At 55.9% G+C, this 57,671-nt stretch carries 51 protein-coding genes and 1 tRNA gene (1 of these 52 running past the window's edge); 22 read left to right on the forward strand and 30 right to left on the reverse strand.

Going from position 1 to position 57,671, the window contains the following annotated elements; genetic code table 11:
- Nucleotides 1–200: 200 nt before the first annotated feature.
- Nucleotides 201–500, reverse strand: coding sequence for a hypothetical protein (locus AC2FFF_RS17215; RefSeq protein ID WP_281973623.1), 300 nt, complete (start codon nt 498–500; stop codon nt 201–203).
- Between the two features lie 568 nt (nt 501–1,068).
- Here AC2FFF_RS17215 and AC2FFF_RS17220 point away from each other — a divergent pair.
- The 3 genes from AC2FFF_RS17220 to AC2FFF_RS17230 all read left to right on the forward strand — a co-directional run bounded on the left by AC2FFF_RS17220 (nt 1,069) and on the right by AC2FFF_RS17230 (nt 2,726).
- Nucleotides 1,069–1,584, forward strand: a complete 516-nt coding sequence (locus AC2FFF_RS17220; protein WP_142638993.1) for a DUF805 domain-containing protein — start codon at nt 1,069–1,071, stop codon at nt 1,582–1,584.
- A 60-nt stretch (nt 1,585–1,644) separates the two neighbouring features.
- A complete protein-coding gene (locus tag AC2FFF_RS17225; RefSeq protein WP_281973624.1) occupies nt 1,645–2,427 on the forward strand; it encodes a hypothetical protein in 783 nt (260 codons plus the stop codon).
- Nucleotides 2,428–2,534: 107 nt separating this feature from the next.
- Nucleotides 2,535–2,726 (forward strand): DUF1194 domain-containing protein, encoded by a 192-nt coding sequence (locus tag AC2FFF_RS17230; protein WP_425595613.1) that lies wholly within the window; start codon nt 2,535–2,537, stop codon nt 2,724–2,726.
- Nucleotides 2,727–3,424: 698 nt separating this feature from the next.
- Here AC2FFF_RS17230 and AC2FFF_RS17235 read toward each other — a convergent pair.
- From AC2FFF_RS17235 to AC2FFF_RS17265, 7 genes are all read right to left on the reverse strand, one after another.
- Nucleotides 3,425–4,357: a DMT family transporter gene (locus tag AC2FFF_RS17235; RefSeq protein ID WP_281973625.1), complete on the reverse strand. Its 933-nt coding sequence runs from the start codon at nt 4,355–4,357 to the stop codon at nt 3,425–3,427.
- Between the two features lie 131 nt (nt 4,358–4,488).
- Complete coding sequence (locus tag AC2FFF_RS17240) at nt 4,489–5,247, reverse strand: alpha/beta fold hydrolase (RefSeq protein ID WP_142638987.1); 759 nt, start codon at nt 5,245–5,247, stop codon at nt 4,489–4,491.
- Nucleotides 5,248–5,525: 278 nt separating this feature from the next.
- On the reverse strand, nt 5,526–6,284 hold the full coding sequence (locus AC2FFF_RS17245; protein ID WP_142638985.1) for an SDR family NAD(P)-dependent oxidoreductase: 759 nt from the start codon (nt 6,282–6,284) through the stop codon (nt 5,526–5,528).
- 18 nt (nt 6,285–6,302) lie between these two features.
- A complete protein-coding gene (locus tag AC2FFF_RS17250) occupies nt 6,303–7,124 on the reverse strand; it encodes an ABC transporter permease (RefSeq protein WP_142638984.1) in 822 nt (273 codons plus the stop codon).
- Between the two features lie 7 nt (nt 7,125–7,131).
- On the reverse strand, nt 7,132–7,983 hold the full coding sequence (locus tag AC2FFF_RS17255) for an ABC transporter permease (protein ID WP_496883010.1): 852 nt from the start codon (nt 7,981–7,983) through the stop codon (nt 7,132–7,134).
- Nucleotides 7,984–8,021: 38 nt separating this feature from the next.
- Nucleotides 8,022–9,185 (reverse strand): ABC transporter substrate-binding protein, encoded by a 1,164-nt coding sequence (locus AC2FFF_RS17260; protein ID WP_281973626.1) that lies wholly within the window; start codon nt 9,183–9,185, stop codon nt 8,022–8,024.
- Nucleotides 9,186–9,219: 34 nt separating this feature from the next.
- On the reverse strand, nt 9,220–10,332 hold the full coding sequence (locus AC2FFF_RS17265; protein ID WP_281973627.1) for an ABC transporter ATP-binding protein: 1,113 nt from the start codon (nt 10,330–10,332) through the stop codon (nt 9,220–9,222).
- Nucleotides 10,333–10,485: 153 nt separating this feature from the next.
- Here AC2FFF_RS17265 and AC2FFF_RS17270 point away from each other — a divergent pair, with 153 nt between their 5' ends.
- The 3 genes from AC2FFF_RS17270 to AC2FFF_RS17280 all read left to right on the forward strand — a co-directional run bounded on the left by AC2FFF_RS17270 (nt 10,486) and on the right by AC2FFF_RS17280 (nt 13,047).
- On the forward strand, nt 10,486–11,241 hold the full coding sequence (locus AC2FFF_RS17270; RefSeq protein ID WP_281973628.1) for a helix-turn-helix transcriptional regulator: 756 nt from the start codon (nt 10,486–10,488) through the stop codon (nt 11,239–11,241).
- Nucleotides 11,242–11,488: 247 nt separating this feature from the next.
- Nucleotides 11,489–12,673 (forward strand): primase-helicase family protein, encoded by a 1,185-nt coding sequence (locus tag AC2FFF_RS17275; protein WP_496883011.1) that lies wholly within the window; start codon nt 11,489–11,491, stop codon nt 12,671–12,673.
- Nucleotides 12,673–13,047 (forward strand): HNH endonuclease family protein, encoded by a 375-nt coding sequence (locus AC2FFF_RS17280; RefSeq protein ID WP_496870816.1) that lies wholly within the window; start codon nt 12,673–12,675, stop codon nt 13,045–13,047. Before AC2FFF_RS17275 ends, AC2FFF_RS17280 begins: the two co-directional genes overlap by 1 nt.
- Nucleotides 13,048–13,234: 187 nt before the next feature.
- On the opposite strand, the gene AC2FFF_RS17285 is transcribed toward AC2FFF_RS17280, so the two are convergent.
- A tRNA-Gln gene (locus AC2FFF_RS17285) sits at nt 13,235–13,309 on the reverse strand.
- Nucleotides 13,310–13,747: 438 nt separating this feature from the next.
- On the reverse strand, nt 13,748–14,269 hold the full coding sequence (locus AC2FFF_RS17290) for an SH3 domain-containing protein (protein ID WP_142638974.1): 522 nt from the start codon (nt 14,267–14,269) through the stop codon (nt 13,748–13,750).
- Between the two features lie 137 nt (nt 14,270–14,406).
- On the opposite strand from AC2FFF_RS17290, the gene AC2FFF_RS17295 reads away from it, so the two are divergent.
- From AC2FFF_RS17295 to AC2FFF_RS17315, 5 genes are all read left to right on the forward strand, one after another.
- Entirely contained in the window at nt 14,407–15,393 is a 987-nt protein-coding gene (locus tag AC2FFF_RS17295) for a 2-hydroxyacid dehydrogenase (RefSeq protein ID WP_281973630.1), read from the forward strand.
- A 51-nt stretch (nt 15,394–15,444) separates the two neighbouring features.
- Nucleotides 15,445–17,238, forward strand: a complete 1,794-nt coding sequence (ggt, locus tag AC2FFF_RS17300) for a gamma-glutamyltransferase (protein ID WP_281973631.1) — start codon at nt 15,445–15,447, stop codon at nt 17,236–17,238.
- Nucleotides 17,239–17,265: 27 nt separating this feature from the next.
- Nucleotides 17,266–18,678: an FAD-binding oxidoreductase gene (locus AC2FFF_RS17305; RefSeq protein ID WP_281973632.1), complete on the forward strand. Its 1,413-nt coding sequence runs from the start codon at nt 17,266–17,268 to the stop codon at nt 18,676–18,678.
- Between the two features lie 97 nt (nt 18,679–18,775).
- The gene (locus tag AC2FFF_RS17310) at nt 18,776–20,122 is read left to right on the forward strand and encodes a hypothetical protein (RefSeq protein ID WP_281973633.1); all 1,347 of its coding nucleotides are present in this window, start codon (nt 18,776–18,778) and stop codon (nt 20,120–20,122) included.
- Nucleotides 20,123–20,263: 141 nt separating this feature from the next.
- Nucleotides 20,264–22,771 (forward strand): GcvT family protein, encoded by a 2,508-nt coding sequence (locus AC2FFF_RS17315; RefSeq protein WP_142638964.1) that lies wholly within the window; start codon nt 20,264–20,266, stop codon nt 22,769–22,771.
- Between the two features lie 65 nt (nt 22,772–22,836).
- Here the strand turns inward: AC2FFF_RS17315 and AC2FFF_RS17320 are convergent, their stop codons facing one another.
- The 3 genes from AC2FFF_RS17320 to AC2FFF_RS17330 form a co-directional block, all read right to left on the reverse strand.
- Nucleotides 22,837–23,172, reverse strand: coding sequence for a carboxymuconolactone decarboxylase family protein (locus tag AC2FFF_RS17320; protein ID WP_142638962.1), 336 nt, complete (start codon nt 23,170–23,172; stop codon nt 22,837–22,839).
- Nucleotides 23,173–23,240: 68 nt separating this feature from the next.
- Nucleotides 23,241–23,894: a DUF938 domain-containing protein gene (locus tag AC2FFF_RS17325; protein ID WP_142638960.1), complete on the reverse strand. Its 654-nt coding sequence runs from the start codon at nt 23,892–23,894 to the stop codon at nt 23,241–23,243.
- Complete coding sequence (locus tag AC2FFF_RS17330) at nt 23,891–24,958, reverse strand: NAD(P)/FAD-dependent oxidoreductase (protein ID WP_142638958.1); 1,068 nt, start codon at nt 24,956–24,958, stop codon at nt 23,891–23,893. Before AC2FFF_RS17330 ends, AC2FFF_RS17325 begins: the two co-directional genes overlap by 4 nt.
- 145 nt (nt 24,959–25,103) lie before the next feature.
- Here AC2FFF_RS17330 and AC2FFF_RS17335 point away from each other — a divergent pair, with 145 nt between their 5' ends.
- Both AC2FFF_RS17335 and AC2FFF_RS17340 read left to right on the forward strand, forming a co-directional pair.
- Nucleotides 25,104–25,508: a hypothetical protein gene (locus AC2FFF_RS17335; RefSeq protein WP_142638956.1), complete on the forward strand. Its 405-nt coding sequence runs from the start codon at nt 25,104–25,106 to the stop codon at nt 25,506–25,508.
- Between the two features lie 3 nt (nt 25,509–25,511).
- Nucleotides 25,512–26,744, forward strand: a complete 1,233-nt coding sequence (locus tag AC2FFF_RS17340; RefSeq protein WP_142638954.1) for an HlyD family secretion protein — start codon at nt 25,512–25,514, stop codon at nt 26,742–26,744.
- A gap of 15 nt (nt 26,745–26,759) precedes the next feature.
- Here the strand turns inward: AC2FFF_RS17340 and AC2FFF_RS17345 are convergent, their stop codons facing one another.
- The 8 genes from AC2FFF_RS17345 to xdhA all read right to left on the reverse strand — a co-directional run bounded on the left by AC2FFF_RS17345 (nt 26,760) and on the right by xdhA (nt 36,944).
- On the reverse strand, nt 26,760–27,518 hold the full coding sequence (locus AC2FFF_RS17345; protein ID WP_271952556.1) for a nuclear transport factor 2 family protein: 759 nt from the start codon (nt 27,516–27,518) through the stop codon (nt 26,760–26,762).
- A gap of 145 nt (nt 27,519–27,663) precedes the next feature.
- Entirely contained in the window at nt 27,664–28,737 is a 1,074-nt protein-coding gene (locus tag AC2FFF_RS17350) for a BMP family ABC transporter substrate-binding protein (RefSeq protein WP_281973637.1), read from the reverse strand.
- Between the two features lie 34 nt (nt 28,738–28,771).
- The gene (locus AC2FFF_RS17355; protein WP_142638949.1) at nt 28,772–29,692 is read right to left on the reverse strand and encodes an ABC transporter permease; all 921 of its coding nucleotides are present in this window, start codon (nt 29,690–29,692) and stop codon (nt 28,772–28,774) included.
- A gap of 2 nt (nt 29,693–29,694) precedes the next feature.
- Nucleotides 29,695–30,777, reverse strand: a complete 1,083-nt coding sequence (locus AC2FFF_RS17360; RefSeq protein ID WP_281973638.1) for an ABC transporter permease — start codon at nt 30,775–30,777, stop codon at nt 29,695–29,697.
- Between the two features lie 35 nt (nt 30,778–30,812).
- Nucleotides 30,813–32,330 carry an ABC transporter ATP-binding protein gene (locus AC2FFF_RS17365; protein WP_281973639.1) on the reverse strand — a complete coding sequence of 506 codons (1,518 nt, stop codon included), beginning with the start codon at nt 32,328–32,330 and terminating at the stop codon, nt 30,813–30,815.
- Nucleotides 32,327–33,262: a xanthine dehydrogenase accessory protein XdhC gene (xdhC, locus tag AC2FFF_RS17370; RefSeq protein WP_496883012.1), complete on the reverse strand. Its 936-nt coding sequence runs from the start codon at nt 33,260–33,262 to the stop codon at nt 32,327–32,329. The genes AC2FFF_RS17365 and xdhC overlap by 4 nt, the downstream gene beginning before the upstream one ends.
- On the reverse strand, nt 33,262–35,586 hold the full coding sequence (xdhB, locus tag AC2FFF_RS17375) for a xanthine dehydrogenase molybdopterin binding subunit (RefSeq protein ID WP_281996086.1): 2,325 nt from the start codon (nt 35,584–35,586) through the stop codon (nt 33,262–33,264). Before xdhB ends, xdhC begins: the two co-directional genes overlap by 1 nt.
- A complete protein-coding gene (gene xdhA, locus AC2FFF_RS17380; protein ID WP_281973642.1) occupies nt 35,583–36,944 on the reverse strand; it encodes a xanthine dehydrogenase small subunit in 1,362 nt (453 codons plus the stop codon). Before xdhA ends, xdhB begins: the two co-directional genes overlap by 4 nt.
- A 343-nt stretch (nt 36,945–37,287) precedes the next feature.
- On the opposite strand from xdhA, the gene dnaE reads away from it, so the two are divergent.
- From dnaE to AC2FFF_RS17395, 3 genes are all read left to right on the forward strand, one after another.
- Complete coding sequence (gene dnaE / locus AC2FFF_RS17385; protein ID WP_281973643.1) at nt 37,288–40,788, forward strand: DNA polymerase III subunit alpha; 3,501 nt, start codon at nt 37,288–37,290, stop codon at nt 40,786–40,788.
- An 89-nt stretch (nt 40,789–40,877) separates the two neighbouring features.
- Nucleotides 40,878–41,090 (forward strand): YMGG-like glycine zipper-containing protein, encoded by a 213-nt coding sequence (locus tag AC2FFF_RS17390; protein ID WP_142638901.1) that lies wholly within the window; start codon nt 40,878–40,880, stop codon nt 41,088–41,090.
- Between the two features lie 20 nt (nt 41,091–41,110).
- On the forward strand, nt 41,111–41,443 hold the full coding sequence (locus tag AC2FFF_RS17395; RefSeq protein ID WP_281973644.1) for a hypothetical protein: 333 nt from the start codon (nt 41,111–41,113) through the stop codon (nt 41,441–41,443).
- A gap of 24 nt (nt 41,444–41,467) precedes the next feature.
- Here AC2FFF_RS17395 and AC2FFF_RS17400 read toward each other — a convergent pair whose 3' ends face one another.
- Nucleotides 41,468–41,662: a SlyX family protein gene (locus AC2FFF_RS17400; RefSeq protein WP_281973645.1), complete on the reverse strand. Its 195-nt coding sequence runs from the start codon at nt 41,660–41,662 to the stop codon at nt 41,468–41,470.
- A gap of 128 nt (nt 41,663–41,790) precedes the next feature.
- Between AC2FFF_RS17400 and hisS the strand changes: the two genes are divergently transcribed.
- Genes hisS through hisG form a run of 3 tightly spaced genes read left to right on the forward strand, consistent with a single transcriptional unit; the run spans nt 41,791 to nt 45,056 of the window.
- Nucleotides 41,791–43,278 (forward strand): histidine--tRNA ligase, encoded by a 1,488-nt coding sequence (gene hisS / locus AC2FFF_RS17405; protein ID WP_281973646.1) that lies wholly within the window; start codon nt 41,791–41,793, stop codon nt 43,276–43,278.
- Nucleotides 43,279–43,281: 3 nt separating this feature from the next.
- Nucleotides 43,282–44,370 carry an ATP phosphoribosyltransferase regulatory subunit gene (locus tag AC2FFF_RS17410; RefSeq protein WP_271952537.1) on the forward strand — a complete coding sequence of 363 codons (1,089 nt, stop codon included), beginning with the start codon at nt 43,282–43,284 and terminating at the stop codon, nt 44,368–44,370.
- Entirely contained in the window at nt 44,367–45,056 is a 690-nt protein-coding gene (hisG, locus tag AC2FFF_RS17415) for an ATP phosphoribosyltransferase (protein ID WP_271952535.1), read from the forward strand. Before AC2FFF_RS17410 ends, hisG begins: the two co-directional genes overlap by 4 nt.
- Here the strand turns inward: hisG and AC2FFF_RS17420 are convergent, their stop codons facing one another.
- On the reverse strand, nt 45,057–45,488 hold the full coding sequence (locus tag AC2FFF_RS17420) for a DUF1489 family protein (RefSeq protein WP_281973647.1): 432 nt from the start codon (nt 45,486–45,488) through the stop codon (nt 45,057–45,059).
- A 128-nt stretch (nt 45,489–45,616) separates the two neighbouring features.
- Between AC2FFF_RS17420 and AC2FFF_RS17425 the strand changes: the two genes are divergently transcribed.
- Nucleotides 45,617–47,899 (forward strand): adenosylcobalamin-dependent ribonucleoside-diphosphate reductase, encoded by a 2,283-nt coding sequence (locus tag AC2FFF_RS17425; RefSeq protein ID WP_271952531.1) that lies wholly within the window; start codon nt 45,617–45,619, stop codon nt 47,897–47,899.
- A 319-nt stretch (nt 47,900–48,218) separates the two neighbouring features.
- Nucleotides 48,219–48,497, forward strand: a complete 279-nt coding sequence (locus AC2FFF_RS17430) for a hypothetical protein (RefSeq protein ID WP_496751159.1) — start codon at nt 48,219–48,221, stop codon at nt 48,495–48,497.
- A 220-nt stretch (nt 48,498–48,717) separates the two neighbouring features.
- Here AC2FFF_RS17430 and AC2FFF_RS17435 read toward each other — a convergent pair whose 3' ends face one another.
- The 6 genes from AC2FFF_RS17435 to gntH form a co-directional block, all read right to left on the reverse strand.
- Nucleotides 48,718–49,065, reverse strand: coding sequence for a hypothetical protein (locus AC2FFF_RS17435; protein WP_496883013.1), 348 nt, complete (start codon nt 49,063–49,065; stop codon nt 48,718–48,720).
- 330 nt (nt 49,066–49,395) lie between these two features.
- Complete coding sequence (locus tag AC2FFF_RS17440; protein ID WP_496751162.1) at nt 49,396–50,334, reverse strand: efflux RND transporter periplasmic adaptor subunit; 939 nt, start codon at nt 50,332–50,334, stop codon at nt 49,396–49,398.
- 315 nt (nt 50,335–50,649) lie between these two features.
- A complete protein-coding gene (locus AC2FFF_RS17445) occupies nt 50,650–51,777 on the reverse strand; it encodes a HupE/UreJ family protein (protein WP_496751164.1) in 1,128 nt (375 codons plus the stop codon).
- Between the two features lie 148 nt (nt 51,778–51,925).
- Nucleotides 51,926–53,725, reverse strand: coding sequence for a hypothetical protein (locus AC2FFF_RS17450; RefSeq protein ID WP_496751166.1), 1,800 nt, complete (start codon nt 53,723–53,725; stop codon nt 51,926–51,928).
- 93 nt (nt 53,726–53,818) lie between these two features.
- Nucleotides 53,819–54,652, reverse strand: a complete 834-nt coding sequence (locus AC2FFF_RS17455) for a hypothetical protein (RefSeq protein ID WP_141138528.1) — start codon at nt 54,650–54,652, stop codon at nt 53,819–53,821.
- Between the two features lie 227 nt (nt 54,653–54,879).
- Nucleotides 54,880–56,073, reverse strand: a complete 1,194-nt coding sequence (gene gntH, locus AC2FFF_RS17460; RefSeq protein ID WP_496751168.1) for a guanitoxin biosynthesis MBL fold metallo-hydrolase GntH — start codon at nt 56,071–56,073, stop codon at nt 54,880–54,882.
- Between the two features lie 127 nt (nt 56,074–56,200).
- Between gntH and AC2FFF_RS17465 the strand changes: the two genes are divergently transcribed.
- Nucleotides 56,201–56,773 (forward strand): TetR/AcrR family transcriptional regulator, encoded by a 573-nt coding sequence (locus AC2FFF_RS17465; protein WP_496751170.1) that lies wholly within the window; start codon nt 56,201–56,203, stop codon nt 56,771–56,773.
- Nucleotides 56,774–57,276: 503 nt separating this feature from the next.
- Here AC2FFF_RS17465 and AC2FFF_RS17470 read toward each other — a convergent pair.
- Nucleotides 57,277–57,671: the final stretch of a helix-turn-helix domain-containing protein gene (locus AC2FFF_RS17470; protein WP_170425589.1), read on the reverse strand. The gene runs 565 nt beyond the window's last position; the window shows 395 of its 960 coding nt (coding positions 566–960); its start codon lies off the right edge, out of view; the stop codon is at nt 57,277–57,279.

A 57,671-nucleotide genomic window follows, 5' to 3' on the forward strand; every position in this document is an offset into this window, starting at 1 on the left:
TGCTGTATTTTGGAACTGAAACAATGGCCACAAAAGTGCAAATGATCGCAATTACAACCGAGTTGGTTACGGACATTTTCTACAACCTTAGCATGATTGAGCATGTTAAAACCCAATCCTATTACGAGGTTTGAATGTCTAAGCTTGCCGTTATTCAAATTTGATCACGACTGGTGCTTTCGAGATACACAGCGAACAGACTACAATGCGCCTTCGTCGCCAAGGAACTCGATACCAGCTGTCGCGCCATCACTGTAGGCAATGCAATTCCACGGAGCGCGATCCTCACCAACGCCTACAGTGACTTGTGTTCCCGCCTCGCTAAACGCGGATGAGAGCACCACGACTTGCGAATTGTTCGTCGTGTTGGCTACATCCCGTAAACATGCCTGCTGAGCGGGCGTGAGCTCGGCGGACGCGCTGGACGTACTCGTGTCGTCGCAGGCTGCAAGCAATGCGAAACATGTCACGCCTGCAATCATAACCTTCTTGTTAGTCATTTTTTTCTCCCTCAGGTTCCTTTGAAATTAGTGAAATTGGATGCGCATGTTTGAAGCTTTGGCGTCTGTGCAGCCAACAGAACACACCTCGATCCTTTGACTACCTTTCCCAAAAACTTGCCGCGGGGGGCTTGGCGGGCAGAGCGATTTTACTTTGACTACCGAGACCGCCAACAACGTGTGATGGCCGTATGACGTCACTGGTAAAAGCTAGAGCGAACTTGGGAGAGAGGGCGAGTACGTTAAGTCTGAGCATCGTGTTCTCCCAAGCCAGATTATTGTGAAGTGCCTTCCGACCGCCGGCACTCACTCCAGCAGTCGGAAGGGCCCGGTAGATCGGGCGACAGCGACAACAACGGAGGTAAAAAAAGTTGTGTCGAATTCGTATGTTCGAATATATTTTTTCATAAATCAATACTTTTTCCGCGCGTAAACTTCTTTACGCTCTCGTACGATAGGCTTCTGCTTTCAAACAAAAAAGTAAGTGGGAGTCCCCAGAGGGGAGAGTGTGTTCTCCTGAGCGGCGAAATGTTTTGAGGCCGCACAGAAACTGAGAAAGGAATGAAAGATGGGATTCGGTGAAGCAGTTAAAACGTGTTTCTCGAAATACTTCCAGTTCTCCGGGCGGGCTATACGCTCAGAATACTGGTGGTTCTTCTTGTTTGTGGTTCTCGTAAGTGCCGTTTTTGCCGGGTTGGATTCGATCCTGTTCGGGACAAACCCCGAAACAGGCCAAGGATCTCGGGTTCTGTCCTCTGTTTTTCAACTGGCCGTTCTCATTCCAATGCTAGCCGCCGGTTGGCGGAGGCTGCATGATACAGGACGACCTGGTTGGTACTTGCTGCTGCCGATGGCGCTCAGCATTACAACGCTTTTTGTTATGCTGGGTGGGGTGGCGTTCTTTTCGGTATTGGAGCAAGGGACCGAAAACCCCGATGCATTGCGAGGACCCGCGGCAGTCCTGGGCTTGACCGGTATTGTCGTTGTCTCAATTCTGCAATTCGTTCTGTCCATTCTGATGATCTGGTGGCTGACACGACCTTCCCAAGAAGGCGCAAACGAATACGGCGCACCTGCTTCCTGACCTCGCTGTGGGGGCAACAGGTCGGAATCTCTGCTGAATGAAAGTGCAAACCGCAACACCATGGAGAGAGAAAATGGTTTCCGACCGATTTCCATTGGAACGCTAATGATGGCAATGGCGACCACAGCATCGGCGGAGTGGTCGTTCAGTTCCGGGCCTAATCCCAATGCATTTATTCAGACCGGAAACATGACGCTGGAGCTTCAGTGTAACCGTATTCGCTTTGCTCCAGCTGGATATGAGGACAGCAAGGACATTGCGGAGAAGCAAGGGCTTTCCATTCGTTTTTTGAAGAACGGCACCACCGAGGTTGGGGCATTTCAGGTTGGCGCTGAAAACGCTGTGTTGCAGATCGTTGACAATTATCCCGTCGAGATCAGTTTCAATAGTCAGCAGGACTATGGTTTTGTATTGGACCAGCTTGCGGCCAATGCATCGGTTAATTTGTCGATGATTGATCAAGATGTCAGCTATGGAATCTTCGACTTAAAAGGTTCCAGCGCGGCAATTCGGTCCCTTCGTTCTGAATGTGCTTCGGATGCCAGCCAGGGAGCCTCCTACGAAGCACCCGAAGGCATCGTCTATTGTGGAGGCGGAGCGATAGAACGCGTGATCGAACCCATGATTTTGGAAAACCCGGAGGGGGAGTGGGACGCACGAGTAACGGTCAACGGCGAGTTAATCAGAGCCATGACGGCCCACAGTTACTTCGGAAACTCCGAGCCACCGGCCGGATTTGTCGTCGCCCTGCTTGGGGAAGACAGGTCCGAATTTCTGATTTTTAGCGAAGGCTCGGCAAACTGGCTGGAGTACGGGGACTACAGGTATGATCAGTGCAATTGATGCCACCCTCCAACCAGCTTCCCAAATAGTGCGCCAGTCGAAAGGTTTGGTTTCCGCGATTGTACTTGCTTCGGGCCTTGTTTGGACCTCACCAGCTGTCGCGGCTGATGTTTCGCAACTTCCGCCCGGTTTTGCGGGCCCGTGAGGCAGTATTGTCGAAGTCGATTATTATAAATGGGTTACCGCTGATGACCCAAGAAGGTATGGGGAGTCAGTGGCACTTCGACGATCTTGACGTCTACTACCAGAACTGTGTGACAGGCGGACCTGGTTTATTCGTAGTCCCGGTGCTTGACTAGCAGGGCTTTGCGGAGGCCGTACGACGAAAATTGGTACTGGAAATTGGGTCAGCGCCTGCAACAGGAGAGGTTATGAAGGCGCAATATACCTCACCCTCAGACTATGACTGCCTGATTGGCGAGAAGATCTGGGAACGGAACCAACAAATCTGGAGCGAACCCTAGAAGCGGCCTTTGCATCAACCACCCGAGGCTCGATACAAAAAGCCAGCAGCAATTATCTGAGGAAAACTAGTGTTCTGCGCTTTCAATAGAAATGCACAGATGGTGGTAGCATCTTCGATGCAGTGTGAGTAGACAAACTTATTTACATCGATTTGCACGAACCGAGTGAAATTTGCACGCTTATGGTTAATTCGCAATCATAGAACGACAACAGGCTCTTGGGGCTAAACCCTCCGAGAAACTGGGGCGGTTTCGGGGGCATTTTGCGAAGCGCGGAACGAGGACAAAGGACGAGTGAGCACGGGGCATTTCTGACCGCTAGAGAGGCCGCTGCGAGACCACTAGAGACCCGCCCACTGGTGCTGAGACGACCGCTGGCGAGTCTCGTTCCGGGGGCTGACGGGGGTCGCTGGTGCTGGCGGGTTGGGGGTGTCCGCTACTCAAAAATAGACCCGACGCTTGGCCGGGTCAGTTGGTGACGGCGAGGATCGTCACTCCGTAATGTGGTGGTCAATAGTATTCTAGAAAGCGCCTCATTCTGCTTGTTGGGGCTTGCGCCTGACAAAGCGGGAGAAAAGCCGGCCGTCGGTTACAGCAAAGCCAAGGGCAATGATGGCGAACCCGACCCAAGCCTCTGGCTCCATCTTTTCACCCAGGAATGAAACGCCAAGGCCGATAGCGAACGGTGGAATCAGTAAGGTTACCAAAAGAAGGTTGGCAGCACCTGCGCGCGCAAGGATTGCGAAATAGAGAACATAGGCCAGTGCTGTTGATAGTGCGGCCATCCCAAGAAGCGCAGCCCATACGCCAGAAGACAGAGCCAAGTTTGGGGGGCCATCCATCACGAGAACAATCGGGATCATAAGCACTGTGCTGCCGATCAGCATACCAAGCGCATTCACCAGCGGTGGTTGGCCCGAAAGAGCAGTCCTGCCCCATACACCGGCAAATGCATAAGAGAGCGTCGCCCCAAGAATAGCCAGCTGTGCCAGATTGCTCGGATTGAACTCGGTCAATGCGCTTGGCCCCATAATGAAGGCCACCCCCAAAATACCCAGTGCAGCACCTGCTATCTTCTTCGGAGTCAAGGGCTCGTCCTTAAGAAGCAAACCCGCCACGACCGCTGCAAACATTGCTGTCGTTGCATTTAGGATTGAAGCCAGCCCGCTGTCGATTTGCGTTTGCCCCCAGAAGATCAGCGAGAACGGAATGGCATTATTGAGCGCCCCCATTACGAGGTAAGCGCCCCATGCCCGAGGGGTGCGTGGAACACTCAGTTCTTTGAATATGACGATTAGCGCAAGAATAGGAACCGCCCAAAAAACCCTGTGCAATGTAATTGTAAGTGGTGGCACCTCTGACAGGGCTACTTCACCAAAAAAGAACGACCCGCCCCAAACCGCGGCGAGCAAAAGCAGCATGACGCTGGCTGTAAAATCCATTGCTGGCATGGGTTGGTTTGTCATGTCTTCTGAATCCGTCACTAACTATTACCTAACGGATTAGCTTACGTGACCGCGACACCGCGACCCGTTTCTTGCGGAAATCCAATACAAAGCCAACTTTCATCTATCCAATTGTGAACGGCTGCGTTCGCCTATCGGTGGAGTGCCTCAGCAATCATTTCCGCAAGCCTTTTGGGCTGATCTACGCTCGCCCAGTGAGTGGCGTTTTCGAGAATAATCCGATCCATCTTGTTTTCTTCCAGCCACCGGACGGTGCTGTCCGGACAGTTGTCAGGATTGTAGAGATAAATCACATTTGCCGCGCTTTGCAAAAGCTCGCCGGGCACGCAGCCTGCTGAAAAATGCCGTGCGTCGGTGCCGAGTTGCCACAGCGCCAGAGTATCGGCCTTCGATACTTCATTACGATACCGTCGGATGATTGGTGCCGTTTTCGCCATTTCATCAAGCCGCTCAAGAAAAGCTGCACGAAACGCAACCGGATCACTGTAGTCCGCGGCAGTTCCAGAAAAATAGGCATCCTCGGCGGTGATATTACCCTCTAGAGAAATAATGGTTGTCAAAGGACAGTCGGCCCTTTTGGCGGCCAGGGAGGCTATGATTGAAGCAACCGAATGAGCGACAATGATCTCAGCTCCGTGCTTGATCGCTTTGTCGGCGACGGTTTGTGCAAGTGCTTCAAGAGTTGTTGCCTTTGCCAGAGGCTGAGCGCCAAATCCCGGAAGATTGATGGGTAGCAAACGATAGCTGTTGGCGAGGTGGGTGTCAGCCAAACCTTCAAACATGCTCGCATTGTCACCAAAGCCTGCAACACAGAGAATGGCGGGTCTTTCATCGTTCACTTGACTGGGGTGTTTGGTCATTTTGGCTTCCAGAGCATCGTATGCAGACATTAACACGGCTCCGCAGTATTCGACAATTTGGGCTCACTCCCTGGTTTCGCCGCCTGAAGCGCGAACTATGGCTCCTGATTTCCCAACGTCCGTGCATTGAACGACATGACACAAGATCAAAGACTTGCCCCGATCCTCCTATGGCCGGTCTCGATCAGCCGATCACAACGGTATTGCCGCGCGAGCAACGGGCCGAGCTGAGCCCAAAGCGGACTGAAATGTGCTCGCAAAAAATGAAGTGCGGCGATAGACATTCTCTTGAGTGGTCCAACCCATCACTAAATGCATTCACCGCCATCGATAACCAAGGCTTGCCCAGTCATAAAAGCGGATTCATCTGAAGCTAGATAGACGATCCCATGGCCAATCTCTTCAACTGTCGCCCACCGGCTCATAGGGATCGCCTGCTCGATGTAGCTTTCCAGTTTGGCACGGCCACCCATCTGCTTCTCGAAGCCTGCATTGAAGGGGGTGTCCACAAATCCTGGACAAAGGGCATTGAAACGGATTGCATGGACAGCGTAATCGGCTGCCATCTGCCGGACCATCGCAACAGCTGCGTGCTTTGTGGTCGCATAGGCGATCATACCCCGGTCGTATTGAACGCCAGAATTGGAAGCAGTGACGATCACGCTGCCTCCACCTTGTGATTTCATATGGGGGACGGCTGCACGCGCGGCAATGAAGTGGGCGCGGACGTTCAATGCCCAAGAAGCATCCATTCCAACCGGTTCCACTTCTTCCAGCGTTCCTTCGATCTGTAACCCAGCATGAGAGTGCAACACGTCAAGCCGACCGAAGTTTTTAACTGCTTCGTCTATGGTTTTGGTAAGGGCATCGTCATCGGTTACATCAAGCTGTAAGGCAGATGCTTGATTTCCCTGTGCAATGATCTCGGCCACAGTGGCGTCAGCAAGTGTTGCATCGCGATCCGTTACCATGACATGCGCACCCTCTTGCGCCATTGCCATTGAACCCGCCCGACCAATTCCCGATCCCGCGCCCGTCACGAGCGCGACTTTACCTGCAAGCCGCATGTCACTTGGCTCCTTTATTTAACTATTCGATTTTGAGGCGCCTCGGCGCAAAAGAAGTTGCGCAGTAACGAGAAGCAAGAGCGACGCGCCCATAACCATAGTGCCTATGGCATTGATCTCGGGCGTTACGCCGCGCCGGATGGATGAGAATATGTAGATTGGCAGGGTTGTTTCTGAGCCAGCTACGAAGAACGCGATGATGAAATCATCAAATGAGAAAGTGAAGCTGAGCAGGAAGCCCGCCAAAATTGCCGGGGCTATCAACGGCAGTGTCACCTGCCGAAAGGTGCCCCAGGGCGTCGCAAAGAGGTCCGCCGAAGCTTCCATGAGCGCGCGGTCCATACCCGATAGCCTTGCACGTACGATGATTATGACCAGCGCCATTGTGAACATGGTGTGCGCAGCGACAAGCGTGGGCATCCCCATGGAAAGTTGCGGGGGATTTGCTCCATCGGGCCATAGGCTGGCAAGAACTGGGTTAAGCCAGCCGAATACGGTAACCAAGGCAATGAGCGTCGCGATACCGATGACGATACCGGGTATCATTATCGCAACATAAATCATCGCGTCGAACAAAGTTCGGAGCCATCCCTTAACCCCTTGTAAAGCGATGGCAGCCATAGTTCCGAGAGTGGATGCGAGGCAAGCAGTTATGAATGCTGCAAGCAGACTGGTCTCGAGCGCGTCCATAACAAATGGGTTGTTGAGCGCTTTGCCATACCATTGGGTCGAGAAACCCATGAACTGGCTTGCGTGTCGTCCGGCATTGAAGCTGAAAAGCGCGATGATGCCGATGGGAATATAGAGAAAAAGGTAGACGCAAATCGCGTATAAGCGCATCGGATCCTCACATCAGCGAGACATCTTCGCGCTGGCCACCCAGACGCGAGATGAATTTCATGTAAATTGAGACAGTGACAAGCATTACGACAACCAGAGTCATTGCGACCGCCGATCCGTACGCCCAGTTTCGAGACTGCAGGAACAGGTCCACCAACGCATTTCCGACGAAAAAGACCTTTCCGCCACCTAAGATCGCTGGGATCAGAAACTCGCCCATCAGCAAGATGAAGACCAGCATGCAGCCAGTTGCGATACCAGGTACCGACAAAGGAAGTGTCACCTGACGGAACGTACGCCATGGGGTAGAGCCGAGATCAGCCGAGGCTTCCAGAAGGCGTTTATCCAGTTTGTCCAAGCTTACAAAAATTGGGAAAACCATCAAAGGTAGATACCCATAGACAATCCCAACAAGCACGGCGAACGGCGTATTTATCAGGCGGACATCATCGATGCCGATCGACTCCAGTAAAGCGGGCAAGCCACGCCCCCCAAGGATGAAAATCCATGCGTATGACCGGATCAGGATCGATGTCCAGAACGGCACGATCACCAGGATCAACAGCGAAGTTCTCCACTTTGGTGGACAACGCACCGCAAGAAAGTAGGCGAGCGGGTAGGCAATTACCAACGCAGCGATAGTCCCCAGAGGTGCAAGGATCAAAGTGTTCTTAAACGCCGTCCATCGCGCAGGAAGGTTGGCATATTGTTCCAACGTGAACGCTGGAACATAGCCTCCGGCGGCACCCCGTTCGCCAAAGGAAAAGACGAAGACGACCAGCAGAGGAAGGGCAAGCATTACCAAAAGCCATATTCCTGCCGGTGCCAGCAACAGTGCTTTTCTGCCTCGTTCGGTCATATTGTCCTCGTCTTTTCCGATATTGGCGGCCTTGCCGCTTAGGCCGACTTGAAGCGGGCGAGCAACTCGGCACGGTTTGGATCGGTTAGCGTAGCCGCCGCGCCGAACTCGAGCGCACTCAGAAGGTCAGCTGCCGGATAAAGGATCGGATCTTCCAGCAATTCCTTCGGCAGCAACGCATTGGTGCGAGCATCAGCCGATGGATAGCCATGAGCGAGGACTTCTTTCGCATTAACTTCCGGGTTCAGCAGGAAGTCGATCAAGGCATAAGCGGCATCCATATGGGGTGCGCCCTTAGGAATAGCGTAGTAGTCGGACCAGAGTTCACCGCCCTCAGCTCCCAGAACGTAGGCGATTTCAGGCATGTCGACATTCATCTGCTTGCCGTCACCTGTCCAGCACATCGTCATCCAGGCGTCACCGTTACGCATCGGTGGCTGATAGTCCGACGAGATTGCAAACAGATGCGGTTTAGCATCCAGCAACAATTTCTCGGCATCGGCCAGTTCCTTCTCATCGACCGAGTTGAAGGAGTAGCCGAAGTATTTCAGGGCATTACCGATGGTGGTGAGTTGGTAATCATGCACCATTGTCCGACCTGAGTAACCTTCCATAGTAAGGTCCCAGAACTCTTTCCATGTGGTTGGAGTCGGAGCGCCGTCAAGCTTGCTAGTATTCACTGCAAAGCCGGTCGTGCCCCAGTTTTTCGGCACCGCGTAAAGTTGGCCATCGACAGAGCCGGCATCCGAAAAGCGTTGTTCGAATGAACCTGCGTCGTAGTTTGGCAGTTTGGACGTATCGAGCGGGATGATCAGATCTTCGCCCACATACGTAGTGATCGTGTAGTTCGTCGGTACGAAAACGTCCCAACCAGACCCACCTGCCTGCAGTTTTGCCAACATCTCTTCGTTCGAGCCAAAAACATTGACCTGAACATGAGCGCCAGTGGCTTCCGTGAAGGCTTCGAAGTTCATCTCGTCATGGTAGTTCGGCCACGTGGCGAGGATCACTCGGTCGCCAATGTCTCCGGCAGCAAATGCCGGGCGTGGACGCAACCCAGGCATAGCCGTGCCCAGAACGGCCGTTGCCATCCCAAGACCTGTCACGCCCAAAAAATGTCGCCGTGTGACCGAACCCTTTTGGTACCGGCGAAGCTCTTCCATGAACTTATGCTTGGAAATAGTCCCATTATCCTTGGTCATTGTGAACCTCTCTGTTGTTGGATTGCGGGATTTGTTAATTTTCCAGGATCAGCAGTGCGCCTTCGCCCCATGAAACAAAGGCCTGCTCTCCCGCATTGAACGTCCCCTCGTTCAATTCCGCTTGCCTTGGCACAAGTACGTGGAAATCACCCAGTGCTTCGTTGCGCGCAAGGTATTCTGTGTGCTCCCCAAGGAAGATCCGATTTTGAATGGTAACTGGCAGAGCGATTTCATCTGCGGGTAGCGCGCGGGTCAGCGTGATCTGTTCAGGGCGGATACTGACGCACACTACCTGCCCTACATCGATTGGGATCTCCGGAGTTCCGTGCACCTTTTGGCCACTCGCTAAACGCACAGTGATTTGCTCGGCTGCTGCGTCAGTTACGGTTGCATCAAAGAAATTCGAGGTGCCTACAAATCCTGCCACATAGCGGCTGCGGGGCATGTCATAGAGTTCACGTGGGCTGCCTACCTGCACAATACTGCCGCCTTCCATCACACAAATTCGGTCGGACATTGAAAGCGCTTCTTCTTGGTCGTGCGTGACGAGGACAAAAGTTATTCCTAGTTGTCGTTGCAGGTTCTGCAGTTCAAACTGCATTTCTTTTCGAAGCTTTCGATCCAGAGCAGCCATTGGTTCATCGAGCAGCAAAAGCTTGGGCTCGTTTACGATCGCACGCGCCAAAGCGACGCGTTGCTGCTGACCACCAGACATCTCCCAGATGCGACGTGGGCCAAATCCACCAAGACGGACAGTTTCCAGCGCTTGCTCAACCTTTGTCGCGATTGTTTGTTTGTCTACGCGTGGTCGTTGTTGGCGCAGGCCGTACGCGATGTTGTCGAACACACTCAGGTGAGGAAAAAGAGCGTAGTGCTGAAACACCATGTTGACTGGGCGATGGTGCGCATCCAAGTCGTTGACGACTTCTCCATCGAGCAACACCTGACCTTCGGTTGGCTTCTCGAAACCTGCCAGCATTCTAAGTGCAGTGGTTTTGCCGCAACCAGATGGGCCTAAGAATGACAGGAACTCTCCTTTCCCAATGGAAAGATTCAGGTCTTTGGCAGCGACCACATTCCCGAAGGTCTTGGTCACTCCTCGGAGTTCCGCAATCGTCTGCATGGTGACGCTCATGTCAAAGCTCATATACTGCCGTTTTCCTTTTGCTTGATTTTTTGGCATTTACTGGCATACCACTCAAACAAGAAAAAAGTAACAATAACTCGGAATAACTGTATATACCACAATTGGGGTATAGGGGTGCTTTTCGAAAATCTGGAGCTGCGTGTGTACGATTGGATGGAGGAGGCCGGCAGGGTCGTGGAGAAGATCGGAACCCCAGAGTTTCCCTGTGTTTTAGCAGATGGCTTACGGCAGGTCGCGCCATTCGATTTTACTGTAGTGTTTGGCCATGTCGGAACCGAAGCACCAATAGACCTTCACGACGATTTCCCCAAAAGCAAACGGCGTATTTTTGTTGAGGACTACCAAGCCGGGCCCTACGTACTTGATCCATTTTTTTTGGCCGCGACAAAACCGATAACACCGGGTCTGTACCGCATGCGCGATATCGCACCGGACAGGTTCTATCAGGGCGAATACTATCGCAGCTATTACAAAAGGACTGGGTTAGCAGAGGAGATTGGCTACTTTATCGATATCCCAAGCGCTGGGATGGTTGTGGTCTCGCTCATGCGAGCAGAGAAGCCTTTTTCCGCCAAGGAAATTCGCCATTTGCACGCTCTATGGCCGCTCGTTCGGGCAGCCTGTTGCAAACATTGGAGTGACTTTCCATCGATGGCCCGCGGCGCCGCAGCGAATGGCGTTAGTCGTCGTGTCGATCTAGCATTCCAGGCATTTGGCGATGGCGTTCTGACACCACGAGAACGAGAAGTTGTTGAGTTCACATTGAAGGGCCATTCGGCAGAAGCTGTCGGCACAATTCTCGGCATCTCTCCAGGCACAGTCCGCATCCACAGACGCAACATTTACGCGAAACTTAGGATCAATTCGCAGGGTGAGCTTTTTTCAAAGTTCATTGAAAAGGCACTTTAAAAGGTTCCTTGAACACCCACTTTGTCCGTATTGTCGACCTTGCTACCGTGTGATCCGGAACGCCCCAACTCTACCTGAGGCGGCAACTGATATCGAAAAGGACGTGGCATTACTTGCTCGGCAGATCAGCAAGTGGGTTGTCCGCTATAAAAATCAGTTCTATCTACCTGAACGTCCCTCACATCCTCTGTCGCAGGCGGAGGCCAAACGTATCTGCTTGGGTAGGATGCGGAGCAACTACCCCACGATGGAGTTTACTCCAGGCCATGTGCGAGCGGTGTTTCAGCGGGCTTTCGAAGAAATCCACGATGATCCTAGCCAGAATGTTCGGATATGGAACGGAACTACGAAATGCCGCCCCGACATCAAAGAGCCGATCATACCTGAGGGCGATACAGTTGCTCTCAACGCTTGGAATGAACCGGCCTATCGCGACCTTGCAGTGGCCGACGCTGACACGACTATGTTCGATCGGTTTCTTGAGCGTATCTTCGGCCACGAGGCTGACCGCCGCGTCGTCAAGGATTGGGTTTCGTGGGGTCTTCAGAATGAGGCTGAGAAACTAGCTTGGGCTTTGTTCTTTTACTCCCGATTTAAAGGGACAGGTAAATGCACCCTCTGCACCCTGATCACCAAGCTGTTCGGGGAAGAAAACTCGATCACGCAAAACAGCGTTGCCAAGCTGACCGGGAAGTTCAACAAGCCGATTCTGGACAGTAAGCTTGTGGTATCAGAGGAACTTCAACTGAAGCCGGATTCACCACAAGGGAACACCCTGAAGACTTACATCACAGAACGGGTGACAGTCTCGGAGGCCAAGGGGCGAGAGGTCGAAAAGGTCGATCAGTGCTGCTGTTTCGTCTTCACGACCAACCATCTTCCGCTTTGGATTGAGGGCGGTGATCGTCGTTACTACGTGGTCGAGGTTGATCATGATGGACATGCGTCCGGGCCAGAGGCTGAAAACTTCGGTAACTTCATTGGCGAGTTCAACGCATGGATGGACCAACCGGAGAATGTCGCTCGGCTCTATAACGGGTTGATGGAGCACCGTCAGTCGAATGACTTTAACCCCCGCTCACTGAACCTGTCGCTTATCAAAACACCGGTTATGCAGCAGATCATGGGTGCGTCTCGGGAGGTGCTTCTGGTTCGTCTCGAGGAGCATATCAATGGGCTTGGTCGCTTCGCCATACCTCAGGAGAAATTGACTAAGTTATTCATCGAAGATCTGAAGACCAATCAGAACCGCATTCGTCACATGATGCCTGAACTTCGATGGCGTTCTGAAAACGTGAAGTGGGGTGGTGTCGATCATGCCCGGACGGTCTGGGTTCATCCCGACTATCAGGTCGCTGGTGGACGGGTGAGAGGTTCGGTTGGTTATGACCAACCCATCGACCCAGATGAAGACGAAGTGGAGATCATCTGATGAGAGCGCCTTTGTTCATCGCGATGGATCGGCATCAAGAATGGTACACGGAACTGATCGCCAACCATCACCAAGAAGCCACTGAGAGAGTAGAGGAGCTGTTAAATGAAACTGAAGAAGATGAAAACGGCTGCTGGGTCACGCCAACTGTTGGACCGAGAAAGCTACGATTCCGAGGACAACAGGATCGCGCATACAGGTTCGTTTATTGCATCCTTCATCGGCTTGCCGCCACCCGCGATCAGGTGATCCGGCACCGCTGCCATAACCGTCGCTGCGTGAACCCGCGCCATCTGACCATCGGTGACCGCCGTGATAACCTTGAGGATGAGCGTGACCGGCAGGCGAACGGGGTCGATTGGGGTATGCTATAGACCTGTGGCTATGCAGAAACCTCGACTTCGGAACAGCTAACCCGTTCCTCCCGCAACGTGGGAGGGGCACCCCCGCAGAACCCGCTATGATTGTTAACGGGTGGTTCGGGTGGCTGGGGCATAAACGGGGGCATTTCTCGGAGGGTTTAGCCCCAAGAGCCTGTTGTCGTTCTATGATCTGATGAACTGGCTGGGGTGGTAGGATTCGAACCTACGATACACAGTACCAAAAACTGCTGCCTTACCACTTGGCTACACCCCAACGGTGAGGCGCTATCTACGATTGTTGTTGGTAGGGTTCAAGAGCTTTCAGGCAAAAAAATTAGGCCAGTTATAAAAAAAATTCAGAGCATCTTTCACGGGTCATGTTAGCAGCACCTCTTCCTGCCCGAAGGTGTTGAACATGGTTTGACGGCAACGGCTGTGAATTGGCTCTTCCGCCAAAGAAGCATGACTCTGCGGACAGATGTTGAACGGCTGGGCCGGGCGAGGATTCGTCTGGCAGGCGGACAGGAAGCAGGTTTTCGATTGGTTTAACGAGGGCGAGTGGCAGTCGCGAATGTGGTCTTTCTGGCGCTGCACCCCTTTGTTGCGCCTCCTGCTTACGTAGGGCCGCCCAATGCCGAAGCAGATAACAAGAATAAGCAAGTTCGAGAGTGGCGGATCGGGAACTTCATTGCCGGTTGCTCTGAGATCAGCGCTACTCGCGAATCTCTGAGGGATCGACGCCCCAAAGGTTGGATTTCAGGGCCCAGCCACGATATCCACCTGCAGAGATGCGACACCACTCGATCGTGCAGGTTCCAAGCCGCGCGACAACGCCGGTTTCAAACCGCGCACTGACCTGCGAGTTTGGGTCCGGGTTGGAATAGACCGGCAGCAAGTCGGATTCGATCAGTACTGTGCGCACGCCAGACAACAAGGCGTAATGGACCCAACCCCCTGCGCCATCGCGGTCCTGAACCTTTCTCCAGTTGCCATATTCCGCCGTCACCTGCAAAGGCATCCCGCGCCGTTTGAACACCCAGTCGATTCGATGCGACAGGGATGGTCCTCTGCGCACGTTTCCCTCGGCCGCTTTCATGGAAACATACCGTGGCAAAGGCAGATTCGTGACCTGGCCGCGCTTATCCTGTGCGCTGGCCACAAAGGGACCAAGCACAAGCAAAATTACTGAAAAAAGCGCCAGAATCCGGCGATTTACTGGTAGGAGAACACTCACTGACAGTCTGCTCTTATGCCTGTTAATTTTGCTTCGAAAAAAGGTTGGATCAATGCCCAGGGGTTCTTGTGCCCCGCCCTATCCTGCGCCACGATGCCATGACGCGCGAAAGTTTGCAAAGCAGTGGGAGTACACAGGTGCCTAGAGAACGTCTGAGTGTTGTCGTTACGCGACGGTTGCCCGAGGCTGTTGAAACCCGATTGAGCGAGCTGTTCGATGTCCGGTTGCGTGCGGACGACGCACCCATGACCCGAGAAGAGCTTGTAGCGGCCGTACAAGAAGCGGATGTACTTGTACCAACGGTTACAGACTCGATTGATGGCGGATTGCTGGGGCGGGCGGGTGAAAGGCTGCGACTGATCGCCAACTATGGGGCAGGGGTTGACAATATCGATGTCGCAACCGCCCGTCAGCGCGGCATCCTTGTGTCGAATACGCCCGGTGTGCTGACCGACGATACTGCGGATATGACTATGGCGCTGATATTGGCCGTGACCCGCCGCATCCCCGAGGGGCTGTCCGTCATGCAAAAAGGGGACTGGCAAGGATGGTCACCCAACGCGTTGCTGGGTGGGCGGATCGGTGGGCGGCGTCTTGGCATTTTGGGGATGGGCCGGATTGGTCAGGCGGTTGCCCGTCGTGCCAGTGCCTTCGGAATGCAGATACATTACCACAACCGTCGTAGGTTGAGACCGGAGACAGAGCAAGAGCTTGAGGCGACCTATTGGGAAAGCCTTGATCAGATGGTCGCACGGATGGATGTGATCTCGGTCAACTGCCCGTCTACGCCTTCGACTTTCCACCTGATGAATGCCCGGCGGCTAAAGCTGATGAAGCCGAGTGCAGTGCTAGTCAATACGTCACGTGGCGAAGTAGTCGATGAAAACGCGCTAACCCGCCAAATCCGGTCAGGCGATATCGCAGGTGCAGGTCTTGACGTTTATGAACACGGAACGAAGGTGAACCCTCGCCTACGGCAGTTGCCGAACGTGGTTCTGTTGCCGCATATGGGATCTGCCACGCTTGAGGGGCGGATCGAAATGGGTGAAAAAGTTATCATAAATATCAAGACATTCGAAGACGGCCACCGACCACCGGACCAGGTTGTTCCGTCCATGTTATAGTACGCGGCTTGGTGGCCGGACGATACAAAGTCAATTTTTCAGGAGGATACTATGAAACGAAGTCTGATTTCGGGATTGCTTTTGGCAACCATGACCTTTGCCGGGCCGTTGGCCTCTCAGGAAGCTGCGGATGCAGTTGCACCCGAGGGTGGTACTGACGGGCAGGTTCAAGGCCTGACCGCAGAAGTCATAGCCTCACTCGAAGCGAAATTGGCCGGTGAACCCGTGACGTCGCAGAACTGGATGGTGGCCGCGGCCAACCCTCTGGCGGTTGAGGCTGGGGCCAAGGTGCTGCGGGCAGGCGGTTCGGCGGCTGATGCGATGGTTGCCGTGCAGGTTGTACTTGGTTTGGTCGAGCCGCAATCCTCGGGCCTTGGTGGTGGTGCATTTCTGGTCTGGTATGATGCGGCCTCTGGCAAGCTGACAACACTGGACGGACGTGAATCCGCCCCGCTTGAGGCCACCCATCGTCTGTTTCAGGACGAGAATGGCGAACCGCTGAAATTCTTTGATGCGGTTGTCGGGGGACTTTCTGTCGGCACACCCGGCACCCCGGCTTTGTTGGAAGAGGCGCATCGCCGCTGGGGCCGCAGTCCGTGGCCCGGCCTGTTTTCTGACGGCATTAATTTGGCTGATGAGGGTTTTTTGGTTTCCCCTCGATTGGCCAGCCTTGTTGAGAATGACGCGGAACGCCTGTCGCGATTTCCCGAGACAGCCGCGTATTTCCTGCCGGAAGGACAGCCGCTTGCACAGGGGCAGCGGTTGACGAACCCGGCCTATGCGGAAACGCTGCGCATCATGGCTGCGGAAGGATCAGCTGGATTCTACGGAGGAGAGATTGCCGCCGGGATCGTCAGCACGGTTCGCAACGCGCCTGGGAATCCGGGCGTGCTGTCTGGTACAGATCTGGCGCTTTATCAGGTCATCGAACGTGACCCCGTCTGTGCCACCTACCGCGTTTATGAAGTCTGCGGAATGGGCCCGCCATCCTCAGGGGCGCTGACGGTTGGGCAGATTCTGGGCATGTTGAACGGCTATGATCTGGCAGCGTCAGGCCCCGAAGATATCAGATCCTGGCGGCTGATTGGGGATGCTTCGCGTTTGGCTTTTGCCGACCGTGGGCGCTATATGGCTGACCATGATTTTGTCCCGATGCCGACACAGGGGCTGGTCGATCCTGCCTATTTGTCCGAACGGGGCGCGTTGCTGAGCGGTGAGGCCGCATTGATCGACGCCGTTCCGGGGAATCCCGAATTTGACCATGCCTCGAACTGGGCGGATGATATCTCGCTGGAACTTCCGTCGACCTCGCATATTTCGATCGTGGACCAGTATGGCAATGTGCTGTCCATGACCACGACGATCGAAAACGGCTTTGGATCGCGGCTGATGACCAACGGGTTCCTGTTGAACAATGAGCTGACGGATTTCTCGTTCAAAACCCACAGTGATGGCGTTCCGATTGCCAACCGTCTGGAACCGGGCAAACGCCCGCGCTCATCCATGAGCCCGACCATTGTGATGCAGGACGGTGCACCGGTTCTGGCCATCGGATCGCCGGGCGGAAGCCGGATTATCGGCTATGTTGCCAAGTCGATCATCGCCTGGGCAGATTGGGATATGGATGTGCAACAGGCCTTGGCACTGCCGCATCTGGTCAATCGTTTCGGCACGTTCGACGTGGAACAGGGCACCGGGGCCGAAGGGCTTTCGGATGCGCTGACCGAACTTGGCTATGAGGTCAACGCGCGTGATCTGACATCAGGTCTTCATGCCATCGAGATCGGGGACATGTTGACAGGCGGTGCCGATCCGCGACGTGAGGGCATTGCGCTGGGCGAATAGTCTAGCGGCCAGTCAGAAAGGGAAAGCATGGTGCAAGCAAAGTCGCTTCGGCGAAACGAGGCGGGGATTGAAACGGTCGTCGGCATTCTGAAACAGCAATTCGGCGACCGTTTGCAAACGGGTCAGGCGATCCGCGAGCAGCACGGGCATACGACCACATGGATCGAAAACCAGCCCCCTGATGCAGTGGTGTTTCCGCATTCGACCCAGGAAGTCTCGGAAATCGTCAAGGCCTGCGCCACGCATAAGGTCCCTGTGATTGCCTTTGGCACCGGAACCTCGCTGGAAGGGCATGTGAACGCGCCAGCCGGTGGCATTTCGGTTGATCTGTCTCAGATGAACAAGGTACTGGCCGTTCATTCCGGTGATTTGGATTGTGTCGTGCAACCAGGTGTAACGCGAGAAGAGCTGAACACTCATCTGCGTGATCAGGGTCTGTTCTTTCCGATTGATCCCGGTGCGAACGCCTCGCTGGGCGGTATGGCGGCGACCCGTGCCTCGGGAACCAATGCGGTGCGCTATGGTACGATGAAGGACAATATCCTTAGCCTTGAGGCCGTGATGCCGGACGGGCAAATCATCCGGACCGGGCAGCGGGCCAGAAAGTCGTCGGCCGGGTATGACTTGACCCGCCTGATGGTAGGCGCAGAGGGCACGCTGGGCATCATCACAGAACTCACTCTGCGTCTGCAAGGCATCCCCGAAGCGATCACCTCGGCGCGTTGTGTTTTTCCTTCTGTCGACGCGGCATGTCAGGCTGTAATGATGACGATCCAGTACGGCGTTCCCGTGGCCCGGATCGAGTTGTTGGACGAGGTGTCGGTGAAGGCCGCAAACGCCTATTCGGGACTGGCCTTACCGGAAACCTCGCTTTTGCTATTGGAGTTTCATGGATCGACTGGTGGTGCGGTCGAGCAGGCTGAGACATTTGGTCAGATCGCCGAAGAGTTCGGCGGCACAGATTTCGCGGCCACTTCGACAACCGAAGAACGCAACAAACTCTGGCAGGCACGCCATGATATGTATTGGGCCAGCTTGCAGTTGCGCCCCGGTGCGCGGGGCATATCAACCGATGTTTGCGTACCGATCTCGCGACTGGCAGAATGCGTGACTGCGACCCGGAACAAGGCCAAGGAACTTGAGCTTTTGGCGCCGATTGTCGGGCATGTGGGGGACGGTAATTTTCACACCTTGCTGTTGATCGATATGGAAAACGCCGACGAAGTGGCCAAGGCGGACGGGTTTGTTGGGTGGTTGAATGACCTTGCGATCGAGATGGAGGGAACCTGTACCGGGGAACATGGGATCGGGCAAGGAAAGCGGTCATACCTGGCCAAGGAGCTAGGGGCAGCGCTGACCTTTATGGAGGCGGTGAAAAAGGCGCTTGATCCCGACAATATCATGAACCCGGGAAAAATATTTCCGGCTAGGGACGGGTAAAAACCGCGCGGATTATTCCGTATCTAGGCCACAAGGATGCCTCAATTTTCAAAGATTCTGCGCGAAATAAGCAGTGAATGAATATTGAGGTAATTTGATGGACGCGTTGCGGCTGATCGGGTTTGCGCTGATTGTTGGATTGGTTGTCGTCGGGCTGGATTACTACCAGCAGGATAAGAAACACCAAGGTACGCTGTCGGCAAACGGCTATGTGGAAACGCTCAAAACGCGGTTCGCCCTTTATCATGAAGAACTGGATGCCGAAGCGGCAGAACGCGACCGCCAGAAGCGTTGGCGCGCAGGGGGCAAGCCCTATATGCCGGTCCCGGATTCAGAGCTTTCGCGTCGGGCAATAATGGACAGTGACTTCACGCTCGATGCGCGTGAAGGGGGGGGCTTGAAATCAGTCAGTGAGGCCGCGCGCCCGCTTGCCAGTAAGGTGGCGGTTCAAAAAGCTGAAATACAGGCCAAAAAACTGGATAAGGTAAGCTGGGTTTATGAAAAGGCTGGTCACACTTACTGGATTGAGATCAAACTGCGGCAGGAGGCTTCCGCGGATTCACTTGCGGGCAATATCGCAAGATCGATCGACTCGATGGATTTCGGCGCCAGCAATTATGCTCCGTTCGGTGTGATCGGGGGCGTTGCCTATTTTCAGTTCGTCGAAGCTGAGTACAGCCCGATCCATCTCGATGTCCGTAAAGTCTGGTCGATGATCACTGCCAAAGTGACGGATCTGACACAGCCGGTTGGGTTCCAGATCTATACGGGCACCCTGGGTCTGGGTGAGGAAATACGTGTTGAGATGTACACGGATGCCCCTGAGCAGGATGTGCGCATATTCCTCAGCCAGCTTGACTATGATGGGATGAACGCGTTGCTTAGCCGGCCGGTGCCTGGTGTAGGAAACGAGGCGGTTACCGACCCGGATGGCGGCATAGAGCGCGCCTTGCAAATGGCCGAAGTCCGGGCCGAGTTCACCCGGCTGCGCAGCGAGATTGCTCAGTTGCGGATCGAAAACATCAACGGGTTGGCCTTGCTTGCCAATACAATGGCGGCACAACACGGGTTGCCATCTGATGCTTTCGATCTGACCGCAAACAATATCCAATCCCCGGATGATTTGATCCAGATCGGGTATCGCAAAGGGTTGGCTGGCCTGGAAATTGAAAACGCAGATGCGGATGGTTCTGGCGGCAGTGTTTTTGGGCGACTTTTCGGGAAACTAACGGGTGGGTCGGAAGAAAAAGAGGTCGAACCGAAAAGCTCGGGCGGTTTGTTCGGCGGTTTGAAGTCGTTTTTTAAAGGTTCAGAAACTGCCGATGCTTCTGGGAAACGTGTGAACGAAGCATCCGAGATTCGTGTGAACAAGGGTGGAGCAGGGTCTTCGGGCAAATGCGCCTTCAAAGATGCGCGCAAGACCTGCTCGCTGTCTGGCGGCTGAGAAAGTTCAAAACTTTTAGGAAAAACGACCCCCAGATGTCTGAGGGTCGTTTTTTTTATATCACTGGTCGGATGAATGTCGCGCGGTGGGCGCTGATTGCGCCATATGGTGGCAACAGATTCCAAGGGGAGACACCCGGCTATGAAAACCCAAGTCAAAGCACTGGTCGTTGGCGGCGGCGCCGTCGGCACTTCGATTGCCTATCATCTGGCCAAGGCAGGCTGGGACGATGTCATGCTGATCGAGCGGGACGAACTGACATCAGGCTCGACCTGGCATGCGGCGGGTTTGCTGCCGCTGTTCAACATGTCCTATGCGACGACGCATATCCACAAATACTCGGTCGATTTCTACAAGCAGCTTGAGGATGAGACCGGCCTGAACGCGGGTTTCGCCGTGGTTGGCAACCTGCGCATGGCGCAGACCCAGGAGCGCATGGACGAATACATGCTGTACGCGTCCACCGCCGAAACCTGTGACGTTGCCTATGAATGGCTGACTCCGGACCAGATTAAGGAACGCTGGCCGCTGATCGAGACCTCGGACCTGAAGGGCGCGATCTATCACACCGAGGACGGCTATATTAACCCAGCAGACGTGACACAGGCGATGGCCAAGGGTGCGCGTCAACGCGGTGTTGAGATCGTTCGCAAGCTGCAGGCCGATGCCTTCCATTGGAATGGCACTCATTGGGAAGTCACCTGCACCAAAATGGTCGAGAAGGGCGGTAACCTCATTCCGTCGGATGAGCAGGTGGTTATCACCGCCGAGCATGTCGTGACCGCATCGGGCAACCACGCACAGCGGACCGCGAAAATGCTGGGCATCAAGATGCCCGCGATCCCGGTCGAACACACCTTCATCGTCATGGACAAAGACCCTGAGCTGGTCAAATGGCGTGAAGCGGGCAACCCCGAACACCCTGTTGTCCGCGATGCCGACAACGAATCCTACGCACGCGAGGAACGCGGCGGCTGGATTTTGGGGATCTATGAACATGGTGCGCCGGCGCAGTTCGAACACGGCGTGCCGGACAGCTTCCGTGCTGATCTGTTCCCGCTCGATCTCGACCGGATTGCAGATCAGTATATGGCAATGGCCGAGCGCGTGCCGTCCTGTGCCGAATCCGGCCTGAAAGACGATTTCAACGGCCCGATCTGCTACACGCCCGACGGCAACCCGCTGGTTGGTCCGGCTCCGGGTCTGCGCAACATGTGGCTGGCCGAGGGGTTCTCGTTCGGTATCACCGCCGCAGGCGGCACCGGATACTATCTGGCCCAGATGATGGTCGATGGAGAAGCCGAGATCGACATGGCCTCGCTGGATCCCAAACGCTATAGCAGCAACTGGATGACCACCGAGTTCGCGGCGCGCAAGAACGAAGAGTGCTATGAGCACGTCTATATCCTGCACCACCCCGATGAAGAACGTGCTGCCTGCCGCCCGCTGCGGACTGTTCCGGCCTATGACCGTCAGAAAGCGCGTGGCGCACAGTTTGGCTGGGTTAACGGCTGGGAGCGCCCGAACTATTTCGGTCCGCTGGATGCACCCGAAAACTTCGACCATGATGCCCGCTCGTTCCGCCGCGGTGGCTGGTGGCAGCATGCCGTTGACGAAGCAAAGGCGATCCGCGAAGGCGTTGGCCTGATCGACGCATCGGCCTTCACAAAGCATGTCGTCAAAGGCCCCGGTGCGACCCAGTTCCTGGATTGGTTCACCTGCAACAAGCTGCCCAAGGTCGGTCGTATCAACCTGACCTACGCGCTGACCTCGCACGGTACCACCCGCACCGAATACACCATCGTCCGTAACGGCGAGAACAACTACTACATCGTCTCTGCTGGTGCCTGGACTGAGTACGACGCCGATTACCTGCGCAAGGCGGCCGAGGACAAGATGGAGGAGTTCGGTTACATCGAGATCCAAGATGTGACCACTCAGTGGGGCGTTTTTGCCATCGCCGGACCCAAATCGCGGGACGTTCTGAAAGAGGTCATCAAAGACGCCGATCCGGAAACCGCACTGTCCAACAAGCGCTTCCCATGGCTGTCGGCCCGTCAGATCGAACTGGGCATGTGCCCGGTCAACGCGATCCGCGTGGCCTATACCGGTGAGCTGGGTTGGGAACTTCACCACCCGATTGAGATGCAGAACTACCTGTTCGACCTGCTGGAAAAAGCCGGTGAGAAGCATGGCATGAAGCTGGTTGGTGCCCGCGCCCAAAACTGGCTGCGTCAGGAGAAATCCTATCGCGCGTTTGGTACCGAACTGGGCCGCGACGCGACCCCGCTGGAAGCCGACCTGCCGCGCTTTGTCGATCTGTCCAAAGACTTCTATGGCAAGGCCAAGCTGGAAGAGACTGGCGTACGCGTGAAATGCTGCACCCTGCTGATCGACGGACCGGAGGATGCCGATCCGTGGGGCCGTGAAGTGCTGTATACGCCGGAAGGTGAACGCGTCGGTCGTCTGACCTCGGGCGGTTATTCGGTGGCCTTCGAGAAATCCATCGGCATGGGCTATGTGAAGCCCGATCTGGCGGTGGAAGGCACCAAGCTGAAGGTCAAGCTTCAGGACAAATTGTGGGATGCAGTCGTAACATGCGACAGCCCCTATGATCCGAAAAACGAGGTCATCCGCAAGGACGGCTGATCTGGATAAGAACGGCGGCACCTTTTTGGTGCCGCCTTCAAATGCCCGCAGCACGCGGGCTTTTTTCATGCACTCAGCTCGTCGAAGCAGTCCAGCGCCTTAGAGGCGTACATCATCGACGGCCCGCCCCCCATCTGAACCGCCATGGACAGAACGTCCGAAACCTCGTCACGTGACGCGCCGGCTTTGATCAAAGCTTCGGTGTGCAGCATGATACAGGGTTCGCATCGGTCCGCTATGGATATGCCAAGAGCGATGAATTCTTTGGTCTTGTAGTCCAGCGTTCCGCCTTGCTTGACCGCCGCGCCAAGCGCACCGAAGGCGCGGGCGGTATCAGGGATTGCGCCGTTCAAATTGCGAAGACCTTTTCGCGTGTCGTTGATCTTTTCCTGCCAGGGCATGCTACATTCCATTTAACATCGTGTGTTTGGAATATGTTTAGTTGGCCTCGGTCGGGCTTTGATCTGGATCAGGTGTCAGATTTTTCCACGATGAAGGCCAGGTTATTTGCAGGCATCTCCGCGACTTCCAGGATTTTCAGGTCGTGATTGGCCAAAAGCTCAGAAACGTCTCCGTCGTTTTTATATCCGATTTCAGCATCCTGCTGGACCAGAGCTGTATGAAATCGTTGATCCCCCGCGCTGGTCAGGCGATTGTTGCGCATGAAAGGACCATAAAGGATCAACCGGCCATTCGCGTTCAGTGCTTGCGCTGCCTCACCGACAAGCGTTTCCACTTCGGCCCAGCTGATCAGGTGCAAGAGATTGATCAGAACGATCAGATCCCTGCCGCCAAACGGCTGATGCCAACCCTCGATGGTTGCATCCAGAACTTCTGCTTTAGACACATTCGGCAGGCCCGCGGTGTAGGCATTGATGCTGGCCCGCCGTTCGGATTCAACCTCACTGGGTTGCCAATGCATGCCGGGGCGGCACTCGGCAAAGGCTGCGATGTGCTGACCGGTGCCACTTGCCAGTTCCAGCGCTTGTCCGGTCAAAGGGGCGAACTGGTCCAGAAGATCACACAAAGCCCCGACGTTACGGCTGGCTGCCGGAGCGACCAACTGACCGTTCTCTCCTACAGTCGCGACGCTGGCGTTGGAGGGTAACGGGCGCTTGTTCATCTGTGCAACCTGTCTGGTCTCAGAGAGGCGATGGTCGCCGTGTCCAGACTTGATTGGTTGCCGACTGTCAGATCCGCTACCAGTTGGGATGCAGCAGGGGCCGTCTGAAACCCGTAACCACCCTGACCGGCAGACCAGATAAACGTAGGATCGGTCGGATCGGGCCCCAAAACCAGGCTGCCATCCGGTGCGAAACTGCGCAAGCCCGCCCAGTTGGTTTCGACCCGTGTCACAGGCTCGGTGACCATTGCCTCGTACCGGGCCAAGCCCTCGGCCAGAACCATGTCATCGGCAAACGCATCATGGGCGGCGGTCGGATCGGCATCGGCAGGTGAGACCAGCAATTTGCCCGCGTCGGGTTTAGCATACCAGCTTTCGCCCGCACCCAACATCATGGGCCAGGCGCGCAAGTCATGCCCGCCGGGGGCCGGGATACGGGCCATTGAGCGGCGGCGCGGCTGGATACCAATCGGCGCGATACCGGCCATCGCCGCGATTTCGTCAACCCAGGCGCCGGCTGCATTGACGATGTGTCGTGCCTCAAAGCTCTCGGTGGCCTCGACGATCCAGTGCCTATGTTTGCGAATTGCCGTGACGCTTTGCCGGGTCAGAACGGATCCACCATTCCCACGGATCGTCCGGGCGAAATCCTGCATCATGCGGTCGGTATCTATATCTTGTTCACTGTCGCTGTGCGCCGCGAACCCGACGGTTTCGGGGTTCAGGATCGGGATAAGGGATTGTGCCGCGTCAAAGGAAATCTGTCGGCCGCCAAGTTGATCGGCATCCCGGTGAAACACATCGTGTTGGTCTTTCCCGCCGATCAGAACCCAGCCGCGTGGCGACAGATAGTCATTCGTCTCAAAATGTGCTGCGCTGGCAAAGTTGAGGGCAATAACAGCAGGCGGACCATAGGCGGGTGCAAACATAGCCGCGGACCGGCCTGATGCGTGATAGCCCAGCGCCTCTTCGCCTTCGAGCACGGTGACCTGGCCGCGCTCTGACAACCGCGCGCCCACGCTAAGCCCGGCAATACCGCCGCCGATAATCAGGAAATCTATCATGTCGCCCCTTTGCTGGCCGCAGTCGTGATTTTCTGACGTCGAATGCGCCCTGCACGACCGTAGAATTCTAATTGAGACTTTAAGCAGGGTTGAATTTGCGCATCAACCCATCCAAAGAAGTGGAAAGCATTTAGAGGAGGGCAGGGTGAGCACAGCAGATTTACACCCATTGGCCACGGGGCACATTCCGTCTTACGTGACCCAGGCGGATGGCAGCGATTTTCTTTTGACGGTCATGTTCATTTTCACGGTTGTGGTGATCATCCTGATCGGCGTTGGCTATTTCACCCTGCATTCGATCCCCGAAAAGCTCGCGCATGAATCCAACCACCCGCAGTTTCAGCTTGTGGGAATTCTTGCGCTGCTGGCTTTGTTCACTCATAACGGATTGTTCTGGATTGCAGCCATTCTGGTCGCCGGATTCCAGTTTCCCGACATAGGTGCGCCCTTGCGTGCCATTGCCGATGCGATCCGATCTTTGGCGCCGCAACCGCCTGCTGATCCCGATCCCGTTCCATCCCCCGAACCCGTCGCGCAGCAGGAGCAATAGGACATGCTTGAAACACTGATGTGCGCGCTGGTTACAGTGCTGCCTGATTATCTGTTCCGCCGCTTTGTGCAGGGAAAACGTATCGGGCACGAGATCACATTATTCACCATGTGGTACGAGCTGCGCTGGGGTCTGACAACCTGTGCCATTATGGCGCTGACCGTGATCACCACTCTGTTCTATTTTCACCCGGCCAGCAAAACTGCGGCGTCGTATTTCCGCACGGTAACGATCTTGCCGCAACTGGGTGGGCGAGTGTCCGAGGTCTATGTCTCCAACAACCAACAGGTCGTTGCTGGGCAGCCAATCTTCCGGATCGAGGACTTTACTCAGACTGCAATGGTTGAGGCAGCGCATGCGCAGATCGCGCAAGTTCAGGCGTCACTGAAAGTCGCGGAGACCGATCTGGCCGAGGCCGCCGCCGGGATCGCGGGCGCAAAAGCGGCGCTGGATCAGGCGCTGGAGGACTTGCAACGCAATACGACCCTGCGGGACGAAGGGTCAAGCGCCGTCCGCCTGGCCGAGATTGACCGGCTGGAAAACCTTGTCGCTGAACGAGAGGCCAAGCTGGTTGCGGCTGAATCGCAACGCGCTGCCGTCGTACAGCAAATCGAAGAGCTGATCCCGGCCCAACTGGCCAGCGCCAATGCGAACCTGGATGCTGCTTTGACCGAGCTGGACAAGACTGTGATCAACGCGGGTGTGACGGGGAGGATCGAACAGTTCGGCCTTCAGGTTGGCGATTACGTCAGTCCTCTGCTGCGTCCAGCAGGTATTCTTGTGCCGTCAAACTCCGGGCATGACCGCTTTCAGGCTGCGTTCAATCAGATGTCGGCGCAGGTTATCAAGCCCGGCATGGTCGGAGAGCTGGGCTGCATGACCAAGCCGTTCACGGTTATTCCGGTTGTGGTGGTCGAAGTTCAGGATGTGATCCCATCGGGACAAATTCGCCCGTCAGACGAGCTGAGAGACGTGCAGTCCAACAAGGTGCCGGGCTCGATCCTGGTTTATTTTGAACCGCTTTATAAGGGCATGGCGGATGATATCCCGCCCGGCAGCAACTGTCTGGCGAATGTCTACACCGATAACCACGAGCGGCTGGAGCATGAAGATTTGGGCTTTTGGCACTCTGCTTTCCTGCATGTGGTCGACACGATCGGCGTGGTTCATGCGGCGGGTCTGCGCCTGCGTTTGATCCTGATGCCGGTGAACACGCTGGTTCTGACTGGGCATTAACGGCCCTTACTTAGATCAGAATTTGCCGTTGTCATTCTTCCACTCGCTACGGGGCGCTATGGTTTCCATAGTGCCCCACTGCTCGACGATCACTCCGTCTGCGACCCGAAACAGATCATAAAAGCTGGTATGTTTTCCGTGACTGGCACCTTCGCTCATGCACAGGACGAAATTCCCTTCTGCCAGCACACGATGGACGCGGTGATACTGAACGATCAACTCCGCGTCTGATCTAGCTTCAAGCACCATGCGATAGGCGTCGATGCCGTCAACGCCATCGGGATCGTGTTGTATCAGGTTCGCATCAACAAACGCCTTCATCCGCTCGGTTTTCCGGTCTATCAGGACCGTTTGCGAGAAGTTGTCGACCAATTCCCGGTTCTGTTCGGTTCTGTCAATATCCGTGATTTCAGTTGGCCCATCAAGCATGCCGCGTCCCGAAGCGTTTGGGCCGCGCAGGGGCTGAATGTTATCCCAGTGCTCAACAGCTTTGCTGTCTTCAAACCGAAAGACCTCGAACGCGGCCTTAACTTCGGCAAAATCATATTCGTTATGGGCAAAAGCGAATTCGCCATCTTCAAAAACGCGAACAAATTTAACCTTGGGATTTGTTTTCGACAGGCGGGCAAACAACGTGGCCAGCCCCTCGCTGCCTTCATGGGTCTGGGGATTGTGCTGGATGTATTTTTCTTCGTTGACGACGGCTGCGGCCTCGGCATCCCCGGTTTCGATACCTTTCAACAGTTTCTGCAGCAATTCGCGTTTTGAATTCATCTGGTCCTCGTTGATCGGTAGAGCCGCGGATCAATGTGCTTGGCGCTGGTTTCGGGCTATCGAAGATCAAGAGTGGCATAAAACAGGTGGCAAAATCAAAAAAGGCCCACACATGGCGGGCCTTTCTGCGTTATCCTGTGCCGCCTTACTGCGGAATCTCACCTTCCAAGCCTTCGACATAGAAGTTCATGCCGGCCAGTGTACCGTCGTCTGCGGTCTCGCCTTCGGCCAGCCAGTCACTACCGTCCTGCTTTTTCAGCGGTCCGGTGAAGGGGTGGTATTCACCCGCGGCCATGGCCGCTTTCAGCGCCAGTGCCTCTTCTTTGACGTCAGCGGGAACCGCGTCCGAGATTTCGCCGATTGCAACCATGCCTTCGCGGATGCCATCCCATGTATTGGCGCTTTCCCATGTGCCATCCATGACGGCCTGGGTCCGTGCAATATAGTAAGGCGCCCAGTCATCGATGATCGACGAGACGCGCGGGTACGGAGCGTATTCGCTCATGTCCGAGGCCTGGCCGAAAGTGATGACGTTGCCCGCCTCTTGCGCAGCTGCTTGCGGTGCGGTCGAGTCGGTGTGCTGCAGGATCACGTCCGCGCCCTGTTCGATCAGAACAGTGGCGGCATCTGCTTCTTTCGCCGGATCGAACCAAGTGTAGGCCCAGATGATCTTGAACTCGACATCCGGGTTGACCTTCTTGGCGTGGATATAGGCCGAGTTGATTCCGCGGACCACTTCGGGGATCGGATAGGACCCGATATAGCCAACAATGTTCGACTTGGTCATCTTGCCCGCGATATGGCCCTGTACCGCACGACCTTCATAGAAACGTGCCGAATAAACCGAAACGTTGTCGGCTGTTTTATAGCCGGTCGCGTGTTCGAACTTCACGTTCGGGAATTTCTTGGCCACGTTGATGGTCGGATCCATGTATCCGAACGAGGTGGTAAAGATCAGGTCTGCACCTTCCAGCGCCATCTGGGTCATCACCCGCTCTGCATCCGGGCCTTCGGGCACGGATTCAACAAACACGGTTTCGACCTTGTCGCCGAACTCTTCTTCAACCGCCAGACGGCCCTTGTTATGTTCATAGGTCCAGCCACCGTCGCCCACCGGGCCGACAAATACAAAGCCGACCTTGGTTTTGTCTTCGGCTATGGCAGTAGTTGCCAAACCCAGCGCCATGGCGGCGCTTGCCAGAAATGTAGTAATTTTCATGTGTTACTCCCCAAGTTGGTTCAGTTGTCCCCGTCTAATGCGAGGCATGGAATATCCGGCCGAGTGAGGCAGGTGCGCTGCTTTTGTCGGCGGAAAGGATCACAAGCACAAGGATCGTGATGATGTAGGGCGACATTGCCAGATACTCGACCGGGATGGCAACGCCCGCTGCCTGCAAATTCAGCTGCAACACGGTGATACCGCCGAACAAATAGGCACCCAGCAGGGCGCGCCATGGCTTCCAACTGGCGAAGACGACCAAGGCCAGGGCGATCCAGCCGACACCGGCTGTCATGCCCTCGGTCCACTGTGGCACCCGGATCAAGCTGATATAGGCCCCACCCAGCCCGGCACAGGCACCGCCGAACAGGATCGCCATGATGCGGATCTTGATCACCTTATAGCCAAGCGCATGCGCTGCATCGTGGTTTTCACCTACCGCGCGCAGGATCAGTCCGACGCGAGTGTATTTAAGTGTAGCCCAGACAGCCGCTGTCAAAGCGATGCCGACATAAAGGATCGGGTCATGCTGAAACAGGATCGGGCCGATCACCGGAATATCGCTGATCACCGGGATATGGATATCGCCCATGCTGGGGGGTTTGACACCCACATAGCTTTGACCGAGCAGGGCGCTGAACCCTAAACCAAACAGAGTAAGCGCCAGGCCACTGGCAACCTGATTGGCCAGCGCCACCTGCGTCAGCAGCACAAACAGCAGGGACAGTACTGCACCGCCTATGGCGGCGGCGACAAAGCCCAGCCAGGGCGACCCAGTCTCGACCGAGATCGCAAAACCGCTGATCGCGCCAACGATCATCATGCCCTCTACGCCAAGGTTCAGAACTCCTGCTTTTTCTACGACCAATTCACCGATCGCGGCCAGAAGCAGGGGGGTTGCAGCCACCATAAGTGACGCGACCAGAAGTACGGGATTAATCTCACCAAGGTCCATGATTACGCCACCTCGCTACGGGCCGCACGGATGCGGTAGTTGGTCAAAAGGTCGAAGGCCAGAAGGAAGAACAGCAGCATCCCCTGGAATACTTGAATGGCCGCGGCAGGAAGACCCATTTGGGACTGCGCAATTTCACCACCGATATAGGTCAACGCCATTAGACCACCGGCTAGCAGGATGCCCACCGGATGCAGTCGACCCAGAAAGGCCACGATGATCGCGGTAAAGCCATAGCCGACGTTAAAGTCGATGCTGACAACACCCGAGGGGCCCGAGACTTCGAACATCCCCGCCAGCCCGGCCAGTGCGCCTGACAGGCCAAGACAGAACAGGATCAGTCGTGCTGGGTTTACCCCGGCGAATTTGGCTGCGCGCGGGGCCTCACCCGTCAGGCGGATGTGAAAGCCCAGCATGTGCCGGTTCAGCAGGATATAGGAAAAGATCACGGCTATCAGTGCGGTCACAACGCCCCAATGCATCCCCGATCCTGCGATCAGCTCGGCATTATGCGCACTCTCATAGGATTGCAGATTGCGTGAACCCGGAAAACCGAACCCTTCGGGGTTTTTCAGCAGTCCCAGCGAGACCGAGGCCATCATCTGTTCAGCCACATAGACCAGCATCAGCGAGACCAGAATTTCATTGGTGCCAAAGCGCACCTTCAGAAAGGCCGGAATAGAGGCCCAGAGCCAACCGCCAAGCGCACCTGCCATCACCATGATCGGAAAGACATACCAGGCATCCAGCGGGTAAAAGGCCAGCCCGGCCCCCGCACCAAAGATGGCGCCCATGATATACTGACCCTCGGCGCCGATGTTCCAGATACCGGCGCGGAAGCCTAACGACAGGCCAATCGCAATCAGCACCAACGGCGCGCCCTTCACCAACAGCTGCGGGCGGTAATAAAAGGCGAATTCACCGAACAGAGGCTCCCAGAAAATGGTGCCGATGGCCTGAACCGGGTTTTTACCCAGGACGGCAAACAATATGCCGCCAAACAGCATCGTCGCCAGTACCGCCACAACCGGGGTCGCATAAGACCACGCCTTGGACGGCTGTGGCCGTTTCTCCAATACAATCATCTGCTCACACCCCCGTCGTCATATTTTGTTTTGCATCAGACATGGGCTACCTCCATGCCATGTGCACCACCCATCATCAGGCCGATCTCATCCACGGTCAGACCCGTGGTTGTGCGTGGCGCGCTGAGCCTGCCTTCATTCAGGGCGGCAAAGCTGTCCGAGATTTCCATCAATTCGTCCAGATCCTGGCTGATGCAGACCACCGCCGTGCCCTTGGCGGCAAGGTCCAGAATGGCCTGCCGGATCGACGCAGCGGCAGCGGCGTCCACCCCCCATGTGGGTTGGTTCACGACCAGCACATCGGGGTTCTGCAATACCTCGCGTCCGATCACGAATTTCTGTAGGTTGCCGCCTGACAACGACCGGGCCGCATTCTCGGGCCCTGGCGTGCGCACATCAAAGGCGCTGATAATCTTTTCAGCAAAGCTTTTGGTTTCTGCCCATTTCAAGAACCCGTTGCTTTCCAACCCTTCGCGGACCGATCCGGTCAGCAGGGCGTTTTCGGTCAGGCTCATGTCTGGGGCGGCTGCATGTCCCAACCGCTCTTCGGGGGCGGTCAGTACGCCCAGCTTGCGCCGTGCGGTTGGGCCCAGTTTGCCAATCGGCTGGCCATCGAACTTGATCGCATCGGCAGCTGTCTGGATTTCGCCAGACAGGACACCCAGCAGTTCGTCCTGTCCGTTGCCGGCAACACCGCCAATTCCCAGCACTTCGCCTTTGCGAACTGTCATGTGGACATTCTTCAGCGCGGTGCCGAATTCAGACGGTGAGGGCACGGAAAGCCCGCTGACATCCAGCGCGACCTCGCCGAACTCGCGGCCTCCGCGCTCAGGTGTTTGCAGGGTTGAACCGACCATCAACTCGGCCATCTCCCGGGCCGAGGTTTCAGACGGAACGCATTCGCCCACATTCTTGCCCAAACGCAAGATCGTAGCGTGGTCGCATAGGGTGCGGATTTCTTCAAGCTTGTGCGAGATATACAGGATCGATGTGCCTTCAGACCGCAATTTATTCAGCGTTTCGAAAAGGATATCGACTTCTTGCGGAGTCAGAACACTGGTTGGTTCGTCCATGATCAAAAGCTTTGGATCCTGCAGAAGGCAGCGAATGATCTCAACCCGTTGGCGTTCCCCCGCGGACAGGTCACCGACTGTACGAAAGGGGTCCAGCGGTAGACCGTAGGTTTCCGAAACTTCCCGAATGCGTGAGGCCAGGTCGCCCATTGGTGGCGGGTTCTCCATCCCCAATGCGATGTTCTCGGCCACGTTTAGCGCGTCGAACAGCGAAAAATGCTGAAATACCATCGCGATTCCGTCAGCACGCGCGGCGCGCGGCTCGGGCGGAGCAAAGGGTTGGCCACGCAACAGCATGGTGCCGCTGTCGGGCTTCACCAAGCCATAGATCATTTTGACCAGCGTGGATTTTCCCGCGCCGTTTTCGCCCAACAGGGCATGAACTTCGCCCTCACCGATGTCAAAGGACACCTGATCATTGGCCACGACGCCGGGATAGGCTTTGGTCAGTCCTTGCAAACTTAGCAGTGGAGTGGTCACGCGCTCAGATCCTTCTTCAAATTGTTTTGCCCGATCGGGCGCAGCAGTTGTGATGCGACGCCCACGGCAATCATCTGCGGGTGCTTGCCCAGGCCCGGGTCGCCAATCGGGCAGGTGATCCGGCTGATCCGCTCGGGCGAGTGCCCCAGCGCCGCCAGCCGAGACCGGAACCGCGCCCATTTCGTAGCCGAGCCGATCAGCCCCGCAAAGCGGAAATCGTGCGAAAGCAGACGGTTGCACAATTCCAAGTCCAGATTGTGTGAATAAGTCAGCACCAGATGTTCAGCATCACGCGGCGCATGCCGAACCAGTTCCGCTGGTTTCGCGGCAGGGACGGCGGTGACTCCGTTCGGTACGGTTTCTGGAAACCGCTTGGATCCTGTATCGACCCAAGTGATTGCGAGATCGGGCAGCGGTGACAGGACATCCACCAGGGCGCGACCGACGTGACCCGCGCCCCAGACCCACAGTGCACGCGCTGGTTTGTGGACCGACTCGACCATCCAGCCTTCGATCAGCTGTGCCTCTGGTGCAATCCCTTGTCCGCGGGCTTCGGTCAACAGGCGTTTGACCGACAGTGGCATGTCCTGGCCCGATGTTGGGCGCGCAATGATGCTGTCGCCCAGATCGTTGATGTTGTTGCGGTCATAGACCTCGCTTAGCAAGGAAACAGCGCCACCGCAGCACTGGCCCATGTCGGGGCCAAGCGCGTGATGGGTCAGGCGCGATTGGGCGGTTTGTATCCGCGCCGCTTCGGCTGCCTGAAACTCAAGTGTGCCGCCGCCGATCGTGCCGGATTGCCCGTCCTGCCAGACCAGCATTGCGGCACCAACATCGCGTGGGGACGAGCCCTTGATCCCGGCGATGACTACCCGGATCACGCGCCCATGGGTTTTGACCGCCTCCCTCAAAGTCTCAAGGTCAAATCCCATCAGTCGTCCCCCTTCATCCTTTGGACACCATGCCAGACTTCTTCTGCCGTGGCGGGGGCATCCAATGCGGGGTAGCTGTTTCCGCAGGCCGCCACCGCATTCGACAGTGCCAGCCAGGCGGATATCCCAAGCATGAATGGAGGTTCGCCTACCGCTTTCGAGCGATAGATCGTGTCCTCACGGTTTTCAGCCTCCCAAAGAGCAACGTTGAAGATGTCGGGGCGGTCGGAACAAGCCGGGATCTTGTAGGTCGATGGCGCATGGGTGCGCAGATTGCCTGTGCCATCCCAGACGAGTTCTTCGGTCGTCAACCAACCCGCGCCCTGCACATAGCCACCTTCGACCTGACCGATATCCAGCGCAGGGTTCAGCGACGCGCCCGCGTCATGCAAGATATCCGTGCGCAAGATGCGGTTCTCACCGGTTAGTGTGTCCACGGCAACTTCGGTGATCGAGGCGCCATAGGCGAAGTAGAAAAACGGACGACCTTGGCCTTTGATCCGGTCCCATTCGATCTTGGGTGTCTTATAGAAGCCGGTGGCCGAAAGGCTGATGCGGCCCTGATAGGTCAGCGCAGCCGCTTCGGCAAAGGTATAGCGTTCCTCACCAACCGATACATGACCATCCCCGAAGGTGACAGCCGACGGGTCGGCCTGATGTCGCTCGGCCAGATACTCTGCCATCCGGTCGCGGATCGTGTCACAGGCGGCTTTCACCGCCATGCCGTTGAGATCGCTTCCCGAGGATGCCGCCGTTGCCGAGGTGTTCGGCACTTTGGCCGTGTCTGTGGCGGTGATCTTCACCATCTCTAGCGGAATACCAAAGCGTGAGGCGGCAACCTGGGCCACTTTTTGAAACAGGCCTTGGCCCATCTCGGTACCGCCATGGTTCAGGTGCACGGACCCGTCCTGGTACACATGCACCAGCGCGCCGGCCTGATTCAGATGGGTCAGAGTGAAGGAAATGCCGAACTTGACCGGAGAGAAGGCGATGCCCTTTTTGATCACGCTGTTCTCGGCATTCCATTTCTGAATTGCTGCCTTGCGCGCGGCATAGTCGCTGGAATTCAACAAGGCTTCGGTCATGCCGTGAAGTTCGAAATCTTCGACTTCCATGCCATAAGGGGTGGTGTTTGGCGTATCGCCGCCATTGCGATCAGGGGCATGGTCATCGGTACCCGCCGGGGCAGCGTAATAGTTCCTGCGGCGCAGTTCGACCGGATCCAGACCCAGCTCATGCGCGGCGTGGTCCATGACGCGTTCGATTCCAACCATACCCTGAGGGCCTCCAAACCCCCGATAGGCGGTGGCAGATTGGGTGTTGGTTTTCAGCCGGTGACTTTCGATCCGCGCATTGGGCAGCAGATAAGCATTGTCGGAATGCAGCATCGCCCGATCCGCGACGGGCAGCGACAGGTCTTGTGCCCATCCGCATATGGCGTGGTGCAGAAAGGATACCCCCTGAATATGCCCGTCCTGATCGAACCCGGCCCTATAGCCAATGCGAAAGGCATGCCGCTTACCGGTGATGATCATGTCGTCATCGCGGTCATAGCGCATCTTGCAGGCCTTGCCGGTTGCCCGCGCAGCCACTGCGCAGGAAACAGCCAGAGCGTTGCCCTGGCTTTCCTTGCCCCCGAACCCGCCGCCCATGCGCCGGGTTTCAACGCGCACAGCATGCATGGGAACGCCCAGAGCCTCTGCCACTTTGTGCTGAATCTCAGTCGGGTGCTGGGTCGAGCTATGGACCAGCATATCAGCACCCTCATTCGGCACCGCCAGTGCAGCTTGACCTTCCAGATAGAAATGCTCTTGCCCGCCAAGCTCAAAACTGCCTTCGATCACATGCGCCGCGCCTGCGATGGCGGCGTCTGCATCACCTTTGGTGTAGATGCGCGGGCCGTCCTCGAACCGACTGTCGGCGGCCAGAGCCTGCTCAATCGTCAGGATCGCGGTTTCTTCGGCATAGTCGATCTTGCCCAGTCGCGCGGCTTTGCGCGCTGCCAGATGGCTGGTGGCGACAACCAGAAACACGGGCTGGCCGATATAGTGGACGGTGCCGTCTGACAGCAAGGGCTCGTCATGAATGGACGGTGAGACATCATTGGCAAAAGGCAGGTCTTCGGCGGTCATCACCATGACCACGCCGTCGGCCGCCTTGACCGCTGACAGGTCCATCGCGGCAATCCGACCCTTGGCGATGGGGCTGAGGCCAAAGGCCAGATGCAACGTGCCTTTTGGTGTTGGGATATCGTCCACATAGCGGGCCGAACCGGACACATGCAGCGGCGCGGCGTCATGAGGCAGTGGTTTTGTCACGCTCATGCCGACACCTCCAGCACATTGGTTACTTGGCCCTGATCTTCAAGGAAATAACGCTCCAGCATCGCTTTCGCCGTCTCAAGGCGGTAATGAGCCGAGGCGCGCATATCTGACATTGGCGCGTAATCCTCGGCAAACATCGTCAGAGCGGATTGAACCGTAGCAGCTGTCCATGGCTTGCCGGTCAACGTAGTTTCGACTTGAGTGGCGCGTTTCGGAACGCCCGCCATGCCGCCAAATGCGATGCGCGCCTGAGTGACGGTACCTTCTGCAACGGTAATGTTGAAACACCCACAAACGGCCGAAATATCCTGATCAAACCGTTTGCTGAGCTTGTAGCATTTCAACCGATCCGCCTGGCGCGGGAAGCTTACGGCTTCGACGAATTCTCCGGGTACGCGATCCTGTTTTCCATAGTCGATGAAGAACTTTTCCAAGGGCAGCGTTCGCCTTGTGTCGCCTTTGCGCAGGTGCAGGCTGGCGCCCAGGGCAATCAGTGCAGGCGGGTTGTCACCGATTGGTGACCCATTGGCGATATTACCGCCTACGGTTGCGGCGTGCCGCACCTGTACGCTGGCATAGCGGCGGATCATTTCAGCATAAGAGGGGTGCAGATCCCCCAGCGCTTCGCCCATGCGGTTCATATCGACCATGGCACCAAGGCGAATTTCATTGTCAGTAACCGTGATCTGTTTCAGATCATCGCAACCGTTCATGAAGATTACTGTTTTCAGGTCGCGCAACTGTTTGGTGACCCAAAGGCCTACATCGGTCGCGCCAGCGACCAGGGTGGCCTCTGGGTGTTCGGCATAAATGGCGGCAAGCTCGTCCGAGGACCGCGGCAGCATAGGAGACGCGGCGGGTGCTGCGTCAGGCTTGTCCTTGACCCAGACGGGAACAGGGTGCTTTTCGACGGCTTTGGCGGCACGGATAATCGGCGCATAGCCCGTGCATCGGCACAGGTTCCCGGCCAGCTGTGTGTCGTGATCGGTTGCACCATTCGCATGCCCGGCCACCATCGACATTACAAAGCCGGGGGTGCAAAAGCCACATTGCGACCCGTGCAGATCAACCATTGCCTGCTGTACCGGGTGGGCCTTCCCGTCCGGGCTGCTGGCGCCTTCGACGGTGCGCACCGCTTTGCCGTGGAGCTGAGGCAGGAACAGAATGCAGGAGTTCAGAGCTTTGGCTCCTCCCTGATCCGTCACCATGACAGTGCAGGCACCGCAATCACCTTCGTTGCAGCCTTCTTTGGTGCCGGTCAGAGAGCGATCCTCGCGCAGCCAATCCAACAAGGTGACTGTCGGATCGACATTCGCCAACTCCACTGTCTCTCCGTTCAGAAGAAACGTGATATCCATTCGTGAAACCCGTCGCGTTACCGAATTGCGCCTCTGAATGCTCTCCTTCGATGCGACGTAGAAAGAGTGCGGGCGGATAGCTTGCCACTAGATGTTAGAAACAGCGCAGCCAATCTGGCAAGAAAAACCGCGCTTCTGATGTATCATTTCATTGGTCCGATCCTTGTGTTTCATGTGGTTTCGATGTTCATCACATTGAAAATAAAAGGTTTTGTAGCATGTTTCACCCTCAGAGTCCGAAGCACCTTATGGATTTCCCGAACAATCAGCGCCTGTTTTTTTGGCAATCCGAACCTAAGGTTCAGGCTTTTGTACCATCACTGGCTGCGATAGCGTGGGCGGCATGAGCAGCACTCCACGATTCATCCACCTCCGCGTTCACACCGAATATTCCCTGCTGGAAGGCGCCGTGCGGCTGAAAAAGCTGCCTGGTCTGTGTGAAAAGCTTGAGATGCCCGCCGTCGCCGTCACGGACACCAACAGCATGTTCTCTGCGTTGGAGTTTTCGGTCACCGCCAGCGGGGCGGGTGTTCAGCCGATCATGGGGTGCCAGGTCGACCTGACCTACCTGCAGGCGCAACCGGGCGAGAAAGCGAAAGCCCCCGCGCCGCTGGTGCTGCTGGCGCAGTCAGAGGTCGGGTATGAAAACCTAATGAAGCTCAGCTCTTGCCTGTATGTGGACAAGGGCGGGCAGTTGCCGCAGGTGACATTGGATGAACTGACAGAGCGCTCGGATGGTCTGATCTGCCTGTCTGGCGGCCCCGACGGACCGGTGGGTCGCTTGTTGCAGCAAGGGCAGCGCCCAGCGGCCGAGGTCTTGGTGGATCGCCTTGCAACCATGTTCCCGGATCGTCTGTATGTCGAATTACAGCGCCATCCAGGCGAGGGTGGTCAGCCCGAGGCCGAACGTCTGACCGAGCGCGGCCATGTTGAAATGGCCTATGCCAAGAACCTTCCGCTGGTGGCTACCAACGATGTCTACTTCCCGACCACGGACATGTACGAAGCGCATGATGCGTTGATCTGTATTGCCGAGGGCGCTTATGTCGATCAGCAGGATGGCCGCCGCCGTCTGACCGCACAGCATTATTTCAAGTCGCAGCAGGAAATGGCGACCCTGTTCGCCGATCTGCCCGAAGCAATCGAAAACACGGTCGAGATCGCCAGGCGCTGTGCGTTCATGGCCTATCGCCGCGATCCGATCCTGCCGAAATTCGCCGATGACGAGGTGGCCGAGCTGCGCCGCATCGCCAATGAAGGTTTGCAGAAACGTCTGGCCGTGATCCCGCATGCGGTAACCCCTGAAGAGTATCAGAAGCGGCTGGATTTCGAACTGGACATCATCGAGGGCATGGGGTTTCCCGGTTATTTCCTGATCGTTGCCGATTTCATCCAATGGTCAAAGGATCAGGACATCCCGGTTGGGCCGGGGCGGGGCTCGGGCGCGGGGTCGCTGGTGGCCTATGCGCTGACGATCACCGACCTTGATCCGTTGCGTTATTCGCTGCTGTTCGAACGTTTCCTGAACCCTGAACGGGTATCGATGCCTGACTTCGATATCGACTTCTGCATGGACCGCCGCGAAGAGGTGATCCGCTACGTGCAGCAGAAATATGGGCGCGACAAGGTTGGGCAGATCATAACTTTTGGCGCGCTGCTGTCGAAGGCCGCCGTGCGTGACATCGGGCGGGTTTTGCAGATGCCATACGGGCAGGTGGATCGCCTGTCCAAGATGATCCCGGTCGAAGGGGTGAAACCCGTCTCGATTGAAAAGGCGCTTAAAGACGAACCGCGTCTGCGTGAAGAGGCGCGTAACGAGGAGGTTGTGGACCGTCTGCTGACTTATGGCCAGCAGGTCGAGGGGCTGTTGCGAAACGCGTCGACCCACGCGGCTGGTGTGGTGATTGGCGACCGTCCGCTGGATGCGCTGGTGCCGCTGTATCAGGATCCGCGTTCCGACATGCCTGCGACCCAGTTCAACATGAAATGGGTAGAACAGGCCGGGCTGGTTAAATTCGACTTTCTGGGTCTGAAGACACTGACCGTGATCCAGAATGCGATGGATCTGATCTTCAAATCCGGGCGCGACCTGCACATCGCTGCTGACGGAACCGAGCTGTACGAAGCCGCCGAGGGGGCGGCGAACCAGATTAACGCCATCCCGCTGGATGATGAAGCGACTTACAAACTCTACTCAGCGGCCAAGACCGTAGCGGTGTTCCAGGTGGAATCCTCGGGCATGATGGATGCGCTCAAGCGGATGAAACCGGATTGTATCGAGGATATCATCGCCCTCGTCGCGCTATACCGTCCGGGCCCGATGGAGAACATCCCCAAGTTCTGCGAGGTCAAGAACAAGCTGAGCGAACGGGACACGCTGCACCCTTCCATCGACCATATCCTGGACGAAACCCAAGGCATTATCGTCTACCAGGAACAGGTTATGCAGATCGCTCAGGAAATGGCGGGCTATAGCCTTGGCGGAGCGGATTTGCTGCGCCGCGCGATGGGTAAGAAAATTCAGGAGGCGATGGATGCCGAGCGGCCTAAGTTCCTCAAAGGCGCTGCTGAGAATGACGTGGACGAGGCTAAGGCGACCGAGGTCTGGAACCTGTTGGATAAATTCGCCAACTATGGCTTCAACAAATCCCACGCTGCCGCCTATGCCGTGGTCAGCTATCAGACCGGCTGGTTGAAGGCGAACCACCCGGTCGAGTTCATGGCCGGGGTCATGAACTGCGATATCCATCTGACTGACAAGCTGGCGGTTTACTTCGAGGAAGTCCGCAAAGGGTTGGAACTGCCTTACATACCGCCCTGCGTGAACCGCTCGCAATCCACGTTTGACGTGGTGGATCAGCATCTGGTTTACGCGCTGGGCGCGTTGAAAAACGTCGGCGTTGAGGCGATGAATTTGGTAGTAGAAGGACGTGCAGGCAAACCGTTCGTCAACCTCTTCGACGTTGCCCGCCGCGTCGATCTGAAGAAGGTCGGCAAGCGGCCCTTGGAAATGCTGGCGCGTGCTGGCGCGTTTGATGAACTCGACAAGAACCGCCGCCGCGTCTTCGAAAGCCTTGATCCGCTGGTGCAATATTCAGCTGCGATCCACGATCAGAAGAACTCGAACCAGGTATCGCTGTTCGGCGAGGCGGGCGACGACCTGCCCGAGCCACGCCTTTCGCCGACGCCGGACTGGTTGCCTGCCGAGCGTTTGAGCGAAGAGTTCAAGGCCATCGGATTTTACCTGTCCGGCCACCCGCTGGATGATTATATGCCTGCCCTAAAACGCAAGCAGGTACTGACACTGGATGAGGTGATGGAAAAGGCACGCTCGGGTCCTCTGATCGCCAAGATGGCCGGTGTAGTGGCTGGGCGGCAGGAACGGAAATCTGCGCGCGGAAACCGGTTTGCCTTTGCCCAACTTTCTGACCCTACAGGTGCCTATGAGGTCACACTGTTTTCCGAAACGCTGGAGAAATCCCGTGAGTTTCTGGAAACCGGTGCACAGGTGGTGCTGACCGCCGAAGCAACGATGGAGGCCGATCAACTCAAACTTCTAGGCCGGTCCGTCGGGCCGGTAGATGCGGTCGTGGCCGAGGCAGGGGCGACCGGGCTGCGCATTTTTGTTGATCAGTCGCAGGTTCTGCCCACAGTTGCCAAAGTTCTGGAAGATGCCGCTGGCGCAGCCAAGGGGGCTGCGAAAGGGCCTATCCATCTGTGCCTGCTTGATCCTGGCCTGCCGGGAGATGTCGAGATGGACCTTGGCCAGGAATTCCCGATCAACCCGCAGATCAAAGGGGCGATCAAGTCGCTGGACGGCGTGATGTCGGTCGAGGAAATCTGACCGCCCCGGAAAAGTTGCCTGACATTCGCCCGCCGGGTAGGCTGAGGACTGAAAGAGATTTTCTGGTGATGCCACAGGAGGGCAACCATATGACGATCCCACATTTCGGTTTTCGAACATTGATATTGGCCGCGTCGATGGCCTTGGTCACCGCCGGGTCGGCGGTGGCGGACGACAAGAAGAAAAAGAACACCATCGAAGGCGCGTTGATCGGGGCGGGCGTCGGCGCTTTGATTGGTGATGGCAAGGGCGCGGCAATCGGCGGCGTGGCCGGGGCCTTTATTGGACATAACTGGAAATGACTGCGATGCGTTTGACCCAAATGAAAACCGCTCTCGCAAGCCTGTGCATGATCGTTCCGGGCATGGCCATCGCCGACGAAGCTGCTGAACAAATGGTTCGGGACGCATTGCCCGTCATGTATCATACCTGTGCAACGGTGGTTGAAGAGGCGGACGGTGATGAGACCTATATCTTTGCGGTTGTCGAGAAGATGACAGCACTGTCGATCTATAACCGCCAGATTGATATCAATGATCACGCAAGCACGGACGAGGACAAAGCGAAACTGCGTGAGACCTTTATCGCCGCATTGAGAGAAGGCTGCGCCGAGGACCAGCATGCCTGTTGGGCGGGGTTGTCGACAATGCGGTGAAAACGACGCTCGGCTTGTAATCGCTCAATAATGCGGCGGGCGTTCGTCTCCGAGGATGATGCCGCCTGATCCTTCTTGTGCCCGTTCACCTTCGCGGCGCATCAGCACCTCAACCCGGCGGGTCAGGGTGTCGATCTCATCCTGCTGCCGCGTGACGATTGTGTTCAGATCTTCGACCGTGCGGGTCAGATGGGCGATTTGCTCTTCCAGATGTTGCATTGGAAACTCCTGTCTCGCGCCGGTCATAACGGCACCGGCTGTGCAAGGCCAGCGAAAGCGCGCCTTGCCCCGAAACGGGCCATGGGATAGACCGCGCGCGGAACACTTAACGCCCAAGGACGCCCCAAATGGCCAAGCCCAAGAAACAGCCCCGCCCCAAGGCCGTAACGCCGAAGGGGTTTCGCGACTATTTTGGCGAGGAAGTCACGCAGCGCACCGAGATGCTGCGGACTATCGCGGGTGTCTATCATCACTATGGCTTTGATGCTTTGGAGAGCAGCGCGGTCGAAACGGTCGAAGCGCTGGGCAAGTTCCTGCCCGACGTCGACCGCCCGAACGAAGGCGTCTTTGCCTGGCAGGAATTCGATGAGAACGAAAAGGGCGATTGGATGGCCCTGCGCTATGACCTGACCGCGCCTTTGGCCCGTGTCTATGCGCAGCACCGCAATGATCTGCCCACGCCCTATCGCCGCTATGCGATGGGTCCGGTCTGGCGCAACGAAAAGCCAGGTCCAGGGCGGTATCGCCAGTTTTATCAATGTGATGCGGATACGGTGGGTACCGCATCAATGGCGGCGGATGCCGAGATTTGCGCCATGTTGTCGGATACGCTGGAAACCGTGGGCATCCCGCGCGGTGACTATCTGGTGCGGGTGAATAATCGCAAGGTACTGAACGGCGTGCTCGAGGCGATGGGTCTGGGCGAAGACGCCGCCGCCCGTGACAGCGTGCTGCGCACCATCGACAAGTTCGATAAGGTGGGCGAAGCAGGCGTGCGCGAATTGCTGACCAAGGGTCGTCTGGACGCGTCAGGTGCCTTCATCGACGGCGTGGGTCTAAGCGATGATCAGGCAGAACCGGTCATCGCCTTCCTGACCTCTAAAGCTGCAGATACCGCAGGAACGCTGGCCAATCTGCGTGCCGCCGTGGGTGACAGCCAAATCGGTGCGGATGGCATTGGCGAACTGGAACAGATCGGGACCTTGCTGGAAGCCGGCGGCTATGGGGCGGATCGGATCGAGATTGACCCATCGGTCGTGCGTGGGTTGGGCTATTACACCGGTCCGGTCTATGAGGCCGAGTTGACCTTTGATATCTTTGACGAGAAAGGCCGCAAGCGGCAGTTCGGCTCTGTCGCAGGCGGCGGGCGCTATGACGATCTGGTCAAGCGTTTCACTGGACAGGAAGTGCCCGCGACCGGCGTCTCGATCGGGGTTGACCGTCTTTTGGCCGCCCTGCGCGAAAAGGGACGGATCAGCGCACAGGCCAAGGGGCCGGTGGTTATCACCGTGATGGATCGCGACCGCATGGCGGATTATCAGGCCATGGTGGCCGAGCTGCGCAATGCAGGTATCCGGGCCGAGGTGTATCTGGGCAACCCCAAGAACTTTGGCAATCAGCTGAAATATGCGGACAAGCGGAACTCACCCATTGCGGTCATCGAAGGTGGCGACGAAAAGGCGAATGGGATCGTGCAGATCAAGGACCTGATCCTTGGTGCAAAGATCGCCGAAAGCGCCACGCTTGAGGAATGGAAAGAACGCCCAAGCCAGTTCGAGGTTCCGCGCGGTGATCTGGTTGCCAAGGTGCGCGAAATTCTGGACAATCAGGACTGAGCCATGGCCAACCGTACTCAGATACAGACGCGCGCCGCGATGATGCGGGTGCGTTTTGAGACCGCAGGTGCCCGGGTTGTTGATCCGCCTCTGTTGCAACCGGCTGAAACGTTGCTGGACCTCTATGGGGAAGACATTCGTGCCCGTGCTTACGTGACCTCGGATGCGTTGCATGGTGAACAAATGCTGCGCCCGGATTTTACGCTGCCGGTGGTGCAAATGCACATGTCCGACGGTGCCGAACCGGCGCGCTATACCTATTCGGGTGAGGTGTTTCGGCGGCAGGAACACGATCCGGATCGCGCGAATGAATATATCCAGGTCGGGTATGAGGTGTTTGATCGCACCGATCCGGCCAGTGCCGATGCCGAGGTGTTTTCGCTGTTTGCGCTGCAACTGCGTGGGTTGCCCCTGCGGGCGGCAACCGGGGATATCGGTATTCTGACCGCTGCTGTCCAGGGGCTGAGGACTTCCGACCGGCGCAAGGCGGCCCTGATGCGCCATCTGTGGCGGCCCCGCCGTTTTCGCGTCTTGCTGGACCGTTTCGCTGGGCGCAAGCCGGGGCCTGAAGGACGCAAGACCTTACTCGAGGCTGCTGACCCTTTGGCAACCGACGCGCCTATGATCGGCAAGCGCCGCGCCTCTGAAATTCAGGCACGGATCGAAGCCCTGCGTGAGGATCGTGATACCCCACCGATTTCCGACAACGAACTGGCCGGGTTGGAAACCCTGCTGAACGTCCGCGAAACCATGCCCTTTGCGCTTGAACAGCTGCGCGACGTGGCGGTGGACTTGCCGCAGATCACCCCGGCACTGGACCGGCTTGAGGCGCGGATCGCGGCCTTGCAAGCGCGCGGCGTGGATGTGGACAGGTTGGATTTCGAAGCTTCTTATGGCCGGACCTCGATGGAGTATTATGACGGGTTTGTCTTTGGTTTCTACGCCGAGGGCCGGCCGGATTTGCCGCCCATTGCCACTGGGGGGCGCTATGATGCACTGACCCGCCACTTGGGCAAAGGGGCAGAAATCCCCGCAGTTGGCGGCGTGCTGCGCCCGGACCTGATGCTGGAGATTGAGGAGGAGGCGCAATGAGCCTGAAACTGGGCGTGCCTTCAAAGGGCCGGTTGATGGAAAAGACCTTTTCGTGGTTCGAAAAGCGCGGCATCACCCTGTCTCGCAGCGGATCGGACCGCGAATATGCCGGTAAGGTGGAAGGGATCGAGGGTGTCTCGCTGATCCTGTTATCGGCGGGGGAAATTCCGCGTGAACTGGCCGCTGGTCGCATTCATCTTGGCGTCACCGGAATTGATCTGGTGCATGAAAAGCTGCCGCGCTGGGAACAGCAGGTCGAAGAAGTATCTCCGCTTGGGTTCGGCAAGGCCGATCTGATCATCGCTACGCCAGCCTGCTGGGTCGACGTGGACACGCTTGATGACCTTGACGCGGCGGCGGCGGCTTTTCGCAAGACCCACGGCCACCGCCTGCGGATTGCCACCAAATACCACCGGTTGGTGCGTGAATTTCTGACAGATGCGGGCGTGGCCGATTATACGCTGGTCGACAGCCAGGGGGCGACCGAAGGCACGGTAATGAATGAAACCGCCGAAGCGATTGCCGATATCACGTCAACGGGGGAAACCCTGCGCGCCAACCACCTGAAAATTCTGACAGACGGGCTGATCCTGCAATCGCAAGCAACCCTATGGCGCAGCCGGGTGGCCAAGTATACGGACGAAGACAAGGATGTTCTGACTGAGGTGCTCGACCGTCTGGCCTGATTACAGCACGCCGATATCCGCCAGCGCGCGGTTTAGATCATCGGGCAGGGCATCGTCCTGCGCGCGGGTTTTTGGCAGATCGGCGGGGGTGTCCTCGGGCTTGAGATAACGCCACCCCTGAAAGGGGCGCTTCAGGGCGTTCTGGGTGCGATGAACCTCAGGATCCAGAATAATGGCGCAGCGGCGAATGCCGTCATCCCCGATCACTTCGTCCATTCGTAGGATGCGCTGACGGCATTGCACAACGCCTTTGATCACCCAATAGATTGATCCGCCATTCAGAATCTCTGCCTCGCGTTTGGGCCACATGCGTGTCACGTGGCGCGGCAATCCGTCCTCGTAAAGAGGCATGCGACTCTCCTGCCATGCGATCAGCGTGTCGACGCTTTCTGATCCGACGGACAGTTTTATGAGGTTTACGTACTTATCCACAGCTTTCCCACAGAGTCGTCCCAAGGCTACCTTTATATTGTAGCCTTCTGCACCGCTTCATCAAGGTGTTGTGGTGAAGGTGCGAATTGGGCTAATCTGGATACCTCTTTCAAGACAGGGAATCACCAATGAGCCGCTTTGCCGCCCCCATCGCCGAGCAGATCTGGGACATGAAATACCGCTTTAAACAGGCGGATGGAACACCCATCGACCAAACGGTTGAAGACAGCTGGCGCCGTATCGCTCGCGATCTGGCCCGCGTGGAACAGGACCCTGCTCATTGGGAAGACAAGTTCTTTGAGGCGTTGGAGGATTTCAAATATCTGCCCGCCGGACGCATCACCGCCGGTGCGGGCACTGCACGCCGGGTGACCCTGTTCAACTGTTTTGTCATGGGAACCATACCAGACAGCATGGGCGGTATTTTCGATATGTTGAAAGAGGCCGCCCTGACCATGCAGCAGGGTGGGGGGATCGGCTATGATTTCTCAACCATTCGTCCGCGTGGCGCGGATGTACACGGGGTGGCGGCGGACGCCTCGGGGCCGCTGAGCTTTATGGATGTGTGGGACGCGATGTGCCGCACGATCATGTCTGCGGGGTCGCGCCGCGGGGCGATGATGGCGACCATGCGCTGCGATCATCCCGATATCGAACAGTTCATCACCGCCAAATCCGACCCGGCCCGTCTGCGCATGTTCAACATGTCGGTTCTGGTGACAGATCCGTTCATGGAGGCAGTCAAGGCCGATGGCCCGTGGGAACTGGTGTTTGATGGCAAGGTCTATCACACCATCCAGGCCCGCGATCTATGGAACAAGATCATGCAGGCCACTTACGACTATGCCGAGCCAGGTGTGATCTTCATCGATCGGATCAATGCGGCCAACAACCTCAGCTATGTCGAGACCATCGCGGCGACGAACCCCTGCGGTGAACAGCCCCTGCCGCCGTATGGCGCCTGTCTGTTGGGCTCGATCAACCTGGCGCGTCTGGTGACCGGACCGTTCGAGGATGCCGCACATCTCGATGAGGCCGCGCTGCAAGAGCTGGTCGCCACCGCCGTTCGCATGATGGACAATGTGGTCGACGCCTCGAAATTCCCGCTGGCCGAACAAGAGGCCGAGGCGCAAGATAAACGCCGCATTGGTTTGGGTGTCACCGGGCTGGCCGATGCACTGTTGATGCTGGGTCTACGCTATGGCTCTGACGAGGCGGCGCGTCAGACCGAGCGCTGGTTGCACGCAATCGCCCGCGCCGCGTATCTGGCGTCGGTCGATTTGGCAAAGGAAAAGGGGGCGTTTCCCTTGTTCGAAGCCGAGAAGTACCTGGCCAGCGGCACAATGCTGCAGATGGATGACGACGTACGCGATGCGATCCGCGAACACGGCATCCGCAACGCGCTGCTGACGTCGATTGCCCCGACGGGGACGATTTCCCTGTACGCGGGCAACGTCTCTTCGGGGATCGAGCCGGTCTTTGCCTATGCGTATACGCGCAAGGTCCTGCAAAAAGATGGCTCACGCACCGAAGAAGAAGTCGTGGATTACGCCGTTCAGATGTGGCGCGACAAGTTTGGTGATAAGGACCTGCCCGACTATTTCGTCAACGCGCAGACGCTGCCTCCGTCTGATCATGTCAAGATGCAGGCGGCGGCACAGAAATGGATCGACAGCTCGATTTCCAAGACGATCAACTGCCCCGAGGATATCAGCTTTGACGCTTTCAAAGATGTCTACATGCAGGCCTGGGATCAGGGCTGCAAAGGGTGCACGACCTATCGCCCCAACGATGTGACGGGGTCGGTTCTGACCGTATCAGAGAGTGCCGACAAAGCTCCTGGAGAAAGTGCGGATGCGCCGCACGAGGTTGATGGCGGTGATGTCATCTATATGTCCGAACCGCTGGACCGCCCACAATCGCTAGAGGGGTCAACATATAAGTTGAAATGGCCCGACAGCGAGCATGCGATTTACCTGACCATAAATGACATTGTCATTGGCGGCCGCCGTCGTCCGTTCGAGGTATTCATCAACTCCAAGAACATGGAGCATTATGCATGGACGCTTGCGCTGACCCGCATGATCTCGGCCGTGTTCCGTCGGGGCGGCGATGTGTCCTTTGTGGTCGAGGAACTCAAGGCGGTGTTCGACCCGCGTGGCGGGGCCTGGGTGAAAGGCAAATACATCCCCTCGATCCTGGCCGCGATTGGCGGAGTGATCGAGCAGCACCTGATCAATATAGGCTTCCTTGAGGGCGAAGGGATGGGGCTGAAATCCGACCCTCAGGCGCAAGTGGTCAACCTCGACGGCCCCCGCGGCAAAGCCTGCCCGTCCTGCGGTCAGTTCGACATGGTGATGATCGAAGGATGCATGACCTGCCGTAGCTGCGGTCACTCTAAATGCGGGTGATCTGAAGTAGTGGGTTTGTGTGCGGGGGGGCATAAATAGCCCATAGGGTCGATTTTTGCGCCCATTTGAACGGTCTTTAATGCCCACAGATTCTTAAGGCTTTGAAATAAATAAAAAAGATTCCTTTAGAGTTTTGAGATTGTACTGCGTTGGGCGACCATCGATAACATTCGCGCTATTGACCAAGACCGGAAAATCTCAAGACTGTGGCCATGGAACCAAATCGTCTCATACGCGTCACACGCAAAAGCTGACCAGAATGTTGTACTTGTCCAGCAAAACCACTCGGGCAGTTCCATGGCTATCGGATACCGAATTGATGAAAAACAAATCGCCTATCGAAGAGTCCCCTCAATACACCGAATTGAACGCTCGATTTTCCCGTTTTCTGCTGGACTTCCGAAAGGAAAAACTCGCGCAGCAACTTGCCGGAGACGACAAAAACCGTGACGAGATTACTCGCGGAGACTTTCAATCATTTAAAGCGCGAATGACTGAGGGTTTAGAACTAACCGATTACGATCTAGATCGTATTCACCGCCGAGTATTGTCTGTACTTCTCCGCCCCGAAGCGGGCTCAGTGCTACAAGACGAATGAGGCCGGAAGGCGTGAAACTGGCGTGTAGACCGATCTGACGTTCACACAATCAAGCAAACCAGTTCTCGGTTCGGTGTGTTCGCGCGTGGGCGAATGTGTAGCGCATCTGGTTGGCCGCGACGAAGGTTGGTTCACCCGCGTCTATGCCGCTACAGAAGCACAGGCCAGTCCCGTATCTCTGCCCCCAAGTAAACACGGCAATAATTGCAACGACACCCAGCTAGTTGTCAGTCTCGCAGGCAGCAATATCAATGAATCCATCAGGCGGGTTTTGATTTTCTGGCAGAGCAATTAAGTCGATCTCACCCGGCTTCGAAGTTTTGTCTCCAAACAAAGTCGTCTGAGTAGGCTTTGCAGCCTTTGTCCTGCGGCCAAAAAGCCTGTGATCGGGCCATTCCCTGTCTAAAGCGTACGCTGTTGTCTCCAGAGTGAACTGACGTGCATCTGTCCTAACGGCTATCACCGCATCATCGCGGCAGCACTCTGACAGACCCGCAAAGACATGATCGATCAGCGACGCGTATTTATCCCGGTTGCCATAACGCTGTGCTTGGCTCCAGTCAGACATGTCGACCTTTGCTGCTTCCCGTGCCTATGACTGGAGGCAGCCCAAAGCGGACATTCATTGCTGAGCTATGCAATTTAGACTTGTGGGCCAAAACTGACATTCAGAGAAACCAATTTGCAGGGGCCGGAAGAGGTCGGAAACGAGTTGCGAGGAGAAATCTATCTCATATCCGTTGCCCATGTTCCGTCGCCCCATCCGAGTTTACATGTGAAGAATAATGGCCAACTGCGGCACAAAAAACAATGAGTGCGCTCAATTGGAAAGCAGTTTGTCGTCATCACAGTACCAAAGATGCGGTTGCTTGATCGTGCGTCGTTCCAAATACAAATATCAAAGATAAGCAATCAATCCACGAATCCTGATAAGTATTTTTGCAAGGATTTCGAAGGGCCCTGCTTCGGGGCTGTAAACTGTAGCCGAGCCAACCATACCAAGCTGTGCGGCGTGGCCGGGCAAGTCTTCAGGCCAGTCCAGTATGACCAGAACCTCGGAACTTGAACCTATGGACGCCGCCGAGAGTAGATCCGAACTCACCGGGATCTGCCCGCCTGATGTGCCTGGTAAGATTTGAGAAACTCTGGAGGTCAGGATTTTTCCCGGCGCCGCATCCATCGCAATTTCTGCTGGCATCCCCGCCGTTAGGGCAATTGAGCCGTTCTGGCTGAACACACCGACCAGACGCAATGAATCCGTTTCGATAAACGGCATCACGCCAGCCGAAGAAGTGACCTGATTGCCGGGTGACAGGTTTACGGCTGTGACGATCCCGTCCATTGGTGCAATCACGGTGGTGTCTTCGAGGTCGATTTGTGCGGATTGTAGCCGCGCCTCGGCGGCCTCCAGCGCAGCGCGACTTTCGTCCAGATCCTGCTGCGAGACCGACAGTCCTGGATTTTTGTCAAATACGGTTTGCTGCCGCCGCAGAGTCAGGGATGCAATTTCCACAGATGCCTTGGCCTCGTCGACAGCGGCCTGATACGGAGCTGGATCTATTTGGAATAGCACTTCTCCGGCTGCCACAGACTGGTTGGGTGTCACTGGAACCGCTGTAACTTCTCCGCGCACCGATGGTGCAATTTCCACGACCACGCCCATGACCGCAATCCGACCCGAAGGCGTCGTTGTGTTTAGCTGGGCAATGACGTACAGGCAAATTCCCAGACCGACCAGGGCGGACATGGCCTTGCTGGTCCGGTTCCATGGTAGCAGCTTCAGCTTGAAAAAAACGAGCCATAGAAGTCCAAAATAGATCAGCAGAATAAATATCATTTTGTGCTCCTGGTTATCTGAGTTTCATAAATCTTGATCATGCTATTTGAACAAACTCTGCGCGCCCGACCACCCAGACCTTCGCCCCAAACACGTGCAGCACGTTTGGCGGCGTCGCAGGATCTGGACATTATCCGTAGTTGCAAACCATTCAGGTTGCGGAGGCAAATGACGAACTTTGCAAGTCGCGAATTCAAAGCCCAACTCCGACCACCGCACGGCGGCTTGGAGCGCATACTTTCCGATGCTGCGGAACAACAGAAAGTCCACGTTCTTTCACAGGCATTCGTCACTTCATGCGTCATTGCAATGACCTTAAGCCAATGTGGAATAAACCTCGGCAACTCGCTGAAAGGTCCAAAAGCAGGCGATAGCCGCACATCCAACGGCTAAGCCCACACGTAGGTACATCCACAAACTGGAGTTCACGCGCCGACACATTATCAAGGCAGGCCAGAGTGCAAGAATAATGGCAACTTGGCCGAGCTCGACGCCAAAATTGAAAGCAAGCAGGCTTTGCCAGATGTTTGGAGATGTGACTTGCAAAATCTTGTGCAACACAAAGCTAAACCCAAGCCCGTGCAAGAGGCCAATCAGTGTTGTCAGAAGCACCATTGCGACTTCAGAGCGCGCATTGTCCTTAGAACTCATAAACGCTGCGACGGCTGCAAATATGATAGAAAGCGCGATCCCAGTTTCGACGGCAGGAACAAACCACGCGCCCGATGGCACAAACCCGAAGAACCCCAGAGACAGCGTCACGCTATGCCCAACGGTAAAACCAGTTGCACGCAGCAATAGTGCCCTGAGGGTCTGCGCTCCAATGACCAAACACACAACAAACAAAACATGATCCAACCCTTCGAGGATATGTCGTATGCCTTCCCAGACGAAACTGAGGAATCCTCCATACCCCTTCTTCTGAATCAGCAATGGTTCAGTCATCAGGCCCCGAGATCGGAATATCTGCGGTGTGTCCGACGCGTAGTCGAGAATGAGGTTGGCCGTTTGGTCCTGATCCGGCAAGCCGGGGTCCAGCACGTTAGAAATGCTGTATGATTGGACCGGGCCGTCAGTGTCATAATACAGGACGAGATCGACAATCGTGTCACCAACAAAAAGCGGTGACGTTAAGGCCGTTTCGGTGTCCACGGCCTGTTGAGCTTCGGCCAAAGTTGCAAATCCGGGCTCATTTCCAACGCGATGCAAGCGAACGGCCTCAACTGTTCCTCTAAAGCGGTGGTTGTCGACCAACAGGTGCAACCCATCTTCGGCGAATTGCCCCAGCCCGTTGGGATCGCTCATGACAGCCTGCAAGTCGACGAAATGGACCAACTGGCCGTCGCTCATGGCATTGGTCGTGAAAGGCGCAGCATCTGGCAGAGCGTCACCGTCCTGCTCGCCGACCTTGTCTGCAACCAGATAGGGCATGGGGGTACGCATATAGACACGCAAAACGTCTTCACTATGCTCAACGTGCGAAATTCGAACGTTGAGATTCAGCAAAAAATGCGCCGAGGCAGATAGCGTCAGTGACAAAAGCAAACTGACAATTAGAGCGCCGAAAGCGAAGATCTTTGTTCTTAGACACTTATGCATTTGGATCACGAGCCTCGATTACAGTTAGTCCATCCAGCTTCCATTGCCCGGAATCCGGTATGACCTCGGCCAGAACCCGAAACGTAACGGCGCGTATGTGGGGGTGCCCCCAATGACCGCCTTGGGCTTTCACTGTCCATTTGGCCAGAGTGCTAAATCCACCCGGTTTGAGCGTCGGGTCAATGCGCTCTAATTTCAGGTCTCTAATACCGGTAACTGTAGCAAGACTGCCTCCCGGCGTTCGGATCGCGAGGCCACGTTCCACCTCTGTTGCGATGTCGCCCAGAGACGCTGCCGTTACAATGTGTGCCAGCTCTGCCTTTCTTGCTGCCGGCGATATTTCCAGGGTCACCGTGTTCAAGTTTTCGACCATCGAGCGCAGTATATCTTCCGCAACCTGCGGCTCAGGGGACTCGAACTTCTTCCAAGGTAAATCTGGCAAATATCCCGAAAATGCGACGGTTGCCGAAGCAGCGGCAATCATGGCTACGCAACTGGCGCGCTTTGCAACTTTGCCCCTGCGCAGCAGGAAGAAACCAAGTGAGACAGCGCTGATAATCCCGGTGATCAAAGCGACTGCCGGGTTCTGCCGTGTCTGCTGCTCAACTGGAATCTGAGTGACAGATGCTTCTTCGTATTGGAGCAAGTGGTTCTGCCAGTGAAACTGATGGTCCTCTGGTGTCACAGCTCCAAAGAACGGCCCGGCGATATCGTTTGAAATGGTCGCGACGCGGGTAATTTCCTCGTCAAACATATCCCATGTGACTGTCACCTGTTCGGGAAGGTCTGCCGATGAGAAAGACAGGATAGCTCCGATAAACGCATTGTTCACGGACACTTCCTTTCCAGGTTCAACAAGCTGAAAACCCTGCGATGTCAGCTCCAGGAGTTTTGCAGTAGCGTTTGACGGTTGCACTGATTTGCCATCAATGGTCACCGGGTTACGAGAAGCCAGGAAGGACGCCGCCTGGTTTACGATTAAGGCGCTACGCTGTGGCGAAAGTGTTTGACCGACTTCGGTAGTTTCACCAATCCAAGGCGCCAGTTCGCGCACGCGGATCAGCGTCTCATGCCGAACTTCACGAGGTTCGATGTAAAGAAAGGTGGATGTCCCGTCCTGAGCTTTTCGATTCAGGCTTTCAGCAGAAAAGCGGCTATCCCACGGATCAGGCCAGTGAATCTTTAACTCTGCCGGCTTTGACAAAAAGCTGAAATCCGTGACCGGAACCTCACGGTCAAAAACCTGCATCCCGATAGTCACCAAGGATTCACCATCCCGCGATGGAGGCATAATAGTCAGCTCCTTGGGAACTGAGTTATGAAACGGAAAGAACACTTCAACGAACAAAACACGCGGATCTGTTGGCGGGCTGGGAACAATTTGACCCGAGAATGGATCGCGCTGACCTGCGAGCGGCGAGGCCCGGTCTATGCGCTTTCGGTATTCTATCTTTCTGATTTCTGCCGAAAGATTCCCTTCACTCCCACTGGCAATTGATAGTCCTCTACGATCAGTGTGGTCAGAAGCTTGCGGTGATCCCAAATCATCCCTCATGTGGCGGAGCAACCAAGCCTTGGGCACCAAGTCTGCAAATTTCGACACATCATCAAGATCGATTTCTAGATCGAGAAAAACGCCGTTATCCTTAACGTGAAAGATGGCAATATTGGGAGCGACTTCCGATCCGTTTGTCAGAACCACATCCGCCGAAACAAGCGGTGTGCTCGAAGCCAAAAGGCCAAGCATCAGGAATAGTCGATAAAGAAAGTTCCAGACCTGAATGTCATTCACCCTTGAACGTCAGCTACTCTCTTGGATTCTGCTCGCGACGGCGATGTGAGTTGGGCTAATGTCACAGTCCAATCGAATCCGGTTCTATGATCATCAAAAATTGTAAGTCAGTCCCAGATATGGGCCGTATTGCGAGATGTCGTATACAAAGGCTCCATCAGATCGTTCCGTTTCGAAATTGATGCTGTAATACTGATATCCAAACGAAAGCGAAATTGCGCTGGACACCTGCCAATCCGCGGCAAGTACCAATGTGTATTGGAGGTTATCCCCTTCGACTCCGAAACCGCCAATTTCCGCTCGCCCAAAGACCGACCATTTGTCGGCAACCTCATAGGCGCCTCGTATCCCAACGATTGGCTCAAACCATGTTTCGGTGCCTCCTAACGAGTTTTGCACACCGACGCTGGGTCCGATGTCGATATTGGCATCTGCGCTGACCTTTTGTGTTATGCTGTTCCATCGAATGCCAGCGCTGGCGTCCCAGGAAAAGCGTCTGTTTTTGGGTCCATAGGTGCCACGGGAGAACCGATAGGCTCCCAGCACACTGACCCAATGTTGATCGATATCAATGCCAACGTCCAAAGACCCACCGCCAGGAGATTGAAGTGTACCGCCCGGACCAAGTTTGACAGTATAGAAGTCCGCGATCACTCCCCAATCACCCCGCCAGGCTTCACCGCGCCCAGCCAAAGTGAAATCCAATACCTCGAACACTTCACTTATTCCCAAGTCCAGCTCGACTTCGGTATCAGCAATTTCCGAAGTTCCCGACGTTTCAAGCGGAACAAAGGCATAAGCCGTTAAAGAGTACTGCCATTCATCGCCGTCGTCTTCGCTCAACGTTATGGATTGGGCAGACAACTTACCGGCAATGACAGTGAAAGCGAAGGCGATCAATACAAGCACGTACTTTGTGGATACCATCGGAACCTCCCCTTCCCTAGATGACTGCATGGCGCATCGCAGTGAGGGGATACGCCATGCGTGAGGTGGTAATTGAAATCGTCCTTAGTGACATGCTCAATTCGGTTTCTGAGCACACAAGTCTCCGCCACTTCGGCAACCAGATAACTTTGTCCGGGCGACAACCTAATGCTTGTGGGTCTCGCACAGCCAGTTTTACAGTCAAACGATTGCAGATTGCCGGGTTGTTATTGATCCGGCATTGGCGGTGGCGTGTAACCATCCCATTTGCCCGCTTTGACTTTGTCGGACGGCTCTTTTTCTTTTGAACGCGGGGCATTGATGTACTCGTCGCTCACAGCTGGTGGCAACGCATAGTCGTCAACACTCGCTTCCCGAACAACGATCTGGTCCTTGGTTACGTTGATCACCTGAAGATCCCGTGCGAGCGTGAGTGGTCCATCGTAGGTCGAACGGACGCCTTCCAAAATTGCCTGATAGTTTTCGGGTGAAAGAACAGAGTGATACCCCAGCGCCATGCGCGGTTCGACCGCGGACATCACTTTGCCAAAGGCCGCGGGTTCAGTGTGAACGCGCGTGGCAACATACGTTGCCTGTTTCATGTCCCAGCCAAAATAAGGGGCCAAAGCGTCAGGTGGAAGAAAAGCCTCATGAGAAGCGATGTCTGCCCCTTTGGCATATTCGACATACCACTTGTTCGGGTAAGTATCGCCACCAAAGACGTATTTCAGCCCATTCCATTCCAGAGAGTAGCTCACGGAACCATCAAGGCTGTGGATCGCAGGCCAGGACCGGATCGTGACATCGTTCTCCTGATAGACGATCTCGTTTTCCTGCATGTAGTCGAATTCGGTGACGTCTAGCTTTGCTCCTTCGTCCGGCAGTGCGCCCGTTCGCGTGGCCAAGTCCCAGGCATAGGCTTTGGACATGCCTTCAACATAGGCTTTAGTGCCCAGTTCATCTTCCGATCCGGACGGGCCGAAGATGCGGAGCGGGGTATATCTGCCCGAAAGCCAACCCCCAACGTGGAGGCCCATGAAGTCTCCAACGTGATCAACATGTAAATGGCTGAAGAAGACCTTGTCGACCTTTGCAAAGTCCGGTCGCAGCGAAAACAGGTTTCCCGTTGCGCCAGTTCCTACGTCAAACAGAAAGACGTCCCCATTCCCAAGTTCCACATAAAACGAAATAGAAACTGCGGCCTTGGTTTGGTTTGGCATCCCTGTACCCAATGCCGTGATACGCATCTCATCCTCTCCGAGGATTTCAGTGTTAGGAAAGTAAGACGCGGGATAAACACCGTTTTCGATTGCACTGGCACTCCGACCTGTCGGCAAGGCGTTTTGCGCCGTGGCTGTGCCCGCCAGTGTCATACCTAAGGCCATAAATGTGCCGGCTGCGGTTTTCATTAAGTTATTCATTGATCCCCCCCCTTCAAAACGAAGCCTCTTAAGAGAACACGAATTTGTGATCCCCTCGTTCACCATAGACATCTCTACGGTAAGCCCGTAGACTGCTCTATGTCAAATAAAGAATGCTGTAATCTGAATGGCAGAATCTATCGCTCGAAACTCACCAAAAAACGCCGCGACCAAGGAAGACTGGATATTGCTGGCCTACAAAGTACTCAACGAGGGCGGCGTTGCCGCGATAAAGGTCGTGCCAATGGCAAAGCGGCTGAACCTGACAAGCGGTAGCTTTTACTGGCATTTCAAGAACGTCCACGAGCTTTTGGATGAAGTTCTCAGATATTGGGAGCAGGAACTGACTGACAACGTGATCACAAAGGCAAAGACATTTGGCGGCCCCCCGGAAGACCGTATTCTTCTTCTCATGAAAAAGGTCATTGAAGAGGACGCCGCCTTGCCGGATCACGCCGTGTCAGTCTGGGCAAAAACCGATGAAAAAGTGCAAGAAGCGTATCAAAGAACCATCGGAAAACGCTTCCAGTTTGCCGCCTGGATGTTTGAACAGGCCGGTTTCTCGAAAGAGGAAGCGAAAGCGCGTGGAAGACTAATGGTCACTTCGCTCATGGGAGACTCTTCGACCGGTCTGAAAGCGCAAGGCGACTGGGAAAAGGTTATAGAACGGGAACACGCAATTCTTTTAGGAAAGTCATAGATAAAATCAGGATGCTGCCTGGCATTGGGTGTTTTCTGAATACGAAACGCCAGCGTTCTGGAATGCGCCGTGAAAATGCCGCGCAAAAAAACTAGTGCCAAAGTTCGGTCTGTTCCCATTGAGGTCTGCTTCGTCCCCGTTTTATGCATTTGTCTATTGTGAAATTTCGCTTACGCAGCGAATGACAGGTTCGACGGGCCGCGCACCGGACTTTGCAAAGTCTGCTTTCTGCGCATCGCTGACATTGGTGCTCTAAGCAGCATCGGCAAATTTGGGCTCGATGCGGCCATTCTCTGCGGCTTGCATGATTGGCTGGTCGCAGCCCAAAGCGGACATCAAAACAAGCTATGCAGATTCCGAGTTGCGGACAATCCAAACGTCCCGGCAAACCTACAGGCCAATCAAAATGGTTTCAAAAGAAATGCCATCGCCGGCTTGAATAGTCGCCTCGCTGATTTTCACTGCCTAACGCGAATAGACAAGCAAAACCGAGGTCAATCTAATCAAAGTTGAGATTTTTCGGTCAGTGTCTTTTTTAATGTCTCAGACGGTAGCTCTCCGAACATTGATTGGTATTCTTTCGCAAAGTGGCCACCAGAAAAGAAGCTATGCATGAGTGCTGTGTCCTTGACCGACCTTGGTGTTGATACAACGTCTAGGAGATGCTCTCGGACAGAAGTCAAACGTCGCTTCAATATGTATTGCCAAGGCGATTCACCAAAAATCTCGACAAAGTTCTCGTGAAGTTGGCTTCGCCCCACACCAGCAACTCGACACAGAGTTGAGATCGTTAGTTGGTCCGCAGGGGTACGTGTGATAGCGCCCCGCGCCAACCTAACATTCTTGAAAGCTGCCTTGTCTAGAACATGTGTACAATTGGAATGCAGGTTCAACGACA

Source organism: Ruegeria sp. YTSA226, from assembly GCF_059609905.1.

What these genes read in the sequence shown, in the direction of transcription:
- AC2FFF_RS17325 (WP_142638960.1), bottom strand. Translation starts at nt 23,894, where the DNA reads ATGAACAAGCGCCCGTTACCCTCCAACGCCAGCGTCGCGACTGTAGGA.
- AC2FFF_RS17400 (WP_281973645.1), bottom strand. Translation starts at nt 41,662, where the DNA reads ATGCAACATCTGGAAGAGCAAATCGCCCATCTGACCCGCACGGTCGAA.
- dnaE (WP_281973643.1), top strand. Translation starts at nt 37,288, where the DNA reads ATGAGCAGCACTCCACGATTCATCCACCTCCGCGTTCACACCGAATAT.
- xdhB (WP_281996086.1), bottom strand. Translation starts at nt 35,586, where the DNA reads ATGAGCGTGACAAAACCACTGCCTCATGACGCCGCGCCGCTGCATGTG.
- AC2FFF_RS17280 (WP_496870816.1), top strand. Translation starts at nt 12,673, where the DNA reads ATGAGAGCGCCTTTGTTCATCGCGATGGATCGGCATCAAGAATGGTAC.
- AC2FFF_RS17255 (WP_496883010.1), bottom strand. Translation starts at nt 7,983, where the DNA reads ATGACCGAACGAGGCAGAAAAGCACTGTTGCTGGCACCGGCAGGAATA.
- hisG (WP_271952535.1), top strand. Translation starts at nt 44,367, where the DNA reads ATGAGCCTGAAACTGGGCGTGCCTTCAAAGGGCCGGTTGATGGAAAAG.
- AC2FFF_RS17320 (WP_142638962.1), bottom strand. Translation starts at nt 23,172, where the DNA reads ATGCCCTGGCAGGAAAAGATCAACGACACGCGAAAAGGTCTTCGCAAT.
- gntH (WP_496751168.1), bottom strand. Translation starts at nt 56,073, where the DNA reads ATGAATAACTTAATGAAAACCGCAGCCGGCACATTTATGGCCTTAGGT.
- AC2FFF_RS17345 (WP_271952556.1), bottom strand. Translation starts at nt 27,518, where the DNA reads ATGAATTCAAAACGCGAATTGCTGCAGAAACTGTTGAAAGGTATCGAA.
- AC2FFF_RS17250 (WP_142638984.1), bottom strand. Translation starts at nt 7,124, where the DNA reads ATGCGCTTATACGCGATTTGCGTCTACCTTTTTCTCTATATTCCCATC.
- AC2FFF_RS17305 (WP_281973632.1), top strand. Translation starts at nt 17,266, where the DNA reads ATGGTGCAAGCAAAGTCGCTTCGGCGAAACGAGGCGGGGATTGAAACG.
- AC2FFF_RS17395 (WP_281973644.1), top strand. Translation starts at nt 41,111, where the DNA reads ATGAAAACCGCTCTCGCAAGCCTGTGCATGATCGTTCCGGGCATGGCC.
- AC2FFF_RS17265 (WP_281973627.1), bottom strand. Translation starts at nt 10,332, where the DNA reads ATGAGCTTTGACATGAGCGTCACCATGCAGACGATTGCGGAACTCCGA.
- AC2FFF_RS17430 (WP_496751159.1), top strand. Translation starts at nt 48,219, where the DNA reads ATGAAAAACAAATCGCCTATCGAAGAGTCCCCTCAATACACCGAATTG.
- AC2FFF_RS17215 (WP_281973623.1), bottom strand. Translation starts at nt 500, where the DNA reads ATGACTAACAAGAAGGTTATGATTGCAGGCGTGACATGTTTCGCATTG.
- AC2FFF_RS17410 (WP_271952537.1), top strand. Translation starts at nt 43,282, where the DNA reads ATGGCCAACCGTACTCAGATACAGACGCGCGCCGCGATGATGCGGGTG.
- AC2FFF_RS17465 (WP_496751170.1), top strand. Translation starts at nt 56,201, where the DNA reads ATGGCAGAATCTATCGCTCGAAACTCACCAAAAAACGCCGCGACCAAG.
- AC2FFF_RS17315 (WP_142638964.1), top strand. Translation starts at nt 20,264, where the DNA reads ATGAAAACCCAAGTCAAAGCACTGGTCGTTGGCGGCGGCGCCGTCGGC.
- AC2FFF_RS17425 (WP_271952531.1), top strand. Translation starts at nt 45,617, where the DNA reads ATGAGCCGCTTTGCCGCCCCCATCGCCGAGCAGATCTGGGACATGAAA.
- AC2FFF_RS17245 (WP_142638985.1), bottom strand. Translation starts at nt 6,284, where the DNA reads ATGCGGCTTGCAGGTAAAGTCGCGCTCGTGACGGGCGCGGGATCGGGA.
- ggt (WP_281973631.1), top strand. Translation starts at nt 15,445, where the DNA reads ATGAAACGAAGTCTGATTTCGGGATTGCTTTTGGCAACCATGACCTTT.
- AC2FFF_RS17390 (WP_142638901.1), top strand. Translation starts at nt 40,878, where the DNA reads ATGACGATCCCACATTTCGGTTTTCGAACATTGATATTGGCCGCGTCG.
- AC2FFF_RS17310 (WP_281973633.1), top strand. Translation starts at nt 18,776, where the DNA reads ATGGACGCGTTGCGGCTGATCGGGTTTGCGCTGATTGTTGGATTGGTT.
- AC2FFF_RS17270 (WP_281973628.1), top strand. Translation starts at nt 10,486, where the DNA reads ATGGAGGAGGCCGGCAGGGTCGTGGAGAAGATCGGAACCCCAGAGTTT.
- AC2FFF_RS17230 (WP_425595613.1), top strand. Translation starts at nt 2,535, where the DNA reads ATGTTTCGCAACTTCCGCCCGGTTTTGCGGGCCCGTGAGGCAGTATTG.
- AC2FFF_RS17455 (WP_141138528.1), bottom strand. Translation starts at nt 54,652, where the DNA reads ATGGTATCCACAAAGTACGTGCTTGTATTGATCGCCTTCGCTTTCACT.
- AC2FFF_RS17220 (WP_142638993.1), top strand. Translation starts at nt 1,069, where the DNA reads ATGGGATTCGGTGAAGCAGTTAAAACGTGTTTCTCGAAATACTTCCAG.
- AC2FFF_RS17235 (WP_281973625.1), bottom strand. Translation starts at nt 4,357, where the DNA reads ATGACAAACCAACCCATGCCAGCAATGGATTTTACAGCCAGCGTCATG.
- AC2FFF_RS17330 (WP_142638958.1), bottom strand. Translation starts at nt 24,958, where the DNA reads ATGATAGATTTCCTGATTATCGGCGGCGGTATTGCCGGGCTTAGCGTG.
- hisS (WP_281973646.1), top strand. Translation starts at nt 41,791, where the DNA reads ATGGCCAAGCCCAAGAAACAGCCCCGCCCCAAGGCCGTAACGCCGAAG.
- AC2FFF_RS17445 (WP_496751164.1), bottom strand. Translation starts at nt 51,777, where the DNA reads ATGCGTACCCCCATGCCCTATCTGGTTGCAGACAAGGTCGGCGAGCAG.
- AC2FFF_RS17355 (WP_142638949.1), bottom strand. Translation starts at nt 29,692, where the DNA reads ATGGACCTTGGTGAGATTAATCCCGTACTTCTGGTCGCGTCACTTATG.
- AC2FFF_RS17350 (WP_281973637.1), bottom strand. Translation starts at nt 28,737, where the DNA reads ATGAAAATTACTACATTTCTGGCAAGCGCCGCCATGGCGCTGGGTTTG.
- AC2FFF_RS17240 (WP_142638987.1), bottom strand. Translation starts at nt 5,247, where the DNA reads ATGTCTGCATACGATGCTCTGGAAGCCAAAATGACCAAACACCCCAGT.
- AC2FFF_RS17360 (WP_281973638.1), bottom strand. Translation starts at nt 30,777, where the DNA reads ATGATTGTATTGGAGAAACGGCCACAGCCGTCCAAGGCGTGGTCTTAT.
- AC2FFF_RS17435 (WP_496883013.1), bottom strand. Translation starts at nt 49,065, where the DNA reads ATGTCTGACTGGAGCCAAGCACAGCGTTATGGCAACCGGGATAAATAC.
- AC2FFF_RS17440 (WP_496751162.1), bottom strand. Translation starts at nt 50,334, where the DNA reads ATGATATTTATTCTGCTGATCTATTTTGGACTTCTATGGCTCGTTTTT.
- AC2FFF_RS17340 (WP_142638954.1), top strand. Translation starts at nt 25,512, where the DNA reads ATGCTTGAAACACTGATGTGCGCGCTGGTTACAGTGCTGCCTGATTAT.
- AC2FFF_RS17260 (WP_281973626.1), bottom strand. Translation starts at nt 9,185, where the DNA reads ATGACCAAGGATAATGGGACTATTTCCAAGCATAAGTTCATGGAAGAG.
- AC2FFF_RS17275 (WP_496883011.1), top strand. Translation starts at nt 11,489, where the DNA reads ATGGAGTTTACTCCAGGCCATGTGCGAGCGGTGTTTCAGCGGGCTTTC.
- AC2FFF_RS17225 (WP_281973624.1), top strand. Translation starts at nt 1,645, where the DNA reads ATGGAGAGAGAAAATGGTTTCCGACCGATTTCCATTGGAACGCTAATG.
- xdhC (WP_496883012.1), bottom strand. Translation starts at nt 33,262, where the DNA reads ATGGGATTTGACCTTGAGACTTTGAGGGAGGCGGTCAAAACCCATGGG.
- xdhA (WP_281973642.1), bottom strand. Translation starts at nt 36,944, where the DNA reads ATGGATATCACGTTTCTTCTGAACGGAGAGACAGTGGAGTTGGCGAAT.